Below are 56,360 nucleotides of genomic sequence, written 5' to 3' on the forward strand. Positions count from 1 at the left end.
GTCTTCCACTGCTACTCCGGAGACGCGGAGATGGCGAAAGTCTGCGCCGCCAAGGGCTACTACATGTCCTTCGCCGGCAACGTGACGTTCAAGAGCGCCCAGCCGCTCCGCGACGCCCTGGCCGTCGCCCCGCCGGAGCTGCTGCTGGTGGAGACGGACGCACCGTTCCTCACTCCCGTCCCCTACCGGGGCCGCCCGAACGCGCCCTATCTGATCCCCGTGACGCTGCGCGCCATGGCCGAGGTGCGGCGGACGGACGTGAACGTGCTCGCCGGGCACGTCGCGGAGAACACCGCGCGGGCCTTCGGCTATCCGCACGCCCCGTAAACTGCCCCGGTGAGCACACCCCCCGACCCCGCCGCCGCGGCCGGTCCGCCGGACGCGCTGCTCGGGCCCGCCGACGTGCGCGAGCTGGCCGCCGCGCTCGGGGTGCGGCCCACGAAGCAGCGCGGGCAGAACTTCGTCATCGACGCCAACACCGTCCGCCGGATCGTGCGCACCGCCCAGGTGCGGCCCGAGGACGTCGTAGTGGAGATCGGCCCGGGGCTGGGCTCCCTGACCCTGGCGTTGCTGGAGACGGCCCGCTGGGTGACCGCCGTCGAGATCGACGACGTCCTGGCCGCGGCCCTGCCGGGCACGGTGGCCGAGCGCCTGCCGGGCGCCGCCGAGCGCTTCGCGCTCGTCCACTCCGACGCGCTGCACGTCACCGAACTGCCGGGCCCCGAGCCCACCGCGCTCGTGGCCAACCTGCCCTACAACGTCGCCGTCCCGGTGCTGCTGCACATGCTCGCCACGTTCCCCAGCGTCGAGCGGACGCTCGTGATGGTGCAGTCCGAGGTCGCGGACCGGCTGGCGGCCGCCCCCGGCTCCAAGGTCTACGGCGTGCCGTCCGTCAAGGCCGCCTGGTACGCCGAGGTCCGGCGGGCCGGGGCCATCGGGCGGAACGTGTTCTGGCCCGCGCCCAAGGTGGACTCGGGCCTGGTGTCGCTGGTGCGCCGGGAGCCGCCCAGCACCACCGCGAGCCGGGCGGAGGTGTTCGCCGTCGTGGACGCCGCCTTCGCCCAGCGCCGCAAGACGCTGCGGGCCGCGCTGAGCGGCTGGGCCGGTTCGGCCGCCAACGCGGAGCAGGCCCTGCGGGCGGCGGGCGTCTCGCCGCAGGCGCGCGGGGAGTCGCTGACGGTGACGGACTTCGCCGCGATCGCCGAACAGGCGGCGAACATCGGCAAGGACACCGGCGAGAACGTCGAAGAGAACGCTGGGAAGACGGAACGAGCGGAACGAACGGTCGAGGGGGACTGACCAGATGAGCGTCACGGTTCGGGTGCCGGCGAAGGTCAACGTGCAGCTGGCGGTGGGCCCGGCCCGCCCCGACGGCTTCCACGACCTGGCCAACGTGTTCCTCGCCGTCGGCCTGTACGACGAGGTCACCGCGGCGCCCGCGGCCGAGCCGCGCATCACCTGCACCGGCCCGGACGCCGACCAGGTGCCCCTGGACGACTCCAACCTGGCGGTCCGTGCCGCCCGGCTGCTGGCCGCCCGGCACGGCATCGCCCCCGACGTCCACCTGCACATCGCCAAGGACATCCCGGTCGCCGGCGGCATGGCGGGCGGCAGTGCCGACGCCGCGGGCGCCCTGCTCGCCTGCGACACCCTGTGGGGCACCCGCACGCCCCGCGCCGAACTGCTGGAGATCTGCGCCGAGCTGGGCTCGGACGTCCCCTTCTCGCTGGTCGGCGGCGCCGCCCTCGGCCGGGGCCGCGGCGAGCTGCTGACCCCGCTTCAGGTCGGCGGCACCTTCCACTGGGTCTTCGCGGTGGCCGACGGCGGCCTGTCCACCCCGGCCGTCTACCGCGAGTTCGACCGGCTGGCCGCCGGCCGCGACGTCCCCCAGCCCGAGCCGTCCCCGGCCCTGCTCGACGCCCTGCGCACCGGCGACGTCCACGGGCTCGCCGCCACCCTCGCCAACGATCTCCAGCCCGCCGCGCTGTCCCTGCGCCCCGCCCTGGCCGACACCCTCGCCGCCGGCACGGAGGCGGGCGCCCTCGCCGCCCTCGTCTCCGGCTCCGGCCCGACCTGCGCCTTCCTCACCGCCGACGCGGCCGCCGCCCGCAAGGTGGCCGAGGCCCTCACCGCCTCCGGCACCTGCCGCACCGCCCGCCCCGCCCCCTCCCCCGCCCCCGGCGCCACCGGCGCCTGACGGCCCGACCGGACTTATGCTCCCCGGTATGGAGCAGCTCGACGGCGTGGAGATCATCACGTGCGCGGACGGCGCCGCCTTCGAGGAGTGGCTGGCGGCCGGGCACCACACGCGCCGGGAGGGCGTGTGGATCCAGATGGCCAAGAAGGGCTCGGGCATCCCCTCGGTCACCTCTGACGAACTGGTCGACATCGGCCTGTGCTTCGGCTGGATCTCGGGGCAGCGCCGGGCCCTCGACGAGCGGTACTACCTCCAGAAGTACGTGCCCCGCAGGCCGCGGAGCCTGTGGTCGCAGGTGAACGTCGAGAAGGTGGAGCGGCTGACGGCCGCCGGGCGGATGCGCGAGCCCGGCCTGGAGGAGGTCCGCAAGGCGCGGCAGGACGGACGCTGGGACGCGGCCTACGCCTCACAGCGGACGGCGACCGTACCCGCCGACCTCGCCGAGGCCCTCGACAACGCTCCCGGCGCCCGGGCCGTGTTCGAGGCCCTGGACCGGACCGCGCGCTACCAACTCCTGCTTCCCCTGCTCCAGGCCCGGACGCCGGAGACCCGCCGGGCCCGCCTCGCCCGTGCCCTGCACACCCTCACCGACGGCCTCCAGCACGACGGCTAGGAAGGCCCTGCCCGTCGGCAACCGGCCGACAGCCCGTCGCCGGGGGCTGCGAGCGGCGCGGCACCAGCCGGCCGGCGGCTGCCGCCTCACAGACAGCCGCGGAGTGCGCGGATGAGGGACTGGGGACGGGGGTCGGACGTCACGGACTGCTGGAGGCCGCAGGTGACGTAGCCGAAGCCGAGGCCCGTCTCCGGGTCGGCGAAGGCGAGCGAGCCGCCACGGCCGGGGTGGCCGAAGGAGGAGGGGGAGAGCAGGGGCGACGAGGGCCCGTGCAGCATGTACCCGGAGCCGAAGCGGGTGCGGACGAGGAGGACGCGGTCGGGGCCGGCGGATTCCTCGGTGCGGGCGAGGGCGAGCGTGGCGGGGGCGTAGAGCCGGGTCCCGGGGCCGCGGCCGACGTCGTCGACGGGGCCGAGGAGCGCGGCGTAGAAGCGGGCCAGGGCATGGGCGGTGGCCACGCCCGCCGAGGCGGGGTGCTCGGCGGCGCGGTAGGCGGGGTCGTTCTCGTCCGGCAGCGGGTCGATGACGGTGAACGCGCGCCGGGTGACGGACGTGGGGTCCTGGTGGGCGCGGGCCACGGCGGGCTTGGGGCGGACCTTCAGCCCGGCGGAGGCCGGGGGCTCGGGCGCGGTCACGGGGGCGACGCGCCCCACGCGGTGGGCCTCGGCGTCCGGGAGCCCGATCCACAGGTCCAGGCCGAGCGGCGCGGCGATCTCCTCGGCGAACCAGCGGCCGAGGCTGCGTCCCGTGGCCCGGGCGACGACCTCGCCGAGCAGCCAGCCGTAGGTGTGCGCGTGGTAGCCGTGGGCGGTGCCGGGCTCCCACAGCGGGGCCTGGGCGGCGAGCGCGGCCGGGCCGCTGGCGCCGTCCCGGGCCTGCTCGGGGGTGAGGGGGGTGTCGAGGACGGGCAGCCCGGCGCGGTGGGCGAGGAGGTGCCGGACGAGGACGCGCTCCTTGCCGCGGGTCTTGAACTCGGGCCAGTAGGTGCCGACGGGCGCGTCCAGGTCGATGCGGCCGCGCTGGTGCAGCAGGTGGAGGACGGCGGCGGACGGGCCCTTGGTCGCGGAACGGACGACCTGCGCGGTCTCGCGCTGCCAGGGCCGCGCGTCGCTCCCGGAGGCGTCGGCTTCCGCACGGCCGGCCCACAGGTCGACGACGGGGCGGCCGCCGCGGTAGACGGTGACCGCGGCGCCGACGTCGCCGCGCTCGGTGAAGCCCGCCCGGAAGGCGTGCAGTACCGGTTCGAAACCGGCGGCCACCGTGCCCTGGACCTCGGTCACTGCGCTGCTGCTCCTGCCTGGTGCCGTCCGGCCGCACGTGGGGGGTGGGCGTGGCCGGTGTCGTACTGGTCGTCCCCTATGGTGCGCTACGCGTCCGGGAGGGCGACCGAGCGGGGGTCGAAGCCGAAGGGCAGCTCCAGCCGGTGGGCGCGCAGAAGGGCGTCGTCGCACAGCAGGGTGCGGGTGGGGCCGTCGGCGGCGATGACGCCGTCGCTGAGGATCACTGAGCGCGGGCACAGCTCCAGGGCGTAGGGCAGGTCGTGGGTGACCATGAGCACGGTGACGTCGAGCCCGCGCAGGATCTCGGCGAGTTCGCGGCGGGCGGCCGGGTCGAGGTTGGAGGAGGGCTCGTCGAGGACGAGGATCTCGGGGCGCATGGCGAGCACGGTGGCGACGGCGACGCGGCGGCGCTGGCCGAAGGAGAGGTGGTGCGGGGCCCGGTCGGCGGCGTCGGCCATGCCGACGCGCTCCAGCACCTCCCGGACCCGGGCGTCGAGTTCGGGGCCGCGCAGCCCGGCGTTGGCGGGGCCGAAGGCGACGTCCTCCCGGACGGTGGGCATGAAGAGCTGGTCGTCCGGGTCCTGGAAGACGATGCCGACGCGGCGGCGGATCTCGGCGAGGTGGGCCGTGGCGACGGGCAGTCCGCCGACGCTGACGTGTCCGGCCCCGGCGGTCAGGATGCCGTTGAGGTGCAGGACGAGGGTGGTCTTCCCGGCGCCGTTGGGGCCGAGGAGGGCCACGCGCTCCCCGCGGCCGATGGTGAGGTCGACGCCGAACAGCGCCTGGTGTCCGTCGGGGTAGGCGTAGGCGAGGCCGGAGACGTCCAGCGAGACGGCATCGGAGGCGGGAACGGGCGCGGGTGCGGGGCTCACAGGGTCCATCCCATCAGACAGACGAGGAGAGCGGCGCCGGGGAGGGCGGCTGCGGCCGCCCACTGGGCCGGGCGCGTCGCGGTGCCGTTGTCGAGGTCCGGCATGGCGCCGGTGTAGCCGCGGCTGAGCATGGCCAGGTGGACCCGCTCGCCGCGTTCGTAGGAGCGGATGAACAGGGCGCCCGCGGTCCGGGCGAGTGTGCCCCACTGCCGCAGGCCGCGGGCGTCGAGGCCGCGGGACGCCTGGGCGATCCGCATGCGGCGCAGTTCGCCGGCGATGACGTCGAGGTAGCGGACCATGAACGCGGCGATCTGCACGAGGAGCGCGGGCAGCCTGAGGCGGCGCAGCCCGAGCAGCAGGTCCCGCAGCTCGGTGGTGGCGGCGAGCAGGACCGAGCCCGCCACGCCCAGGGTGCCCTTGGCGAGGATGTTCCACGCGCTCCACAGCCCGGACTCGCTCAGCGACAGCCCCAGCCACTCCACCCGCGGCCCTTCGGCGAGGAAGGGCAGCAGGACGGCGAAGACGACGAAGGGCACCTCGACGAGCATGCGCCGCAACAGGAAGCCCGGCGGCACCCGGGCGGCGACGGCCACGGCGGCGAGCAGCAGCGCGTAGCCGCCGAAGGCCCACACCGCCGTGCGGGGCGTGGACACGACGGCGAGGACGAAGGCGAGCGTGGCGACGGTCTTGCAGTGCGCGGGCAGCCGGTGCACCGGCGAGTGACCGTGCCGGTAGAGGGCGTGGGCGTGCCCGGCACCCATGTCAGACGCTTTCGCGCTCGGGCGTGGCGGTACCGGGGGCGTTCCGGCCGGCCTCCCGGCGCCGGGCGAGCAGGTAGAAGCCGGTGCCGACGCCGAGCGCGGCGGTGACGCCGATCAGTCCGGCCAGGCCGCCGGAGAGCCGCTCGTCGTCGACCCCCTCGACGCCGTAGTCGGCGAGCGGGGAGTCTGCCGTGGCGCTGTCCTCGGCCTGCTGGATGATCTCGTGGTCGGTGGCGACACGCTCCAGCCCGTCGAGCTCGGAGGAGGCGTAGAAGCTCAGGAAGCCGGCGCAGACGACGGTGGCGGCCAGGCCGCCCGCCCACAGCGGGCGGATGGAGCGGGCGGCGGCGGGCCGCGGCGCGGCGGCGGGGACCTCGGTCTCGGAGCCGCTGGCGTCGCGCAGGACGAGCGGGGCGCGCAGGCCGCGGGCGCCGTGGACGAGGTCGGGCCGGGCGGCGAGGACGGCGCCGACGGCGAACGCGGTGATGACGCCTTCCCCGACGCCGATGGCGGTGTGGACGCCGGTCATGGCGGCGAAGACGGCACCGGTCGAGATGTCGGCCGTGCCGCCGACGGCGAAGAGCAGGGTGAACACCATGGCCGCGACGGGCACCGACACGAGGGCGGAGACGAAGGAGGCGGCCGTCAGCGAGCTGCGGCGCCGGGGCAGGACCTTGGCGAGCAGCCGGAAGAGCGGGTAGGCGACGAGGACGGCGACGACGCCGAGCAGCGTGATGTTGACGCCGAGCGCGGTGATGCCGCCGTCGGCGAAGAGCAGCGCCTGGAGCATGAGGACGACGGACAGGCACAGCACGGCCGTGTAGGGGCCGACGAGGATGGCCGCCAGCGCACCGCCCATGAGGTGGCCGCTGGTTCCGGCACCCACCGGGAAGTTGATCATCTGGACGGCGAAGACGAAGGCCGCGACGAGCCCGGCGAGCGGGGCGGCCCGCTCGTCCAGCTCGCGTCGGGCGCCCTTGAGGGACACCGCCACCGCGGTGACGGCGACCGCCCCTGCGGCCACCGAGACGGGGCCGTCGAAGAATCCGTCGGGGACATGCATGGCTGGTTCGCCTAACGGTCGGCTGGATCACGTCGGTCGCGGCTGCGACCGGACGATGATAGTCCCCAGTTGCGAATGGCTTGCAAGAGCGCATGTCTCACACTGCGGGCGGCACCCACGGCCGCTCGGCGGCGGAAGGCCAGGTCAGAGCGGCCTGTGGGGCAGCTCACAGCCGTCGGGCCGCACCAGGACGGCGATTTCCGGGTCTTACCGGGTGGACGGGCACCCGCCCGCGAAGGAGCCGACGCATGCGACGACCGCTGACCATCGACCACACCGTCCGGGTGCGGCTGCCCGGCCGCCCCGGCTCCGGACCGGTGCCGGCCACGCTGCACTACGACGGCGCCGACCCGCTCGCCCTGCGCGTCACCTTTCCCGCCGAGGCCTCGCTGAGCGGCACTGAGGTGACCTGGGTCTTCGCCCGCCGGCTTCTCGACGACGGGCTGTGCGGACCGGCCGGGGAGGGCGACGTCCGCATCCGCCCGGGCAGGGTGGGCCGCACGGTGCTGGAGCTGTGCGCACCGCAGGGCACCGCGCTGGTCGAACTCCGCCGCGAGGACCTCCACCGCTTCCTGGCGGCGACGTACACCTTCGTGCCGGAGGCCGCCGAGTCCTCCCGCATCGACGTCGACGCCGCCTTGGCCGCCCTCCTCGGGCCCGTCTGAGCCCGGCCCCTCCGACACACCGGTGGCCCGGTACCGCGTGCGGTACCGGGCCACCGGGCGTCGTCGGGGACGCCGGCGTCAGACCCTGGCGTGCTCGGGGGCCGGGTCGGGCGCGGTCTTGGTGGCGGTGAGGTGCTGCTGCAGCCGCTCACCCTCCACGTCGACGTTGGGCAGGATGCGGTCGAGCCACTTCGGCAGCCACCAGGCCTTGTCGCCGAGCAGCGCGAGCACCGCCGGGACGATGGCCATGCGCACGACGAACGCGTCGAACAGGATGGCGATGGCGAGGCCGAAGCCCATCATCTTGATCATCGAGTCGCCGGCACCGATGAAGCCGGCGAAGACGCTGATCATGATGACGGCGGCGGCCGTGACGACGCGGGCGCCCAGCTTGAAGCCGGTGACGACGGCCTGGCCCGGCCGCTCGCCGTGGACGTAGGCCTCCCGCATCCGGGTGACGAGGAAGACCTCGTAGTCCATCGCCAGGCCGAAGATCACACCGATCATGAAGATCGGCATCATGCTCATGATCGGGCCGGTCTGGTCCACGCCCAGCAGCTCGGCCGCCCAGCCCCACTGGAAGACGGCGACGACGGCGCCGAGCGCGGCGAGCACCGACAGCAGGAAGCCGAGGGCCGCCTTGAGCGGCACCAGCACCGAGCGGAAGACCATCAGCAGCAGGACGAAGGCCAGGCCGACGACCAGGGTCAGGTAGGGCACCAGCGCGTCGTCCATGACCTGCGAGAAGTCGATGAGACTGGCGGTGAACCCGGAGACGAGCACGACCGCGCCGTACTGGTCCTCGATCTGCCCGGACATGCCGCGGATCTCGCGGACCAGGTCCTCGGTCTCGACGCTGCTGGGCCGGGTCTCGGGGATGACGGGCACGACGGCCGCGTTCTTCTCCTCGTTGATCATCTCCGGCTCGCCGACGACGGCGACGCCGTCGAGTTCCCGCAGGGAGTCGCCGATGTCGCGGGCCGTCCGGTCCGCGTCCCCGCCCTTCTCGACGACCTCGTCCAGGTCCACGACGACCATCAGCGGGCCGTTGAACCCGGGGCCGAAGCCCTCCGCGACCAGGTCGTAGGCGCGGCGCTGCGTGCTGGAGGTGGGCGAGTTGCCCTCGTCCGGCAGGCCGAGCGTCATGCTGCCGACCGGGACGGCGACGGCGCCGAGCCCGATGACCGCCGTCAGCAGGACGACGAGGGGGCGGCGCAGCGTGAAGCCGGCCCAGCGGGCGCCCAGGCTCGGCTTGGCGTCGTCCGCGGGCATCGGCGGAGCGCCGGTCTCCGGGTTGGCCTTGCGCACCTTGCGGCCGAAGATCCGCTTGCCGACCATGCCCAGCGCGGCGGGCACGAGCGTGATGGCGACGAGCACCGCGATGACGACCGTGGCCGCGGCCGCGAGACCCATCTTGGTCAGGATCGGCACGTTGACGACGGCGAGGCCGGCCAGCGCGATGACGACCGTCAGGCCGGCGAAGACGACGGCGGAGCCGGCCGTGCCGACGGCCCGGCCGATGGCCTCCTCGCGGTCCCGGCCCTCCATCAGCTCGGCCCGGTACCGGGAGGCGATGAACAGCGCGTAGTCGATGCCGACGGCGAGGCCGATCATCATGGCGAGCGTGTTCGTGGTGGCCGACAGGCCGAGCGTGGAGCCGAGCGCCGCGATGCCGGTGACGCCGATCATGACGCCGATCAGGGCGGTGATCAGCGGCAGCCCGGCGGCCACGAGCGAGCCGAAGGTGAGGATGAGGACGAGCGCGGCGACACCGATGCCGATGATCTCGCCGTTGCCCATCTCGGGTTCGACGAACAGCACGTCACCGCCGACCTCGACGGTCAGGCCCTCATCCCGCCCCAGCTCGATCGCGTCCTCGACCTGCTCACGGGTCTCGTCCGTCAGCTCGGGGCCCGGCACCTCGTAGACGCCGTTCGCGATGGCGGTGGTGGAGTCCTCACTGATCGACTTGGTGTCGAACGGGTTCGGGACGCCGACGACCTGGCTGTGCTTCTCCGGGGAGAGCTCGCCGAGGACCTTCTCCACGGCGGCCCGGTTCTCCGGGTCGGTGATCTTCTCCCCGTCCGGGGCCTTGAAGACGAAGCGGCCCTGGGCACCGTCGGCGGCGGCGTCCCCGGGGCTGCGCTCCTCCAGCAGGTCGAAGGCCTGCTGGGACTCCGTCCCGGGCAGGGCGAACTCGTCGTCGGGCGGATCGCCGGCGGTGGAGGCGGCGCCGATCACGACGACGAGCAGCGCCGCCCACAGCAGGGCTACGATGCGCCGCCGCCGGAAGGCGAGCCGGCCGAGTTTGTACAGGAATGTGGCCACGGGAGGGTTACTCCGGTCTGGTCGTGCGGGCGGTCGGTGCGAGATGATCGGACAGTTCGGCGGTGCGGGGCCGGTCGGCTCGGAAAATGACAGCCCCTGACAGAAGAGACGCCCAAGCGCACTGTACGGGTGCCCGCCGCGCCACACTGAGGCGTAGCTCACATCCCCGCTGTGGAACGCTTCACCCCCGGGCGCGCGTCTCACGGGCACTCGCGCGGGCCGGGCCGACTTGCCGGGCCCCCGGCACGGCCGAACCATAAGAGGGGTGAGTGACGACGCCGCGTACCTCCGGTATCCGCACCTGCACGGTGACCTGCTCTGCTTCGTCACCGAGGACGACGTGTGGGCGGCACCGCTCGCCCCGGCGGGCGAGCCGCCGGGGCGAGCGTGGCGGCTCACCGTCGACCGCACGCGGGTCGGCCCGCCCCGCTTCTCCCCCGACGGGCGGCACATCGCCTTCACCTCCTGGCGCAGCCTGGACCCGGAGATCCACCTCGTCGACGTCGCCGGCGGCCCGGCCCGGCGGCTGACGTACTGGGGCGCGCCGGACACCCGCGTCTGCGGCTGGACGCCGGAGGGCGACATCCTGGCCGTGGCCTCCCACGGGCAGCCGTTCTCCTACTTCACCTGGGCCTACCGGCTGCCGCTCGACGGCGGGCCCGGCGGCCAGCTCCCCTGGGGGCCGTGCAGCGACATCGCCGTCGCCGACCTGCGCGACTTCCCCGGCGGTGAGCGCCGCACCCTTCTGCTGACCGGCCGTCCGCCGCACGAGCCCGCCGCCTGGAAGCGCTACCGGGGCGGCGCGACGGGACGGCTGTGGCTGCACGGCGAGCGGCTGCTGCCCGAGCTGGCCGGCCACCTCGACTCCCCCATGTTCGTGCGCGACGGGACCCGGACCGAGGACGACGGGCAGCCCGCCTGGCGGATCGCCTTCCTCTCCGACCACGAGGGCGTCGGCAACGTGTACTCCTGCCGCCCCGACGGCTCCGACCTGCGCCGCCACACCGACCACGCCGACTTCTACGCCCGGCACGCCGCCACCGACGGCAGCCGTCTCGTCTACCAGTGCGCGGGGGACCTGTGGCTGGTGGACGACCTGAGCCCCGGCGGGCAGCCACGGCGGCTGGACGTGCGGCCGTGCGGGCCGCGCCCCGGGCGCCGGAGCTACCAGGTCCCGGCCGCCACCCGGCTCGACGGCCTCGCGGTGGACACCACCGGGCGGGCCAGCGCCGTGTGCGTCGGCGGCAGCCTGTACTGGCTCACCCACCGCGAGGGACCGGCCCGGGCCATCTCCACCACCCCCGGCGTGCGGGTACGGCTGCCGGAGATGCTGGGCGCCACCGGGCTCATCGCCTACGTCACCGACGCCGAGGGCGCCGACGCCGTCGAGCTCGCCTATCTGCCCCGGGCCAGCGGCGGCGAGGGGCCGCGCCGGATGGCGTCCGGACGGCTCGGGCTCGTCCACGAGCTGGTCGCCTCCCCGGACGGCGGCACCCTCGCCGTCGCCACACACGACGGACGGCTGCTGCTCGTCGACGTCGCCGGGCTGCTGGAGCGCGAGAACGACCTGACCGCGCGGCGCACGCCGGAGGACGGCGCCGGGGAGGAGGGCGGAACCACGCCGCCCGGCGCCGGTCAAGGCGGAACGGAGGACGAGGGCGAGGGACCCGAGCCGGCGATCACCGAGCTGGTGCGCTCCGCCAACGGCCCGGTGCGCGACCTCGCCTTCTCCCCCGACTCACAGTGGCTGGCCTGGGCGCACCCGGGCGTCGGGCGGACCCTGCGGCAGATCCGGATCGGACGGCTCGCGGACGGCACGGTCATCGACGTCACCAACGGCCGCTTCGAGGACGAGCAGCCGGTGTTCACGCGGGACGGGCGGCATCTCGCGTTCCTGTCCTGGCGCGGCTTCGACCCGGTCTACGACGTGCACACCGGCGACCTGTCGTTCCCGCTGGGCTGCCGCCCGTACCTCGTCCCGCTGTCCTCCGCGACGCCCTCGCCGTTCGCGCTCAACCCGGAGGGCCGCCCCGCCGCCGGCGGCCTCGACCCGCGCGAGACGCCCAGCGGCTTCGACGAGGACCGCGCGGTGCTGGTGGAGGCCGAGGGGCTGGCCAGCCGGGTCACGCCGTTCCCGGTGGCCGCCTCGAAGTACTCGGCACTGCAACCGGTGGCCGGGGGCGGGGTGGTGTGGCTGCGCTACCCCATCTCCGGCGCGCTGGGCGAGACGTTCGTCAACCCGGCGGACACCTCGGGCCGCCCGACGCTGGAGTACTTCGACATCGCCCGCGCCAAGCGGGTGGAACTCAGCGTCGACGTCGACTCCTTCGCCGTCAGCGGCGACGGCACCCGCATGGTCCTCAACGACGAGGGCGACCTGCGGGCCGTGCCGGCCAACGACAGCCCCGACAGCGACTCCACGGTGTGGATCGACCTGCGCCGCATCATGCACGAGGTCCACCCCGTCGAGCAGTGGCGGCAGGCCTTCGCGGAGGCCGGCCGCATCGCCCGGGCCTACTTCTGGGACCCGGGCATGTGCGGCATCGACTGGGACGCCGTCCTCGACCAGTACCGGCCGCTGGTGGACGCGGTGGCCTCCCCCGACGAGTTCGCGGATCTGCTGCGCGAGGTCCTGGGCGAGCTGGGCACCTCGCACGCCTACGTGGCCGGGTCCCGGCGCAACGAGGGGCCGCCGCACTACCAGCGGCCCATCGGGCTGCTCGGCGCCAACCTCGCGCGGACGAAGGACGGTGAGTGGCTGGTCTCGCGCATCCTGCCGGGCGAGTCCTCGGACCCGAAGGCCCGTTCCCCGCTGGCCGGTTCCGGCATCCGCGAGGGCGCCGTCCTCACCCACGTCGACGGCCGCCCCGTCGACCCGGTGGCCGGGCCCTACCCGCTGCTGTCCGGCGCCGGGGGCACCACGGTGGAGCTGGCCTTCCGCAGCCCCGACGGTTCCGGGCCGCCCCGGCGGGTCGCCGTCGTTCCGCTGGTCGACGAGCGGCCGCTGCGGTACCAGGACTGGGTGGCCAAACGACGCGCCGTGGTCCGCGAGTTGAGCGAGGGGAAGTGCGGCTACCTGCACATCCCCGACATGGGCGGCTCGGGCTGGGCGCAGTTCAACCGGGATCTGCGCATGGAGGTCACCCGGCCCGCGCTCATCGTGGACGTGCGCGGCAACGCGGGCGGAAACATCAGCGAGCTGGTCGTCGAGGGACTGACCCGCCGCATCCTCGGCTGGGACCTCACCCGGGGCGCCGAGCCGGTGTCCTACACCTCCAACGCGCCGCGCGGGCCGATCGTCGCCCTGGCCGACGAGGCGACCTCCTCGGACGGCGACATGATCACCGCGGCGTTCAAACTCCTCGGGCTCGGGCCCGTCGTCGGCTCGCGCACCTGGGGCGGCGTCGTCGGCATGACGGGACGTCACCGGCTGGGCGACGGCACGATCATCACCGTCCCGATGAACGCCGCCTGGTTCGACGCCTACGGGTGGGACGTGGAGAACCTCGGCGTCACCCCGGACATCGAGGCTCTGCGCACACCCCTGGACTGGGCGGAGGGCCGGTACACGGTCCTGAGCACCGCCGTCGGGACGGCGCTGGAGCTCCTCGAGAGCAACCCGGCGAGCACGCCGCCCGACTACTCCGACGTCCCCGACCGCCGACGCCCCCCGCTGCCACCCCGCACGGTTTAGGCCGGAATGCGAGGTATGCCGGTGCGTGTCAGGCTGATCACGGCCGATCACGGCCGACCACTCACACCGACGTGGAGCAGCAGAACATGGGTATGCAGGACGAGTTCAAGGACAGGACGCAGAACATGAAGGATGCCGCGCAGCGGGCGAAGGAGGAGGCCCGACGACGGGCCGGCCGCGGCGGCGACCGCGAGGAGGAGCGCGGCCAGGACATGCAGGACCGCGTCCAGGAGGAGCGGGACCGGCTCGGCGAGCGGGCCGACGACGCCCGCGAGCGCTTCGACCGCTGATCCGGGCGGCGCACGCCGACCGCCGCCGTGCACGCCGACTGCCGACGTGCACGGCGCCCCGGCCCGCGCGGACGGTGCCGCCCACGCGGGCCGGGCGTCGGGACGCACCCCCTCCCCCGGGTGCGCCCCGACCTTTCTCCCCTCCGGCCCGCCGTGGGCGGGCCGTCGCGCGAGGCGTCTCAGACGCGTTCGCGCTCGTCGGCGGCACCCCCGGCGCCGACGAGTCCAGTGTGCCTGCTGCCGCGCGAGGCGAGCAGCTTCGGTTCGGCCCTGCGCATCTCCCGCCTGCCGCCGATCCCGACGATGGTCGGCAGGGCGCCGCGGACCATCTGCATCCCGCGCAGCCACCACTGCCCGTAGACGTGTGCGGACCGGCGCTCGACGCCCACGACGATCCGGTCCACGGCCGGCCCGAGCGGATAGGTCTTGTTCAGGGGCGGCGGCATGGAGTTGCGCCGCAGGTCGCGCATGAAGTCGTCCTCGTCCGCGCCCCGCACCATGTCGGTGTCGGTCCAGCTCAGATAGCCGACGCCGACCCGCACGCCCCGGTGGCCGACCTCCGCGCGCAGGCTGTGCGCGAACCCCTCCACACCCGACTTGGACGCGCAGTAGGCCGTCATCATCGGCGCCGGGGTGATCGCGGCGAGCGAGGCGATCTGGAGGAAGTAGCCGCGCGACTCCGTCAGGACGGGCAGGAACGCCCGCGCGGTGACGGCCCCGCCGACGAGGTTGACCTCGATGACCCGGCGCCAGACGACGGGGTCGCTCTCCCCGAACGGACCGCCCATGGCGACCCCGGCGTTGGCGACGACGACGTCCACCTTGCCGAAGTGCTCCGCGACCTCGGCCGCCACCGCGGCCATCGCCTCGTGGTCGGTGACGTCGGCGTGCCAGTGCGCCGACTCCGTCGGCAGGGCAGCGCTCACCTTCTTCAGCGCGTCCGGCTCCAGGCCGACGAGCGCGATCTTCGCTCCGCGCGCCGCGAGCTTGCGGGCGAGCAGCTCGCCGACGCCGCGGGCGCCACCCGTCACCACCGCGACCTGGCCCTCCAGGTTCCAGCGCTTCATGCGTCCTCCTTCGCTCGGGGGGCCGCCGCGTCTCCGGCGGGCTTGAGGTGGTCGGCGACCAGGCCGCGCAGGACGTCCGTCACCGAGGCCGGGTCCTCCAGCGGCGTCATGTGGCCGAGGCCCCGCTTCTCGTGGGCCCCCACGCACCGCGGCAGGTTGGCGACCAGCTCGCGGGCGTTGGGCAGCGGGGTGAGCCGGTCGTGGGTGCCGGCCAGCACGGCCACCGGCATGGTGAGCCGGGCGATCTGCTGGAAGAGGTCCAGGCCGTGGAGCACCCGGCCCCACCCCGCGCGCACCCGGCGGGGGCACGCGTGCACGATGCGGGCGGTGGCCTCGATCTGCTCCGCCGCCGCCGACGGGCCCATCGTGGCGTAGTGCAGCAGCCGGCGGGTGACCGCCGAGACCGGACCCAGCGGCGCCGACGCGTGGAGCAGCAGCCGGTGCGCGAACCGGCGCGCCCGCGGCCCGCCGGGCGCCGGGATGACCCGGGCCCGGTCCGGCAGCCGACGGGTTCCCGTGCTGCACAGGAAGGCGGCCGCCGCGTGCCGGGTCAGCGTGGGACGTCCGGCCGCGGCCACGATCGTCATGGCGCCCATGGAGTGCCCGCCGACGACGGCCTGTTCGCCCTCGGCCAGCACCGCCTCCAGGACGGCGCACAGGTCGTCGGCGAGGGCCTGTGTGCTGTACCGGCCGGGGGTGGCCGGAGACCTGCCGTGCCCGCGCTGGTCGTAGGCGACGACGCGCAGGCCGTCGGCCGTCAGGCTCCGGATCACCGGCGCCCAGAAGGCGGTGGAGCACGTCCAGCCGTGGGAGAGCACGACGGTGCGGCCGTCGGCCGGGCCGTGCTCCTCCACGTGCAGCCGTGCGCCGGTGCTGGAGGTCACCGTCCGGGTGGCCCTGGGCGTGGGCGGGGCGTAGGGGCCGGAGGCCGGGTGCGTGGTGTCGCTCATGCTGCGGCCCCCTTCGCGGACGCGGACCGCCCCGCGGGCTTGGCGGCGGGCTCCGTACCCGACTTCGTACCCGACTTCGCGCCGGGCTTCCGGGTGGGCGTCGCCTCGTCGGGCACCGCCTCGGCGGACGCCCCGGCCGCGGCCGGATTCGCGCGGAGGACCGAGTACTCCTCCAGCCGCACCTCGCGCGTCGCCCGGCGGAACTCGGTGGTGGTGCCGGGCCAGACGGTCGTGTTGCGCCCGTTGGCGTCCAGGTACCAGCTGTCGCAGCCGCCGGTGGTCCACACGGTGCGCTGCATCCGCTCCTGGATGCGGTGGCTCCAGGCGTGCACGGCGCTGCGCCTGGCGTCGAGCGCCACCCGGCCGCCGAGGGTGTCGAGTTGGCGCAGGTAGTCGACCATGTAGTTCAGCTGAGCCTCGATCATGAGGATCATCGAGCTGTTCCCGAGCCCGGTGTTGGGCCCGATGATCGTCAGGAAGTTGGGGAACCCGGCCGCGCTGGCCCCGCGCAGGGACTCCATGGAGCCGTTCCACTCCTCGGCGAGGGTCCGCCCGTCGGCGCCCTTGATCCGGTGGGCGATGGGCATGTCGGTGACGTGGAAGCCGGTGCCGAAGACGACGGCGTCGGCCTCGGTCTCGGTGCCGTCGCTCGCGACGAGCGTGTGGGCGCCCCGGAACTCCCGGAGCCCGGAGGCGACCAGGTCCACGTTGTCCTGGGCGAGCGCCGGGTAGTAGCTGTTGGACAGCAGGATGCGCTTGCAGCCGATGCGGTAGTCCGGCGTGAGCCGCTCGCGCAGCACCGGATCCTTGATCGCCCGCTTCATGTGGGCCAGGGCGAGCTTCTGCACGAGCCCGAGCTCGCCGGGGTGCTTGGTGAAGGCGCTCACCTGGAGTTCCCTGATGCCCCACAGCAGTTGGCGGCGCAGGTAGCGGGTGGCGGGCACCTTGGCGTGCAGCCAGCGCTCGGCACCGGTGATCTTGCGGTCCATGCGCGGCATGACCCAGGCCGGAGTGCGCTGGAAGAGGGTGAGCCGCCCGACCGTCGGCTGGACGGCCGGGACGATCTGGATGGCGGAGGCGCCGGTGCCGATCATCGCGACGCGCTTGCCCCGCAGGTCGTAGTCGTGGTCCCACTGCGCGGAGTGGAAGACCTTGCCCTGGAAGCCGTCGAGCCCGGGGATGTCGGGGATCTTCGGGTCGGACAGGGGCCCGGTGGCGGAGACGACGACGTCGGCGGTGAGCGTGCCCTGGCTGGTGCGCACGACCCAGCGCAGCTCATCGGCGTCCCACTCGGCCTGCTCGACCTCGTGGTGGAAGCGGATGTGCGGACGCAGCCCGAAGGTGTCGGCGACGTGCTCCAGGTACGCCTGGATGTGCGCCTGCCCGGAGAAGTTGCGCGGCCAGTCGGGGTTGGGCGCGAAGGAGAAGGAGTACAGGTGCGAGGGGACGTCGCAGGCACATCCGGGGTAGGAGTTGTCGTGCCAGGTGCCGCCGACCGCGCCGCGGCGTTCGAGGACGACGAAGTCCGTGATGCCCGCTCGGCGCAGTCGAACGGCGGCGCCCAGGCCGCCGAACCCGGAACCGATCACCGCCACCCGTACGTGCTCATGCTCGCGCTCGGCCATGCCGCGCCCTCCCGGTCCGTACCGTTCGTTCAACCGCGCCAGCAATCACTGGCGCAGTCGCAGCGTAAAGGAGCGGCCCCCGCCTGAACAGGGGTCGGGCGCAGAAAAGTTACCGGTGGTTGCACCGGTGTTCGCCCGGCTCGGATCGAGGCTGGTCAGGGACGCCGGGGCCCGCCCGACCCCACCCCCTTCCCGGGCCGAGGTCATAGGCTGGCCGGGTGGGGAACTCACACGAGCGGCAGGACACGACCGACGACCGCGGCCGGACACCGGCCGCCACGGCGGACATCACGGCGGCCGGGACGACGCCGGACGCAGCGGCGCCTCGGGACGCGGCGGGAGCAGAGGACACCCGTGCGGCGCGCGGCGTCACGGCGGACGACGACGGCCCGGCGACGCACGACGGCCCGGGGGCGCACGACGGCCCAGAGACGGACGCGGGCCCGGCGGACGGGACGGCGACGGGCGTCGTGGGCGCGGAGCGCGAGTACCGGATGGCCGAGCTGGCCGAGGCCGCCGGGATCACCGTGCGCACCGTGCGCTTCTACCGCGAGCGCGGGCTGCTGCCTCCGCCGCGCCGCGAGGGCCGGATCGCCTGGTACAACGAGCACCACCTCGCCCGGCTCCGCACGATCGGCGCGCTGCTGGCCCGGGGGCACACCCTCGGCGGCATCACCGAGCTGCTCACCGCCTTCGAGAAGGGCCGCGACTCCCACCAGGCCGCCGAACTCCTCGGCTTCGAACCGGCGTTGACGGCCCCCTTCTCGGAGGAGGTCCCCGTCCGCCTCACCCCCGAGGAACTGGCCGAGCACTTCCCCGGCGAGGCCACCCCGGACAACCTCTCCGACTCCATCGAGCTGGGCTACCTGTCCGTCGACGGCGACGAGATCGTCCACATCAGCCGCCGTCTGCTCGACGCCTCGGCCGCCCTCGTCCGCGAGGGCATCCCGCTGGCCGAGGTGCTGGCCGGGGCCCGCGAGGTCCGCGCGCACGTCGAGGCCATCTCCGCCGTCTTCGCGGACGTCCTCACCGAGCACCTGCTCAGCGGCGACCGGCACGCCGAGGACGTCGCCACCGCCGTGGACCGGCTGCGCCCCTACGCGAAGCACATCGTCGACGCGGAGCTCTCCATGGCCCTCGACCGCGGGGTGCGCAGCCGGTTCGACGCCTGGCTCGCGGCCCGGGAGGACCCCGACGCCTGAGGAGGCGCGGCAGACCCCGCGCCTCCGCGCAGACCTCCCCAGGGCGGCGGGCCCGTCGGGCAGCCCTCAGCGCTCGAAGACCGCCGTGACCGGTGCGTGGTCCGACCAGCGCTCGGCGTGGCTCGCCGCCCGCTCGACGTACGCCTTCACACAGCGGGAGGCGAGCCTCTCCGTCGCGGCGACGAGGTCGATGCGCCAGCCGCTGTCGTTGTCGAAGGCCCGCCCCCGGTAGGACCACCACGAGTACGGGCCCGCCTGCTCCGGGTGCTGCTGGCGGACGACGTCGACGAAGCCGCCGTCCGCCGGGTCGAGCACGCGGCCCAACCACTCCCGCTCCTCCGGCAGGAACCCGGCGTTCTTGCGGTTGGCCTTCCAGTTCTTGAGGTCGGCCTCCTGGTGGGCGATGTTCCAGTCGCCGCAGACCAGCACCTCCCGGCCGGCCGCGGCGGCCCGCTCCCGCAGCTCCTTGAGGTACGGCAGGAAGGCGGCCATGAACCGTTCCTTCTCCTCCTGCCGCTCGGTGCCGACCTCACCGGAGGGCAGGTACAGGCTCCCCACCGTCACACCCGGCAGGTCGACCTCGACGTACCGGCCGGCGGTGTCGAACTCGGGCACGCCGAAGCCGACCCGCACCGCGTCGGGCTCCCGCCGTGTGAGAACCGCCACACCGGCCCGGCCCTTGGCGGCCGCCGGGGCCCACTGCGCGTGCCAGCCCTGCGGGGCCCGCACCTCCTCCGTGAGCTGCGCGGGCTCGGCGCGGACCTCCTGGAGGCACACCACGTCCGCCTCGCAGGCCGCCAGCCAGGGCAGGTACCCCTTCTTGGCCGCCGCCCGGAGACCGTTGACGTTCGCAGTCGAAATCCTGAGCATCACGGCAGGGTACCGAGATTTCCTTCCTTAGGATTTCCGGTATGCACACGGCCCGGATACGTTACGACGACCCCGACGCGCGCCGTCTGGAGGCGGAAGTCCAGCAGGAGTACGTCCTCCGCTACGGCGACGAGGAGGGCGACGCCACACCGCTCGACCCGGGGATGTTCGAGCCCCCGCGCGGGCTGTACCTGATGGTCTACGACGACGCGGGCGTGCCCGTCGCCACCGGCGCCTGGCGGGCCATGGACCGCGACGGCGAGGGCTACCGGGACGGGGACGCCGAGATCAAGCGGATGTACGTCGTCCCCGCCGCGCGCGGGCAGGGCCTGGCCCGCAAGATCCTGGCCCAGCTCGAAGCCGACGCCCGGGCGGCCGGGCGGGTCCGGATGGTGCTGGAGACCGGTGACAAGCAGCCGGAGGCCATCGCGCTCTACGAGTCCGAGGGCTACGAGCCGTGCGCCAAGTTCGGCTACTACCGCAACGAGCCGGAGAGCCGGTGCTACGCCAAGACCCTGACCGCCTGAGCCCTCCGCCGTCCGAACACGTCGACGTCCTCGTCGTCGGCGCCGGGCTGTCCGGGATCGGCACGGCCTGCCGGCTGAGCCGGGACAGCCCGGGGCGCAGCTTCGCCGTCCTGGAGTCCCGCGAGGCTGTCGGCGGCACCTGGGACCTCTTCCGCTACCCGGGCGTCCGCTCCGACTCGGACATGTTCACGCTCGGCTACGCCTTCCGGCCCTGGCGGGGCGACCGGGCCATCGCCGAGGGCGCCGCCATCCGCGACTACATCCGCGACACGGCCCGCGCCTTCGGCGTCGACCGGCACATCCGCTTCGGCCACCGGGTGCTGCGCGCCGACTGGTCGAGCCGGGAGGCCCGCTGGACGGTGACCGCACGCCGCCTGGACACCGGCGAGGAGACGCGGATCACCTGCTCCTTCCTCGCGGCCTGCGCCGGCTACTACCGCTACGACGCGGGCCACACCCCCCACTTCCCCGGCGCGGACCGGTTCCGGGGGCCCGTCGTCCATCCCCAGCACTGGCCGGAGGACCTCGACTGGCGGGGCCGCCGCGTCGTCGTCATCGGCAGCGGCGCCACCGCCGTGACCCTCGTCCCCGCCCTGGCCGAGTCCGCCGCCCACGTCACCATGCTCCAGCGCTCGCCGAGCTACGTGGCCGCGATGTCCGCCGCCGACCCGCTGGCGCGGCTGCTGCGCCCGCTGCCCGAGCGCGTGCGCCACGTCGCCGTCCGCTGGAAGAACGTCCTCGTCTCGCAGGCCGGGTACCAGCTCAGCCGGCGCCGGCCGAGGCTGATGAAGGCCCTGCTGCGCCGGGGCGTCAGGAACTGGCTGCCGGACGGTTTCGACGTCGAGACCCATTTCACGCCCCGCTACGAGCCCTGGGACCAGCGGCTGTGCGCCACCCCCGACGGCGACCTCTTCCGCGCCCTGCGCCGGGGAGACGCCTCCGTCGTCACCGACCGCGTGACCGCCTTCACCGAGACGGGCATCGCCCTCGCCTCCGGTGCCCACCTCGACGCGGACGTCATCGTCACGGCGACCGGGCTCACCCTCCAGCCCATCGGCGGCATCCGGCTCGGCGTGGACGGCGAGGAGGTCGAACTCGGCCGTACCCTCGCCTACAAGGGCGCCATGCTCTCCGGCGTGCCCAACTTCACGCTCACCCTCGGGTACACCAACGCCTCCTGGACGCTGAAGGCCGACCTCGTCGCCCGCTACGTGTGCCGTCTCCTCGACCACCTGGAGAAGACGGGCCATGCCGCGGCCGTCCCCGTCGCCCCCGCCCTGCCGCCCGGAGAGAAACCCGGTCCGCTCATCGACCTGCGCTCCGGCTACGTCCTGCGCGGCGTCGACGCGCTGCCCCGGCAGGGCGCCCGGGCACCCTGGCGCCTCCACCAGAACTACCTGCGGGACCTTCGCCTCCTGGGCCGCTCCCGGGTCGACGACGGTCACCTGCGCTTCACCACCGCAGCCTCCGAGGCCGCGACGTCCCCGGCCGAGGCGCACGGCTGAGGCGCACGGCTGACGGGCACGGCTGAGGCGCACGGCTGAGGCGCACGGCTGACGGGCACGGACGACGCGCGTGCGTGCGCGCACCGCTGACCTGCGGGGCGGCCCCGTCAGCCTGCCCCCGTTCAGACACTGGGCGGGTCCGGGAATCCGCTCAGCGGTGCATCGGACTTCTTTTCGGCCGCCCGGCGCGGCACGATGGCCGCCATGGAGAGGGACCGGTATGGGCGGTGAAGGTGAACCCCGCTGGGCGGCGTTCGGTCGGCGGCTGCGGTACTGGCGCTCGCGCTCCGGGCTGACGCAGGCCCAGCTCGGCGCGCTGCTGGGCTACCACCACAGTCACATCAGCAAGATGGAGCGGGGTTTCCGCGGACCGCCCCCGCGGTTCCCCGAGGCCACCGACGCACTGCTGCGGAGCGGAGGGGAGTTGACGGCCCTGTGGGAGCGCTCCAGCGGGGCCTCCTCCCCGCTCCTGCCCTACCCCGTCCCCGCTGTGGACGGCCTGCCCGCGCGGGTCACACCGGAGCTGCTGGCCAACTGGCCGTCGTCCCTTCCCGCCAACGGGCTGCCCTGCCCCCTGCACGACACCGCCGGGTGCGCCGTCCCGCCACCCGGCCACGTCCTCGCGCCCGGTCGCGCGCTGCCGGTGGACACCGACGGGGTGCACGGGCTGGCCGCGCTGCTGGCCGCCTTCGAGGGCATGGCGGTCGGCCGCAGCCGGGTGGACTGCGCCCCCGTCGAGCGGACCCTGCGGGCCCTGGTCGAGCGGTCCGAGCAGGTGGCCGCCCGCTCCGCGCCGCCGCTGCTGCGGCTCGCCGCCCGCTACGCCCAACTCGCCGGCTGGCTGCGGGTGCTGCACGACCAGCACGGGCTCGCCATGTCCTGGTACGGCCACGGGCTGCGCTGGGCCGACGCCTCGGGCGACGCGACGGCCAAGGTCGCCCTGCTCTTCGACATGGCCATGGTGGCCCGGATCGAGCGGGACCGCGACGCCGTCCACTCCTACGCCGCCGCGCTCGAACAGGCGGCCCCGGGCCGCCGCTGGGTCGCGACGATGGCCTCCCTCTACCGGGCCCGCGGCAACGCGCTCCGGGGCTCGCTCGGCGACGTCGAACAACACATCGCCCGGGCCCGGGAGCTCCTGGGCGGCCTCGGCGAGCGCGACCGCGCCGAGGCCCCGTGGCTCGTGGGCCCGCAGGGCGTGATGCGGCTGGAGTCCAGCGCGGCCGGGGCGCTGCGGGACGTCGCAGCCCGGGCCCGGGACCCCCGCGCCGCCCACCGCGCCGTGGCCGCCAGCCGCGCCGCCCTGTGCACCCTCCCCGCCCACATGCGACCCACCCGGACGCTGCTCACCCTGCGGCTGGCCGACGCCCACGCCTGCGCCGGGGACCCGGAGGCGGCGGTGGCCGCCGCGTACGAGGTCCTCGACGACGCGCTCGCCGCCCCGCGCACCACCATCGTGCGGGAACTGCGCGGCCTGCAGGCCAGGTTGACGGCCGACCCCGACTGGGCCGGCACGGCGGCGGCCCGGCACTTCCAGGAGCGGCTCCGCGCCACCCTGCCCTCCCCCTGAGCGGACCGGCGCACCGGGTGCGGGATCGGGGCCCTCCTGCGGGCCCCGCACCGCTCCCGCCGTCACCGGGGCCTGACCCGGTCCCGGCCGGACCCGGGGAGGAGTGGGTCCGACCGGAACGCCCGAGGGTCAGTACACGCTCACCTTGTAGCGGTTCACCGCCTCGGGGACGGGCTGGTAGTACGTCGTGCCGCCGGAACGGCAGTCACCGCTGCCGCCCGAGGTCAGCCCGAGGGCCTTGCTGCCGTCGTACAGCGGGCCGCCGGAGTCGCCGGGTTCGGCGCACACGTTGGTCTCGATCATGCCCTTCACGGTGCCGGAGCCGACGTAGCGGACGGTGACGTTGAGCGCCGTCACCTCACCGCTGTGGGTGCCGGTGGTGGAGCCGGTGCGCTTGACGGACTGGCCCACGTAGGCGTCGTCGGCCACGAAGCCGCCGGGGTGGCTGAGGGAGGTGTTGGTGTACTCGACGAGCGCGTAGTCGTTGTTCGGGAAGCTGGAGTGGACGGTCGGGCCGATGTGCGTCTTCTGGCCCGAGTCGGCGTACCAGTCGGCGGCGACGTCACCGCAGTGGCCCGCGGTGAGGAAGTAGTACGTGCCGCCGCTCTGGACGTTGAAGCCCAGCGAACAGCGGTAGCCGCTGCCGTAGATGGCGTCACCGGCGGACATCAGGGGCTTGAGGACGCCGGGCGTCCGCTCGACCCGCAGGGCACCGGCGTTGGGCTCGGCGGCCTTCCGCAGCCGGGCCAGCTCGGCCCGGGAGACGGTGGAGTCGGCCTTCACGACGACGCGGCCGGAGGCCTCGTCCACGTGCCAGGCGATGCCCTCCACGTCCGTGCCGAGCACGGCCGCGTCGACCTGGGCCAGTTCGGTCGCGCTGTACGCGTGCGGTTCGGCGGCACCGGCGTTGGGCAGTCCGATCGTGGTGGCTGCGACGAGGCCGGCGACGGCCCCGATCAGGTGAGCACGCTTGCGGATTCTCGGCCGGGGGGTGGTTCGCTTGATCCTCACTGCAAGCTCCTCCTGGAGTCGGAGAGCCCGTTGGGGTGCGGGCCCGTGACGGGAGCGGCCCGGCCCGGGAGTTCACCCCAGGTCTGACGTGCTCCTGCCAAAGACGCATTATGTAGGGGCCCTGAAGAACGTCAAGACCGCCGGGCTACACATCAGCGACCCCCACCGTCAGCGGAGCGCTGTTGAATGCCTCCATGAACGTCCGCGAACTGGTGACCCTCCTGCCCGACCCCGCCACACTGGCCACCCGCTGCCGCGCGTTCGCGCTCCTCGACTCCGTCCTCGACGACTTCGCCCCCACGCACACCTTCCTGCCCGCGTGGCGTGAGGGGGTCGACCTCGCGCAGATGGACAACGGCTCCGGGGGCCTGTACGCGATCGCGTTCGACCCGGCGGGAGTGTTCCTCTACGGCTTCGACCACGAGTGCGCCGCGACGCCCTGGCGCGAGGAGCCTCGGGCCCACTGGCCCGGCCTGCTCGACGGCCTTCCCGCCGCCCTCGCGCACTACCCGGGAGAACCGGAGTTCCAGCTCGACGGGTTCTTCGACGCCACGGTGTGCGCGTGGCGGGAGGCGGGCGGCGCCGCATGGCAGTGCGGCCCGGTGGAGTTCGCCGACGACGAGTCGGACGGCGCCGGCTTCCTCTTCGAGCTCCTCGCCGACGGAAGCCCGGAGGCCTACGTCCGCTTCGCCGAGGACTACTTCGAGCAGCGGGTGGACCGCGAGGCCGTCGAGTCGGTCCTCGCGGCCACCCCGCTCTCCCCGGGGACGCTGGCCGCGCTCTCCCCCACCGCCGACTTCGCGGCCACCGCCCAGCACGCCCGCACCCTCGGCTACCCGGCAGTCCCGCACCCGGCGCCCTGACGGTTGACCGTGGGGCCGGTCTGCGGGCGGGCCAGACCCCGGCGAACGCCGACCGATCGCTCGGCGGGCGGCTGGTCAGGACCCCGCCGACGCCAGGGACGTGGCCTCCCACACGAACCCGTCCGGATCGGTGAACGGGTCGGCCGAGCCGCCGAGGACGATCCGGTGCGAGCCGCCGCCCTCCGCGGGGACGCCGACGTCCTTGGCCAGGCCGCGGCGCTTGTACAGCGCCAGCTTGACGGGGCTCGGGCCCTCCCCGGCGAACTCGACGTACTTGCCGCCGAAGCTCCTGCCCACGGCCAGCCCCCGGCCGACGTAGAACCGCTTGCTCGCCCTGACGTCCTCGACGCCGAGCAGCAGCACCAAGTCGTCGACGTCCCGGGAGGCCGGACCGGTGTCCTTCTTGGACGAGGTGGCGACCTTGCAGATCGTCCCGTCCGGAGCCTGGACCACACCGCCGTAGCCCCACAGGGTCTTCTCGGGCCGCTTCAGCGGCTTGGCACCGGCGCCGAGGGCGGCGTCGACGAGCAGGTCGACGTCGGCGGGCTGAGACACCGTGAGCGCCAGCGCGAAGCTGCGGAAGCCGGTCGTCGGCGCCTCGGAGGCCCGCAGCCGAAGCCGCGGGCCCAGCCCGAGGGCGGTGGCGTAGAAGTGCTCGGCGGCCGTCGGGTCGGCCACCTCAAGGGTGAGGGATGCAAGGGAATTCATGCCCATCACGCTAGGCGCGCTTCCCTCGCCGCGGCTTCTTCATTCCTGCTCGATGCCGTCACCTTGTGCGCGGCGGCTCGTTCTCCAAGGGCTGGTCGGCGGGTATCCCTCATGACGGGGATCACCCCTGGGAGACGGTCGGGCGAAGCTTGGGAGGGGACGATGGCGGTCGAAGCCGGCACGGAGCGGGACGAGCGCGTGGCGGGACGGGTGTGGACGGTGCGTCTGGACCCCTGCGGCCGCCCGTCCGCCGGTGCGGTGAAGCTCTCCTGCTCCCGTCCGGCCTGCCCCGACCAGCGCTTCCCCGAGGGCACCGCCGCGGGCCGCAAGGCCGCGGTCGGCCACGTCAACGCGCACCTGGCCGCCATCGCTCAGAGCGGCGGGCCACGGGGGCGGGCGGCCTGTGCCTGCCGTGCCGCCGACTGCGCCTGGCACACCCCCGACCCCGGCACCGGCCGGCACGGCGAGGCCCGGGCGGGAGCGGGTGCGGTGCGGTGCGGCGGCCCGGTCGTGCTGACGGTGTACGCGGACCGCGCCGGACGGCTGTGGCGGATCGCCGAGACCTGTGCGCGCTGCGCCGCCGCCACCGCCGACTGCCGCGTCCTGGACACCGCCGCCACACCGGCCGGAGCGGCCCGGGCCACGAGGGCGGCGAGCACCGGCCAACCCCCCGCGGGCGGCACGGCGGTGGCCTTCTCCGACCAGGGCTCCGGCACACCGTCCGCCCCGTCCGCCGGAGGGGCGACGGTGCCGCGTACCCGCACCGCCTCCCGCTCCCGGGAGCCGCGCCGGGCCAAGCCCCCGGGGAAGATCGCGCAGCGGACCGTCCCGCACGACCTGCGGCCCGACACCCTGCGCGAAGAGCTCGTCGAACTGGGCGACGCGTTCCGCGCCTACCAGCGGCGTCCCGAGCCCGACCTCCCCCTCCTCGCCGAACTCCACGACCGCAAAGCGCGCGCCTTCGCCCTGTGGGCGGAGGCGAGCGGGGACGGCTCGCTGCACGAAGAGGCCCGGCGCGCCGAGAAGGCCGCCCAGGCCACCCGCGAGATGAACGCGCACCGCACCGGCGTGCCCATCGGCAGCCCGGACGGGGAACCGCCGGTGCCCCGGATGCTGACCGGTCAACAGCCCGGCCACGCCCGTGCCGTGCTGGACCACGTCCGGACCCACGCCCCCGTCGCCGAGCCCGAGATCCACTTGGCGGTGCTCATGCTCACCCTGCGCGCCGCCCGCTCCGGCACCGCCAACGTCACCGGCCAGGACCTCACCGGCTGGCTGCGGGACGACGCCGAGCGGGTCCTGGAACGGCTGGCCGCGGCCGGCTGGCTGCGCCTGCCCGGAACCGTGGCCGACGTCCTGGCCTCCCGCCCGGAGGACCCCACCGCGCTCACCGTCCCCTCGCTGCTCCACGACGGCGCCCACCCGCTCGCGCTGGGCAAGACCACCCGGTCCAGGATCTCCGGCTGGGCCCAGAAGACCGTAGGCGACCGGAAGATCCGCAAGAAGAAGCTCCCCGCCGCCGCCCGCCTCCTGGCCCTCTACACCGCGGCCCACACCGCCCCCGACGGACGCCTCGTCCACACCGGGGACGAGGGCCTGCCCCTGGACCACGTCGCCGGGTTCTGCGCCCTGACGCCGGAGCAGGTGACCGAGCACGCGGGGCTGCTCGTCACCGTGGACTGGCTCGCGCACGCCGAGACGGCCGACGGACGGCTCCACGGCAGGCTCGCCGAGCGCGCCCTGCCCATGGGCGGGCTGCTGTAGCGCGGCGCCGCCGGCACCGGGTCAGCCGGGGATGTCGCGCGGGTCGTCGCCGTACGTGTACTCGGTACGGACGCGCCCGTGGGCGGGCTCGTGCTCCCTGGCCCGCCTGCGGGCCGTCGGAGCGTCGGCACCGTAGGCGTACACCGGCCTCGGGGAACATAGGTACAGCGGCTATCGGTGAGAACGATCATGGCCGTCTAGCACAGTGATCCACTTCGCCGCTGGGGTTCGGTGAAACGCCTCCGGGCCCGGTCCGGGGCTGGCCACGGTCCGGCTCGTGCCCGTGCAGCTCGGCATCGAGGACCCGTCGGTGGTCAAGCGGTACACGGAGCGACGTCAGACGCTGTACGACCACGCGTGGGAGATCCGGGACGCCTACGCCTACCACCCCTACGAGGACGCCGAGTGGGGCCGGCGGTTCCGTACGTTCCTGCACGGGCGGGCGTGGACGCACGCCGAGGGCCCGAAGGCGCTGTTTGACCACGCGGTGGGCTGGCTGCGCCGTCACCGGGTCCTGCTGCCCGGGATGTCCGTGCTGGCCCGGCAGGCGGCGGAGGCGCGGACGACGGGTACGGCGTTCGCCCGCGCGCTGGAGCGGGTGGACGAGATCGGCGCGTACCGGCACGGGCGGCTGCGGCTGTCGCAGATCCCGCCGAACCGGATGGCCGCGCTGGCCCGGTACGCGCTGGGGTCGAAGGCGCCGCTGCGGGAGCGGGCGGCGGCGCCGAAGCGCACGGCGATGCTCACCGCGGTGATGCGGCGCCTGGAGGCGAAGGCCATCGACGAGGCCCTGGACCTGTTCCAGGTCCTGATGGCCACCCGTCTGTTGAACACGGCGAAAGCGCAAGACGGAGAAGGAGCGGCTTTCGACGTCGCCGCAGTTGGAGAAGGCGTCACGGCTGCCGGCTCCCTGCGCCCTCTGCGCGACCCGGATGCCCCAGAGCCGGACGACGACGACGGGCAGGAGTGAGTATCAGGAGCCGATCGGATCAATCCGTGACGGGCAGGCACTCGGCGAGCAGAGCGACGACGTCACGCCAGGCTCGCTGTGCGTGCTGTGGGTGGTAGCCGACGCCGGGACGTACGATGTGGTCGACCGATGGATGGTGGAAGGCGTGCAAGGCGCCGCCGTAGACCACGAGGCGCCAGTCGACGCCCGCGGCCTGCATCTCGGCGGTGAACGCATCCCGTTGTGCTGGCGCCATGATCGGGTCTTCCGACCCGACCCCGGCCCATACCGGGCAGCGAATGCCCTCCGCCTCGCTCGGTCGGCCCGTGATCAGCCCGTTGACTGTCGCGATCGCGCGCAGGTTGACGCCGTCGCGCCCGAGTTCCAGCGCGATGGCGCCCCCGGTGCCGTAGCCGACGGCGGCTATCCGGTCGGGGTCGGTTCGCGGTTCAGTGCGCAACACATCGAGCGCCGCGTGGCCGATTCCTCGCATCCGGTCGGGGTCGGCGAGCAGCGGCATGCAGCGGGCCAGCATCTCCTCGGGGTCCCCCAAATAGCGCCCACCGTGAAGGTCGAAGGCCAGCGCTACATATCCCAGCTCGGCGAGAGCGTCGGCCCTGCGGCGCTCGACGTCGCTGAGCCCCGTGCCCTCTGGTCCGAGCAGCACCGCGGGCCGGCGGTCAACACCTGCCGGGAGCGCGAGGTGCCCGATCATCGTCAAACCGTCGGCCGGATACTCGACTGTACGCGTCGTAATCGTCGTCACGGGTCTGGACGGTAATGGTCCGTTGGGCCCGCTCGGGGTGGTTTTCACCGATGGCAGACAGCGGCCTGTCCCGACTACACCACCTGGATGCGTTGCCCGCCCTGTCGGCAGACGATCGAATGACGACAGGCGGCTGACGCGTCCAATGGACGCGGGAAATCCGGGGGTTCGCGGCGGCGCGAATCCGATCAGATCCGATGGTGACGGTTGACAGGGGTTTGATGACAGATAGGGTCCGATCCTCCGTACGGAAGGGGCCCCTCGGTGGCGAACCTGCTCTACAAGCGGGTCTCGACCGACCAGCGGTCCACCGCCCGCCAGGACCTCGTCCTCGCCAGGCCGGGATCGAGGACCCGATCGTCTTCGTGGAGGACCCGGGCACCTCCAGCCGCCTCCGCCCGCTCCAGCGCCCGAAGTTCCGCGAACTGCTCACCCACGCGCGACCGGGCGACACCGTGCACATCTCCGAGATGTTCCGCCTCGTGCGCGGCAACCAGCACATCCTCGACGTCCTCGAAGTCCTGCACCGCGACCAGCTCGCCCTGCGCATCCACGACGGCGCGTTCTCCGCCATGGACCTCACCGCCCGCCACCCCCGCACCGGCGAACTGCTGTCCACCGTGAAGTTCACGGTGCAGACCCTCGCCGCCGCCGGCGAACTCCAACGCGACCTCCAGCGCGAGCTGACCTACGACGGGCTGCGCGCCGCCGAGGCCAAGGGCAACAAGGGCGGGCGCCGCCCCGCCGTGGCGGCCGCCCAGACCGCCGATGTACGCACCGCGTACCTGGAAGGCCGCTCCATCGCGGCCCTCGCCCGTGACCACGGTGTCAGTCGCGGCGCCATCCGTACCGCCGTCGCCGACCTCCTGCTTGATCACACCGACAGTGAGGAGGGCCCTCCCGTCCTGGAGCTGCCGGTCACCCTCGACATGCCCGGCAAGGTCGCCGACTACCTCCGCACCACCGAACTGGAGCCCGCCGAGCGCGCCGCGCTCGACCAGGGGGTGACCGTACGGCGCGGCCAGGGCTACACCCTGCGCGTCAGCGCCGTCCCCGCCGTCACCGCCAGCTTCTCGCCCGCTGCCAGCCACTCGACGGCGGCCAGGGTCTTCCCGCAGTGCCAGCCCAGCTCAAGGCCCGCCGCGAGTACGAGAACAGGGTCAGCGCGGCTCCCCACGGCTCGGGGTCGATGGCGTAGGAGCCCGGCGGGACGGTCGAGGGTGCGAGCCGGGTCGCGCGGTCGCGGTCCTTGTCATGCGCCGACACATCTGGGATGCCGGGAAGCTCCGCAAGGTCCGACGTCAGTTCAGCACCGCACTTCGCGCAGAAGAAGACCGTCATGCTGGCTGTTGCATCCCCCATGCTCTGCCGCGACCGCGCATCCGGCATGACACCTGGAGCCGTTCCGCCGGGCCGCAGCCCCACCTCAACCACACACCGGGAAAACAACGAGGTCCCCGTCCGGTCAATCAGACCGGACGGGGACCTCGTGAACTCTTCCTGAGCTGACTCAGGAAGACTCACACTGTGGACCTGAGGGGATTTGAACCCCTGACCCCCTCGTTGCGAACGAGATGCGCTACCGGACTGCGCTACAGGCCCTTGCGACGGGTGAAACTGTAGCACCCGGGGAGGGCGGCGGGAAAATCCAGGCCGGGGGGTTACTCGTTGGCCGCGCGGGGGTGGTCCTGGTCCGCGTACTGGTCGAAGAGCGGGGTGCGGCCGCGCCTGCGGTCGTCCGTGGAAGCCGCGGGGGCGGCGGGGGCCACGGGGGGCTCCGAGCGGGCGGAGCTCCAGGTGTCGGGGGCGCCCAGGTCCACCCCTGAGGCGTGACGGGGGGCCACCGGGGCGTTGACGTAGGTGGGCAGCGGGACGGGGACGGGCTCCCAGCCGTCCGGGTCGTGCAGGGCGCGGGGCGTGCGCTGCTGGTCGACCCACTCGGCGTGGTCCGTTTCCTCCACCAGGGCTCGCCGGTCGTCCGTGGGCGTGGAGCCGGCCCGGGGCTCGGTGGCGGCGGGGGGCGGCGGGGTGGCGGCCACGGCGGCGTGGCGGCGTTCCCGGAGGCGGCGCGCCGCGGCCTCGGCCTGCTGCTGGTCGGGCCGGGCGCCGGCGAGCCGGGCGGCGTGGCGGCGGCGCTCCTGGCCGCGGACGTACAGGACGCAGGCGGTGAGCAGGGCGGCGGGCAGCGCGGGGGCCCACAGGAACTGGGTGCCGCCCACGGCGGCGGCGACGGAGCCGAGGGTGAGGGCGAGGAAGAGCACCATCGTGGTGCGGCGGCGGCGGCCGAGGAGTTTGGCGCGGGCGGCGCGCTCCTCGGGGGTGAGGGCGGACCGGGGGGCGGCGGGTTCCTGTGCGCCGGCGTCCGGGGCGCCCGGGGCCGGGGCCGAGGTGGCTGCATGAGCGGGCGGGCCGGGGTCCGGGGCGGCGTGGGGTGACGGGCCGGCGTGGGGCTCGGGGCCGCGGGCGCCGGCGGGGTCGGTGAAGCGCCGGATGGCGTCGGGGGTGCCGTCCGGCCGCTCGTGCGCCGGTTGCTCCGGCTGCTCGTCGTCGCCGTCCTTGGCCTGGCGCCGGCCGGTGGACATCCGTCCAGTCAGCGCGCGGATTGCCGTGCTGAACCGTTCCGTCGGACGGGCGTCGTTGAGTTCGTCCTGACGGCGGAGCCACATCGGCACCAGGTAGGCGGCCCAGGCCCCGACGATGACTGCGTAAATGAGGCCGCTACTGCTCACGTCTCACACCGTAGAGGGGTTTGACGAGGTGCATCAGCCAATCGGTGCGGTGTGTCGCACGATCTGCCTGACATCTCGACACTTTTTCACGGCTGGTTCAGACCGGTAATTCACCGAAACCACGTGGAATTCGAACATTGATGCGAATTCTTTTGTCGGCGCGCCGCTTTGCCCACTCCGGCTACATCTGCGCCGTGCCGGGCAGGGAGCGGGAGTGCCAGCGGGTGAGCAGGCCCTCGGGGACCTCCTCGGCCGTCAGCGCGTACACGAGGTGATCGCGCCAGGCGCCGTCGATGTGGAGGTAGCTCGGCCGGACGCCCTCATCCCGGAACCCCAGCTTCTCGACCACCCGGCGGCTCGGCCCGTTCTCGGGGCGGATGCAGATCTCGATGCGGTGCAGGCCGACGGGGCCGAAGCAGTGGTCCACGGCCAGGGCGACCGCCGTCGGGGTGATGCCGCGCCCGGCTACGGCCTGGTCGATCCAGTAGCCGATGTGCGCGGAGCACATCGACCCCCAGGTGATCCCCGCGACGGTGAGCTGGCCGACGAGGCGCCCGCGCCACAGGACGACGAACGGCAGCATCCGGCCCGCCTGCGCCTCGCTGCGCAGATGGCGGACCATCTGCCGGTAGGTGGGGCGCTGCGGCGGGAACCGGCCGGGCGGGGCGGGCGGCACGGTGGCCTCCCAGGGGCGCAGCCAGGCGCGGTTGCGCTGGTTGATATCCCGCCACGCCCGCTGGTCGCGCACCTTTATGGGGCGGAGGGCGATGTCGCCGTCCGCCAGCACGACCGGCCATACGGCGTTCAGTGCGCTTCACCTCTGGGGTGGTCGCCGCCGCGCAGCTGGTCGACGGCGTGCGGAAGGATCTCGGCGAGGACGGCCAGGCCGTCCTTGACCCCGCCCCGGGAGCCGGGGAGGTTCACGATCAGGGTACGTTCCGCGACGCCGGCGAGGCCACGCGAGAGGGCCGCCGTGGGGACCTTCGCCCGCCCGGCGGCCCGGATGGCCTCGGGGATGCCGGGGATCTCGTGGTCGAGGACGCGGCCGGTCATCTCGGGGGTGAGGTCCATCGGGGTGAGCCCGGTGCCGCCGGTGGTGACGACGACGTCGTAGCCGACGGAGACGGCGTTGCGCAGGACCTGCTCGACCGGGTCCCCGTCGGGCACCACGCTGGGCCCGTCCACCTGGAAGCCCATGGCGCGCAGCCCCTCGGCGAGCAGCGGCCCGCCGGTGTCTGCGTAGACGCCGGCGGCGGCGCGGTTGGAGACGGTCACGGCCAGCGCGCGTACGGGAGCCGGGTTCATGAGCGCTTCCACTCCCCGGACTTGCCGCCCGTCTTCTCCTCCACCCGGACGTCGGTGATGACCGCGCCCTTGTCCACCGCCTTCACCATGTCCACGACCGTCAGCGCGGCGACCGAGACGGCGGTCAGGGCCTCCATCTCGACGCCCGTGCGGTCGGTGGTCTTCACCGTGGCGGTGAGCTCCACGGCGTCGTCGGTGACGTTCAGTTCGACCTTCACCCCGGAGACGGCGAGGGGGTGGCACAGCGGGATCAGTTCCGGCGTCTTCTTCGCGCCCATGATCCCGGCGATACGGGCGGTGGCGAGCGCGTCGCCCTTGGGCAGTCCGCCGTCGGCGCCGCGCAGCAGTTCGACGACGCGCGGTGCGACGAGGACCCGCCCGCTGGCGGTCGCCGTGCGCGCGGTGACGTCCTTCGCGGAGACGTCTACCATCCGGGCGGCCCCGGACTCGTCGAGGTGGGTGAGGTGCTGCTGGCTGTTCATGGGCAGCAACCGTACCCGCACCCGACGGCCGCCGACGCCGCCGACCGCGCCGCGAACCAGCGCCCTCGGGCCCCGGCCCCGGGGCCCGGCCGGCCCGCGCACCGTGCTCAGCCGAGCGGCACGACCTCCAGCTCCTCGCCCTCGTCCACCCGGGTCAGGAACTCGGGGACGACGATGAGCGAGTCGGCGTGCGCGAGGGCGGCGATGAGGTGCGAACCGGCCCCGCCGACCGGGGTGACCTCGCCGGGCCCGGTGCCGCCCGCCCCCGGCGGGGTGTAACGCCCGCGCAGGAACTGGCGCTTGCCCTCCGGCGAGCTGAGCGGGGCGCCGTCCGGGAGCCGGAGCACGGCCCGCACCCGGGGCCGGTGCACCTCGGCACAGCCCATGAGGGTGCGGATGACGGGCCTGACGAACAGTTCGAAGGAGACGTACGCGCTCACCGGGTTGCCCGGCAGCGCCAGCAGCGGCACCCGGTCGGCGCCGATGAGCCCGAAGCCCTGCGGCTTGCCGGGCTGCATGGCCAGCCGACGGAACTCGACGCCGCCGCCCCAGGCCACGAGGTCGTCGCCCGGTGCCGAGCCGACGCCGCTGAGCACCTCCTTCACGACGTCGTACGCGCCGACGCTCACGCCGCCGCTGGTGACGATCACGTCGGCACGGGAGAGCTGGTCCTCCAGGGCGGCGCGCAGGGAGTCGGCGTCGTCGGCGACGGCGCCCACCCGGTAGGGCAGGCCGCCGGCGTCCCGGGCGGCGGCGGTGAGGACGTAGCTGTTGGAGTCGTGGATGCGGCCGGTGCCCAGCTCCTCGCCGGGGGCGACGAGCTCGCTGCCGGTGGACATGACGACGACGCGCGGCCGCGGCCGCACGGGGACGGACGCCCGCCCGATGGCGGCCAGCAGGCCGAGCTGCGGGGGGCCGAGGACGGTGCCGGCGCGCAGTGCGAGGCTGCCGGCACGCACGTCGCTGCCCCGGACTCGGACGTACTGCCCCGCCCGCACGGGACGGTGGACGCGGACCTCACCGCCGGCGCCCGAGGGGTCGGCGGCGTGCGCGGTCATCGCGTCGGCCGGGCCGCCACCGGTGCCTCCGTCGGTCCACTCCACGGGGACGACGGCCTCGGCTCCGGGCGGCAGCGGAGCGCCCGTCATGATCCGGGCGGCCTGCCCGGGGGCGACGACGGGCAGTTCGGTGCTGCCCGCCGCCACGTCGCCGACGACCGTGAGTACGGCCGGGAACTCGTCGCCGGCGCCGTGGACGTCCGCGGTGCGCACGGCGTACCCGTCCATGGAGCTGTTGTCGAAGGGCGGGAGCTCGGCGGGCACGAGGACGTCCTCGACCAGCACGCAGCCCTGCGCCTCCAGCAGGGGCAGCTCGATGGGCTCCAGCGGACGGACCGAAGCGAGGACGTCCGCGAGGTGGTCGTCGACGGACCAGACGTCGGTCACAGCCGCACGGCCTCCTGGATCAGGGGTTCCGGGGCGCCGTCCACCGAGGGCGCCATCTCCTTGGCGACGAACTCCCGCAGCCAGGAGCGGAACTCCGGCCCGAGGTCCTCGCGCTCGCAGGCGAGCCGGACGATGGAGCGCAGGTAGTCGCCGCGGTCACCGGTGTCGTAGCGACGGCCGCGGAAGACGACGCCGTGCACGGGCCCGCCGAGCGACGGGTCGGCGGCGAGGGTCTGGAGGGCGTCGGTGAGCTGGATCTCGCCGCCGCGCCCCGGCTCGGTGCGCCGGAGGACCTCGAAGATGGCGGGATCGAGGACGTAGCGGCCGATGATGGCGAGGTTGCTCGGCGCGGCGGCCGCGGCCGGCTTCTCCACCAGGTCCCGTACGGCGAAGACGCCGTCGTCCCCGGTCCTGTCCACGGCGGCGCAGCCGTAGAGGTGGATGGTGGCCGGGTCGACCTCCATGAGGGCGACGACGCTGCCGCCGTGCTGCTCCCGGACCTCGGTCATGCGGGCCAGCAGCGGGTCGCGCGGGTCGATGAGGTCGTCGCCGAGGAGGACGGCGAAGGGCTCGTCGCCGACGTGCGGGGCGGCGCACAGGACGGCGTGGCCGAGGCCCCTCGGGTTGCCCTGGCGGACGTAGTGCATGGTGGCCAGCTCGCTGGACTCCTGCACCCGGCCGAGCTTGGCCTCGTCGCCCTTGGTGCGCAGGACCTCTTCCAGCTCGTAGTTGCGGTCGAAGTGGTCCTCCAGGGGACGCTTGTTGCGCCCGGTGACCATGAGCACGTCCGTCAGCCCCGCGGACACCGCTTCCTCGACGACGTACTGGATCGCGGGCTTGTCCACGACCGGCAGCATCTCTTTCGGTGTGGCCTTGGTCGCGGGCAGGAAGCGGGTGCCGAGACCGGCTGCCGGGATGACGGCCTTACGGATCGGAGGACGTGTCTCAGTCATGACGAAACCCTATCTGGTGAATTCGCGGCTGCGGGGAACGCCCGGCGGCCCTGCTCGGGGCGCCACCCTGGCGGTGGCACCATGCGGTCGGACGAGCGGCTGCCCGGGACGGCGCGGGCCCGGGAGTGAGGAACCGGACATGGACCACGAGCACCACACGGACGACGGCCGCCCCGGCCCGCAACGGCCCGGCCCGCCGAAGCAGGCCCTGCGCCGCACACTGCTGGCGCGACGCAGGGCCCTGTCCGAAGAGGACGCGGCGCGGGCCGCCGCGGTTCTGGCCGGGCGGGCCCTGAGCCTGCCGGAGCTGGCCGGGGCGGGCACGGTGGCCGCGTACGTGTCGATCGGGGCCGAGCCCGGGACGCGGGAGCTGCTGGACGGCTTGCGGGCGCGCGGTGTCCGGGTGCTCCTGCCCGTCCTGCTGCCGGACAACGACCTGGACTGGGCCGAGTACGCCGGGCCGGGGTCGCTCCGCCGCGCCGGGCGCGGGCTGTGGGAGCCCACCGGGCGGCCGCTGGGCCCGGAGGCCGTCACCGGAGCGGACGCCGTCCTGCTGCCGGGGCTCGCGGTGGACCGGGGCGGGCTGCGACTGGGCCGGGGCGGAGGCTCGTACGACCGGGTGCTGGCCCGGCTGGCGGCGGCCGGGGCGCGGCCCGCACTCGTCGTCCTGCTCTACGACCACGAGCTGCTTCCCGAGGTGCCGGCCGAGCCGCACGACCGGCCGGTGCACGCGGCCGTGACGCCGTCGGGCGTGCACCGGTTCCGGCGCACGCCCGACACGGGCCGGCCCGCGGGGGGCCAGGGGGACGGCTAGGGGGTGAGCGCCATCGTGTCCTCGGTGGCCTCCGCCACGGCCTCCTCGCTGTAGGCCCAGGGCAGCAGCTCGCCCTCCGCCCACAGGTCGGTCTGGTCCGTGTAGTTCGGGTGGTAGGCGTGGCCGGAGGCGCCGGTGAGGTTGATCCAGCGGGACTTGTCGAAGTCCTCCAGGTTCACGACCATCCGCATCGACGGCACCCAGACGACGTCGTAGCCGCCGGCCGCGTTCCAGCCGGTGGCGTTGACGGCGTCCTTGCCGCCGGGCAGCTCCCACGGGCCGCGGTTGAGGAGGCGCTGAACCAGGCCGGGGCCCTCGGTGCCGAGGGTCTGGTTCTCCAGCATCAGCCGGTGCAGCCGGCCCCAGCTCCAGGTGTCGATGTTCTTGCCCAGCTTGGTCGTGAGCTCCCAGCGGGCGTCCTTCAGGGCCCGGGCCAGCACCTCGTCGCGGCCCTCGGCGGCCGGGCTCTCCAGCCCGTCGGCGCGCGCGGTCCACCAGTCGTTCTCCGGATCCTCCAGCAGCCGTCGGACGACCTCGAACCAGCGGTCGCCGCCGTCGGGCTGCGCCGTGTCGGGGTCGCGCTCGCCGCACTCGGGAACGGTGCGGGGGGTGCCGTCCAGGTCCTCCAGCGGGCCGGAGTCGTCGGCGGGGCGCACGCGCAGGCACTCGCCTTCGACCCGCAGCTCCTTCGGCAGCTTCTCGCCGAAGGCCAGCCTCAACAGGTTGCGCCAGACGCCGTTGAAGTAGGCGGCCGGGGCGGAGTCGGCGCTCTGCGTGTAGTCCCAGCCCTCCAGGAGCTGCTGGGCCTCGCGGACGTACGGGTCGCTGACGTCGATCTTCAGCAGGTACGGGACGAGGAGCTTGGCGATCTCGCTGCTGTTGTCGGACTGCATGGTCTGCATGTCGTCCATGGAGATCTTCCCGCCCTCCTTGATCTTCGACTGGATGAGGTCGTTGATCCGCTGGCTGCGGGCGCCGTAGCTCCAGTCGTCGGTGAGGAGGTAGGGGTAGCGCTCCTTGTCGATGACGGCCTGGTTCGCGGTCACGACGTAGCCGCGCTCCGGGTTGTACTCGTAGGGCAGCGCCTCTTGCGGAACGGAGCCCGTCCACTCGTAGTCCGGGTCCCAGCCGGGCGCCGGGTACCGGCCGTCGCCCTTGCCCCGCGTCGGGATGCGGCCGGGGGCCTGGTAGCCGATGTTGCCCTCGGTGTCGGCGTAGACCAGGTTCTGGGACGGGACGGCGAAGTCGCGGGCGGCGGCCCGGAAGTCCTCGAAGTCGGCGGCCCGGTTGAGCGCGAAGAGAGCGTCCATCGTCGCGGAGGGCTCCAGCGCGGTCCAGCGCAGCGAGACGGCGTAGCCGTCGCCGCGGTCGGGGGCGGCCCCGGTGATGGGCGCGCTCTCGCCGACGCGCGACAGCTCGGTGTCGCGGTCGGAGATGATCGGGCCGTGCCGGGTGGAGCGCACGGTGACCTCCCGGTCCTCGCCGCCCGCGACCTTGATGACCTCGGTGCGCGTCTCGTACGGCACCTGCTCGCCGTCGTAGAGGTAGGTGCCGTCCTCGATCTTCTCCAGGTACAGGTCGGTGACGTCGGCGCCGAGGTTGGTCATCCCCCAGGAGATGTCCTGGTTGTGGCCGATGACGACGCCGGGCATGCCGGAGAAGGTGAAGCCGGAGACGTCGTACGGGCACTCCTCGCTGACCTTCGTGCAGTGCAGGCCCATCTGGTACCAGACCGAGGGCAGTTGCGGCGCGAGGTGCGGGTCGTTGGCGAGCAGCGGGCGGCCGGTGGTCGTGTACTCGCCGGAGACGACCCAGGAGTTGGAGCCGATGCCGCTGCCGTTGGGGCCGAGGAGGGAGGGCAGGGCGTCGAGCGAGTCGGCGATGCCGCCCAACTGCGTCCGCACGCCGTCGGCGTCGGCCCCGCCCTGCGTGCCGTCGCCAGGCGGGCCCTGGGTGCCCTCGGAACCGGCCGGGTCCTGGGCGCCGTCCGAGCCGGCCGGGTCCTGCGTGCCGTCGCCCGGCAGGTCCGGTGTGGCCTCGCCGTCGGGGGCCTGGGCGCCGTCCTCACCGGCGGCCGGGGCTCCGTCCGGGGAGAAGGTGTCGTCCTCGTCCACGCCGCCGCCCTCGACGATCGGGCGGTGCCGGTCGTAGGGATAGGCGGGGTAGAGGTCCTCGATCTGCTCCTCGTCGAGGCGGGTCGACATCAGGGAGCGGTCGACCTCCTGCTTGAGGTTGCCCCGCAGGTCCCAGGCCATGGCCTTCAGCCAGGCCACGGAGTCGACGGGCGTCCACGGCTCGGGCTCGTAGTCCTTGTTGACGAAGCCGAGGAACGCGTACTCCAGGGACAGCCCGGAGCCGCCGTGATCCGCCAGGTAGGCGTTGACGCCCGCGGAGTAGGCCTTGAGGTGGTTCCTGGTCTCCTCGGAGAGCTTGGTCTCGTACTCCTCCTTCGCCACGTCGTGCCAGCCGAGTGTGCGCAGGAAGGCGTCGGTGCGGACCTGACCCTCGCCGAACATCTCGGAGAGCCGTCCGGAAGTGGTGTGGCGCCGGACGTCCATCTCCCAGAAGCGGTCCTGGGCGTGGACGTAGCCCTGCGCCATGAACAGGTCCTCGGTGCTTCCGGCGTAGACCTGCGGTATGCCGTTGGCGTCGCGCTTGACCTCGACCGTGCCGGACAGGCCCTCCAGCTTGACGGAGCCCGTCGTCTGCGGGAAGGAGTCGCGGACGGTGCCGACCGTCCAGACGCCGCCGGCTACCAGCCCCCCGACAAGCAGCAGCACCAGAGTGATCACAACCAGGCGGGCGCGCCGGGACCGTTTCAGAGCGGGCATCGCTGTCCTTCGGGGCAGGGTGGGACGTTACGGCCGGTGGATTCCGGCGGATCCCGGGGCTGGGACTCCGGAGGATCCGTGCTGGAGCAACTCTAGGCGCCCGGGGAGCGCGCTCCTGCGGGGCATCGGGGCCGGGTCCGAAGCGTCCACCTGCGTCCGCCGATCAACCGATGGTAGATTGTTAGACTAGGCAACGAATATTTACCCGATCTTTGCACGCCAGCGGGCTTGTGCACGGCCGGTTCTGCTGAACCACCGCATCCGGACGCGGCGCTCGTCGGACCCGGGCGCCCGCACCTCCCGCGAGTGCCGCGCCCCGGAGCGCCGCGTCGTCGCACAGGCCGCGCGCCCCGGACGTCGTCCGCGACCGCCCCGGCCCACCGGCCGGACGCCCACCCGTCAGGCACCCGCCGGATCCCCCTGGGTTCCGCCGGAGCCCGAGAAGAGAGGAACGGCCCCTGACTGTCGACCGCCTCAACGAACTCCTGCTCGCCTGCGCCCTCGTCCTCCTGGTCGCCGTGGCCGCCGTCCGGCTCTCCACCCGCAGCGGGCTCCCGACGCTGCTCATCTACCTGGGCATCGGCGTCGCCATGGGCCAGGACGGTCTGGGCGTGCAGTTCAGTGACCCCGAACTCATGCAGGTGCTCGGCTACGCCGCCCTCGTGATGATCCTCGCCGAGGGCGGGCTCGCCACGAAATGGCGGGAAATCCGCCCGGCCGTGGGCGGAGCGGCGGTACTGGCGACCGTCGGCGTCGGAGTCAGCGTGCTCGTCACCGCGGCGGCGGCGCACTATCTGGTGGGGCTGTCCTGGCAGTTGTCCCTGGTCCTCGGCGCCGTCGTGTCGTCCACCGACGCCGCCGCCGTCTTCTCCGTCCTGCGGGTGATCCCCCTGCCGCGCAGGCTCAGCGGCATGCTGGAGGCCGAGTCCGGCTTCAACGACGCGCCCGTCGTCATCCTCGTCGTCGCCTTCTCCGCCCTCGCGACCGACCCGCAGCCCTGGTACGCGCTCGTCGGCACGATCGTGCTCCAGCTCGCCATCGGCATCGTCGCGGGCGGCGTCGTCGGCAAGCTGGGCGAGCTCGGCCTGCGGCACGTCGCCCTGCCCGCCTCCGGCCTGTACCCGATCGCCGTCCTGGCCCTCTGCGTGCTCTCCTACGCCGTCGGCGCCCTCGCCCACGGCAGCGGCTTCCTCGCGACCTACATCACCGGCCTCATCCTCGGGAACGCCAAGCTCCCCCACCGCCCCGCCGTCCGCGGCTTCGCCGACGGGGTGGCCTGGATCGCCCAGATCGGCCTGTTCGTCCTGCTGGGGCTCCTCGTCACCCCCAGCGACCTGCTCGACGACTTCTGGCCGGCCGTCCTGATCGGGCTGGCCCTCACCCTCGTCGCCCGGCCGCTGTCCGTCGTGCTGAGCCTCACCCCGTTCCGCATGCCCTGGCGCCAGCAGATGCTCATGTCCTGGGCGGGGCTGCGCGGCGCCGTCCCGATTGTGCTCGCGACGATCCCCATGGTCGCCGGACTCGAACAGAGCGGCCGGATCTTCAACATCGTCTTCGTGCTCGTCGTCGTCTACACGCTGGTCCAGGGGCCGACGCTGCCCTGGCTCGCCCGCCGGCTGCGGATCGGCAACGGGGACACGGCCATGGACGTGGACATCGAGTCCGCACCGCTGGAACGGTTGCGCGGACATCTGCTGTCCTTGTCCATCCCGGCGGCCTCCCGCATGCACGGTGTGGAGGTGGCCGAGCTGCGGCTGCCCCCGGGATCGGCCGTCACCCTCGTCGTGCGCAACGGCCGGAGCTTCGTCCCCACGCCGACGACGGTGCTGATGCGGGGCGACGACCTCCTCGTGGTCGCCACCGACGCGGTACGGGACCAGGCCGAACGGCGGCTGATCGCCGTCGGGCGCGGCGGCAAGCTCGCCGGCTGGCTGGGACGGCGCCCCCACCCCGGGCCGCCCGGCGCATCGGGGCCGCCGGGCCGCTCGGCGCCGAGCCGCTGACCTGACCCGAGCCGACCGACGGCTGTCAGCGAGACCGCGGCCCATGGCCTTGGAATGCCAGGCTGTACTCACTGGTTACACTCGAAGTACAAAGACATGGTTTCCCGACCCTGCCTGATGCAGAGCCGGCACCGGCCGACGTGAGATCCGTCCGGAGGTGCGAGAGGACGGCTCTCGGTGCGCAAGACGGCCCGCAGACCCGGGCGCGCACTACCAGGCGGCAGAAAGGCCCGGCCGTGGCCTCCAAGCCCGGCTACCGTCAGTTGCTGCGCACCCCCGGTGCCTGGTCGTTTCTGATCCCCGGCTTCCTGGCCCGACAGCCGTTCGCGATGCTCACCATAGGCATCGTGCTGCTCGTCCAGCACACCACCGGCTCCTTCGGCACCGCCGGTGCCGTCTCCGCGGCCACCGGCGTCTCGATGGCCCTGTGCGCGCCGCAGGCCGGCAAGCTCGCCGACCGGTTCGGACAGCGCGCCGTGCTCGTCCCCGGCGCCGTCCTGCACGCCGCCGCCGTCACCCTGCTCATCTTCCTCGCGCTCGCCGAGGCCCCGCTGTGGGCGCTGCTGCTGACCGCCGTGCCCACCGGCGCCTCGGTTGCGCAGGTCGGCCCCATGGTGCGGGCCCGCTGGGCGCACCGGCTGAACGGCGGCCCGCTGCTGCCGACGGCCGCCGCGTTCGAGTCCGTCACCGACGAGCTGACCTTCGTCGTCGGCCCCGTCCTGGCCACCGCCCTGTGCACCGGCGTCCACCCGGCCGCCGGGCTCACCGCCGAGGCCGCGCTGACCGTCGTCGGCGGGCTGCTCTTCGCGACCCAGTCCCGCACCGCACCGCCCGCGCACCACGCACCGGGCGCCGGGCGCTCGGGACACTCGGCCCTCGCCGTACCGGGCGTACGCGTCCTCATCCCCGTCTTCCTCGGCATCGGCGCCGTGTTCGGGGGCATGCAGGTCTCCCTGACCGCCTTCACCGAGTCCATCGGCCAGCCCGGTGTGAACGGCCTGCTCTACGGCGTCTTCGCGGGCGGCAACATGCTCGCGGGCGTGGCCTGCGGCGTCATCGTCTGGCGCTCCGCACCCCACCGGCGGCTCCCCCGTGCCTCGGCCGTGCTGGCCCTGGTGACGGTGCCGCTCTGGTTCGCCGCCTCGGCGGGTACCACCGCCGTGCTCGGCGCCGTCGGCCTGCTCGTCGGCCTCGCCGTGGCTCCGGCCATGATCACCGGGTTCACCCTCGTCGAGCAGCTCGTCCCGGCGAGGTCCCGCACGGAGGCCTTCACCTGGCTCACCGGCGCCGTCGCGCTGGGGCAGGCCGCCGCGGCCACCGCGGCCGGGCAGCTCGCCGACGGTTTCGGCGCGGCGGCCGGTTTCACGGTCCCGCTCATCGGCACGGCACTGGCCGCGCTGGCCGTCAACGCCCTGCGCGCGCACCTCGCGCCACGCCCCGCCCAGGGCTCCGAGTCGACGGTCGCGGCACGTGGCGCCGGTCACCGTGTGACCGTTGCAGTGGACTAAGACGCCGGAATACTGCACCATGGAGCGTCGTTAGCACTCCATAGAGACGAGTGCCAGGAGGAGCAAGTGCCGACGTACCAGTACCAGTGCACCGAGTGCGGCGAGGGCCACGAGGCGGTGCAGAAGTTCACCGACGACGCCCTCACCGAGTGCCCGAGCTGCTCGGGGCGCCTGAAGAAGGTGTTCTCCGCCGTCGGCATCGTCTTCAAGGGCTCCGGGTTCTACCGGAACGACAGCCGCGGCTCGTCGTCCAGCAGCGCGCCGTCGTCGAACTCCTCGGGTTCGACGAGCCCGTCCGGATCCTCGGACTCCTCGTCGTCCTCCGCGTCCGGCTCCTCGTCCGGCTCCTCGTCGGACAAGGGCGCGGCCAAGAGCGAGTCGAAGCCCAAGGCCTCCTCACCCGCGGCCTGAAACCCGCTCACACGCGTTCCACCCGCCGCCCGGGGGTCCAGCCCCTCTCGGGGTGCGGCCGCCGGGCACGTCCGGGCACGCCGTCGGGTTCCCCGGGCGCCGTCGGACTTCCCGCGGCGCCGGTACGGGCTCGTGCGGGCGCCGGCACGGGCTCGTGGACGTCCCGCCAGAGGGGGCCGTCACACCGGGTCCTAAGGTGTCCCGCATGACGAATCCCGCGCAGGCCGAGATCGGTGTCATCGGAGGCTCCGGCTTCTACTCCTTCCTGGACGACGTCACCGAGGTGCGGGGGACCACGCCGTACGGGGACCCCAGCGACGCGCTGTTCGTCGGTGATCTGCGTGGCCGCCGGGTCGCGTTCCTGCCCCGGCACGGGCGCGATCACCGCCTGCCGCCCCACCGCATCAACTACCGCGCGAACCTGTGGGCCCTGCGGGCCGCCGGGGTGCGACAGGTCTTCGGACCCTGCGCCGTGGGCGGGCTCCGCGAGAAGTACGGACCGGGCACACTCGTCGTCCCGGACCAGCTCGTGGACCGCACGAAGGCGCGGGCGCAGTCCTACTTCGACGGCGAGGAGCGCGCCGACGGCAGCCGCCCCAACGTCCTGCACGTCTCTTTCGCGGACCCGTACTGCGAGACGGGGCGCGAGGTCGCGCTGGCCGCCGCGCGCGGGCAGAGCTGGGAGCCGGTGGACGGCGGCACGATGGTCGTCGTCGAGGGCCCCCGCTTCTCCACCCGTGCGGAGTCGCGCTGGCACGCCGCCCAGGGCTGGGCCGTGGTGGGCATGACCGGGCATCCCGAAGCCGTTCTCGCCCGCGAGCTGGGTCTGTGTTATAGCTCGCTCGCGCTCGTGACGGACCTGGACGCCGGTGCGGAGGCGGGCGAGGGCGTCTCCCACACCGAGGTGCTCCAGGTCTTCCAGGAGAACCTCGGAAGGCTGCGCACCGTGCTCTTCGACGCCGTCGCGGCCCTGCCCGAGTCCCCCTCGTGCGGATGCTCGGAGGCTCTGGCCGGGTTCGACCCCGGCATCGACCTGCCGTGAGCCGGGGCGGGGGCGTGCGCGTGCGCGGAAAGTTGTCCACAACCGGCGAGTAATCCACAGGGTCGAGCGGGGAACCGGCGACTGCGGCACCGTGGTGGGCGTTCCCGCCCGCGTCGTTGAACCGAGGTGCCCGCCGATGTCCTCAGCCGCCACGCCCCTCTGCTTCCCGACCGCCGCCCGCCCGCCTGCTGACCCGGCCGCCGTCACCACACCGGCTGCCCCCGGAGGGGTGCCGCCCGGCTCACCACCGCCCGAGCTTCTCCCGTCGGAGTCCGCGCCCCCGGAGTCCGCGCCCCCGGAGTCCGCACGGCCGGAGTCCGCACGGCCGGGAGCGATTTGCGCGGCCACGGCCTCCGTGCCACCCACCACGCCGCTGCCGGCCTTCCCTCCCGTGCGGGCCGGGCTTCTGCTCCGGCATCGGCTGCGCACAGCCCTTCGCCGGGTGCGCCGCACGGCCGGTCTGGGCCTGGCGCTGGGCGCCGTGCTCCTCGTCGCCCTCAGCCCGGGGCGCGGGGGCGCCGACCCACCCAGGTCCGAGCCCCCGGCCGACGCGGCGGCGCAGGGCATCGCCGCCGAGCAGGAGCCATCGCCTCCCCGCCCCGCGCCAAAGGAGCTGGTGCAGACCCCGGTACGGATCGCCGACGAGGACGTCGTCCGGCTGCTGACACCGGGCGACCGGGTGGACGTCCTAGCCGGTCCGCCCGCCTCCGCCTTCGCCGCCGCCCCCGATCCGGATGGCGGATCGCGCGCCGGGCCGGGTGCGGGAGCCGACGCCGCTGCCGGGGCGCACACCGAGCCCGACGGCGGGGCGACGGCGACCGTCCTGGCTCAGCGGGCCCGGGTGGTCCAGGTCCCCGAACCGGATCCGCGCACGCACGCTGGTGGGGCTGTGACGGGGACGCTTGCCGCGAACGGCGCACTGGTGGTTCTCTCGGTACCGCGGTCCACCGCCGCCCGGCTGGTCGGCCGTGCGGCTCTGGGGGCGCCCCTGGCGGTGACGCTGCGATGAACTCCTCCTGCCGCCCGACGTACGTCTCCCGCACAGGTGCGCTGCACACCAGCCGTACGAGGGCACCGGATTGGACAGGCGGGACGGCGCTCGTGCAGCGTGCCGGGTGCGGTGTTGCGGAAGCCTGCACTCCGGCGCACGCCGCGCCCCACCCCCGAGCGTGTGCGTCAGCATGCACAGAAAGGCAGTCCCTTGAGCGAGAAGCAGAGCGCCCTGGCGGGATTCAAGGAATTCCTGATGCGGGGCAACGTCGTCGAGCTGGCCGTTGCCGTCGTCATCGGCGCCGCCTTCACCAAGATCGTGAGCGCCGTGGTGGAGGGCGTCATCAACCCCGTCGTGGGTGCGATCGGGCCGAAGGACCTGGACGCCTACGAGTCCTGCCTGAAGTCCCCCTGCGTGGTGGACCCGGAGACAGGCGAGGCGATCGCCGGCATCACCATCAAGTGGGGCTCGGTCATCAGCGCGTCGATCACCTTCCTGATCACCGCGGCCGTCGTCTACTTCCTCATGATCATGCCGATGAACCGCTACAAGCAGCGGGTCGCCGCCCGTCAGCCCGTGGACGACACCCCGCCCGCGAAGACGGAGCTGGACGTCCTCTCCGAGATCCGGGACGCTCTCGTCACGCAGCGCGACGGCTCCGAGCCGCGCCAGGAGGCCGTCGTCGCCGCGCCCCGGGACGGCGGGCAGAACCGGGGTTCCTGAGCGGATACCTCAGATGTGGTGCGGCGGCTTCTCGTCCAGGAACCGGGCCAGATCGGCCGCCGCATCTGCGGTCGTCGCCGACGGCGATCCGCCCCAGCCGTGATCCGTGTCGTCCGTGCCGGGACGGCTCAGCGGATCGCCGAAGTCCAGCGCGGCCGCCGGATCACTCGGGGCGCCGGGCTCGGTCCCGTCCGGCCGGCGGGCGGGGTCCTGCGATGCGGTCATGGTCCCAGCCTATCCAGGGCCTGGTGCCACCACAGGTCGCGCCCCGGCACCCAGGGCACCGGCCGCGCGACGTGGTGCACGACGATCACCGAGCGCACCGTGGGGCAGTCGGCCAAAACCCGGTCGGCCTGCTGCTTGGCCGGGTACAGCGCCCCGTCGTGTTCACAGGCGTCGGCGACGACCAGGATCCGGGCTCCGGCCTCCCGGAGCGCCTGGCGCAGGGTGGGCTCCGGGGCTCCCATGGGCAGGGTCACACGCAGCGCGTCCAGTCGCCCGCAGGCCATCGTCACCACGACCGACTCCGGGGACATCGGCATGAGCACGGCCACGCGCTCTCCCGAGACGGCCCCGAGCCGGCGCAGGGCGCCGGCCGCCAGCCGTGCCTGGCCCAGGAGCCGCGGATGCAGGTACTCGGCCGTCGGCGGCGGGGTGGAGGGCCGCGACCGCTCGCCTTCGTGGCCTCGCCCGCCGTTGCGGCCGGTCTCGGCGGCCGGGTGCCCGGCCTCCCACCCCGGGCCTCCCGCGGAACCGAACTCCGGAAAGGCCGGAAGCCCCGGAAAGCCGGGAGGGGACGACGCGAGAGGGCTGCTGTTCTGCTGCTGATCCGCCGACATGCCGTCCAGCGTCCGGGGCACGCATGAACGTCTGATCAACGTTCGCTGTACGCCCCCGGCACCGTCCCCCGCGCCGCGGGAGCTGGTACCCATGTTCCGTGGCTGACGAAACCGAGATCAGGCGACCATCCCGTCCCGCCCCGCGCGGCACAGGCGACACACCGCACGCTCGGCCCAGCCGGGCGACGGCCGGAGACCGGCGGGAGCCGGGCCCACGCGACGCGCTGACCGACGTGCCGGGGATGCGCGTGGGTCACGCCCAGCGCGCCGGCGACGGGTGGCTCACGGGCACCACCGTAGTGCTCGCGCCCCGGGGCGGTGCGGTGGCCGCCGTGGACGTGCGCGGCGGCGGGCCGGGGACGCGCGAGACGGACGCCCTGGACCCGCGCAACGTCGTGCAGCGCGTCGACGCCGTCGTACTCACGGGCGGCAGCGCCTTCGGGCTCGACACCGCGACGGGGGTCGCGGGCTGGCTGGAGGAGCAGGGGCGCGGGGTCCCGGTCGGGCCGGACCCGGCGCAGGTGGTGCCGGTCGTTCCGGCGGCGTGCCTCTTCGATCTGGGCCGCGGCGGGGACTGGCGGGCCCGTCCCGACGCCGCCCTCGGACGGGCCGCCGCCGAGGACGCGAGAGCGAGCGGGGGCGAGGTCGCACAGGGGAACGTCGGTGCCGGCACGGGGGCGGTGACGGCCGGGCTCAAGGGCGGCGTGGGCACGGCTTCGACACGGCTGCCCTCGGGGCCGACCGTGGCCGCGCTGGCCGTGGTCAACGCGGTCGGTTCGGTGCTGGACCCGGAGTCCGGCGTGCTCTACGGCGAGCTGTTCGCGGGCCGGTACACGACTCCGGACGCCGAGCGGCACGCGGCGGCCGGCGAGCGGCTGGACCGCGCCCGGGCCGTGCTCGGCATGCCGCCGCTGAACACCACACTGGCCGTGATCGCGACGGACGCCGCGCTCACCAAGGCGCAGGCACAGAAGTTGGCCGGGTGCGCCCACGACGGGCTCGCACGGGCCGTCCGTCCCGCGCACCTCATGCACGACGGGGACACGGTGTTCGCCCTCTCCGCTGGCCGCCGGAAGCCCGCCGGCCCGGCGGAGCTGAACGCGGTCCTGGCCGCCGGGGCCGACACGCTGACCCGGGCGATCGTCAAGGCGGTGCTCGCCGCCGAGACCGTGAGCGCGGCGCAGGGCGAGATCCCCGCCTACCGGGACCTCTACGACCTGCCCTGAGCCGGGCCGTCACGTCGCGACCGGAGGGGGCCCGGGGGACCGGTCCACTCAGGACCGGTCGCCTCAGGTGCGGCAGGCGACGGTGGGGGCGGCGGCTGGCGCGGGTGCGGCCCGGCTGCCCGGGCGCACACCACCACCGGCCATGCGCCGCTCCTGACACCGCCCGACGGGGCCCGGGGGAGGAGCCCTCCCGCCCGGGGCGCGCCGCGTCCAGCCGCCGGTTACGCAGCCGCGTCGAAACCGGTGTCGCGAGCCATGCGCTTGAGCTCCAGCAGCGCGTGCTTCTCGATCTGGCGGATCCGCTCGCGGGTCAGCCCGTGCTGCTTGCCGACCTCGGTCAGCGTCCGCTCGCGACCGTCCTCGATCCCGTAGCGGGCGCGGATGATGGAGGCCGTCCGGTTGTCGAGCCGGCCGATGAGGCTCTCCAGCTCCTCGCTGCGCAGCAGCGTCAGCACGGACTGCTCGGGCGAGATCGCCGAGGTGTCCTCCAGCAGGTCGCCGAACTGCGTCTCCCCCTCGTCGTCCACGGACATGTTCAGGCTCACCGGGTCCCGGGCCCAGTCGAGCACGTCGGTGACGCGCTCGGGCGAGGAGCCCAGCTCGGCGGCTATCTCCGTCGCCTCGGGCTCGCGCCCGTACTCACGGCCGAACTCCCGCTGCACGCGCCGGATACGGCCGAGCTCCTCGACGAGGTGCACGGGCAGCCGGATCGTGCGCGACTGGTCCGCGATGGAGCGGGTGATCGCCTGACGGATCCACCACGTCGCGTAGGTGGAGAACTTGAAGCCCTTGGTGTAGTCGAACTTCTCCACGGCCCGCACGAGGCCCGCGTTGCCCTCCTGGATCAGGTCGAGCAGGGGCAGGCCACTGCGTGGGTACCGGCGGGCGACGGCGACCACGAGGCGCAGGTTGGACCGGATGAAGACGTCTTTCGCCCGCTCGCCCTCGGCTACGACGGCCTCGAGCTCCTCGCGCGTGGCCTGCTCTCCGGCGCCGCCGGCGAGCGGTTCCTCCGCACCCTCCAGGATGCGGCGGGCGTAGACCCCGGCCTCGATCGCGAGCGAGAGTTCCACCTCTCTGGCGGCGTCCAGCAGAGGCGTGCGGGCGATCTCGTCGAGGTACATGCCGACCAGGTCACGGTCGGCGACATCGCCGCCTACGCGCGCACTGTTCGCCGCTTCAGCACCTTCGACGGCGGGCTGCTGACGACGGGCGACGGCACGGGTTGCCATGCGCTCTCCCTTGCGTGTGTCACTTGCTGGGCGGTGGCGGACCGGACACCCGTGTCTGAGGACGCCCGGAACTTCCGTCCTGCCTGACCGGGTAACCGTTTCCGAACATCTCAACGAGTCGAATCAGGACAGAATTCCCAACTTGCCCGCCGTTTTTTTGATCATGCAGTATCCTGGCCCGCCACAGCTCGGAGGGGGACGCGTGGCAGGCCCGGCAGAGGTGCAGGTCAGGCCGGGCGACGAGGAGGACCTCGACGCCCTGACGACGCTCTACAACCACTACGTCACTGAGACGCCGATCACCTTCGACCTGACGCCGTTCACCCCCGACGAGCGACGTCCGTGGCTGCTGTCCTACTCCAAGGACGGCCCCCACCGGCTCCTGGTTGCGGAGGAGAGCGCCTCCGCGTCAGACGGCCGCCGCGCCGCCGCGTCCGTTTCGGCCCCCGTTCCCGTCCCCGCCCCCGGCCGGCTGCTCGGCTACGCCACGAGCAGCCCGTTCCGGGCCAGGCCCGCCTACGCGGGCTCCGTCGAGGTCACCGTCTACCTCGACCCGCGTGCCGTCGGGCGCGGCGTCGGCTCCCTCCTCTACCGCCGCCTCCTCGCCGAGCTCGCCGACGGGGACGTCCACCGCGCCTTCGCCGCCATCGCGCTCCCGAACGAGGCCTCCGTCCGTCTCCACACCCGGTTCGGCTTCCGGTACGTCGGGACGTTCGGCGAGGCCGGGCGGAAGTTCGGCCGCTACTGGGACGTCGCCTGGTACGAGAAGTCACTGCCGGGTTAACGGCGCCGAACCGAACCGCCCGCACCCCCCTACCGCGCGCCGGAAACACCCCTATGTCGCGGGAGCCCGGCACGTCCTCCCGACCGACGCGGACAGCCTGCACGGCAGGGCCCGCGGTCTCCGCGCGCCCTGGTCCTTCGTCCCCGGGACGCCACGGAAGTGAGAGTCACCATGCCCGCGACATCCACGCGTGCCACCTCGCATGACACCCGCCATGACGGGACGCATGCCGTCGCCGCCCCCCACCGCGCCGCCCTCCAGGACGCGGCCCCGCACGACGCGAACGACCTCGGGAACACCCACCCTGCGAACACCCAACCGGCGAACGCGCAGTTCGCGAGCGCCACCGAGCCGGACTCGGACGGCTACGAGGCGTCCGTCGCGCACACGACAGAGCAGGTCCGCGCCGCACAGCGCCTGCGCCATCAGGTCTTCGCCGAGGAGATGGGCGCCCGGCTCCACACCCCGCTCGCAGGCCACGACATCGACGATGTCGACGAGATCGCCGACCACCTCGTCGTCACGGAGCGCGGCTCCCACACGATCGTGGGCACCTACCGGCTGGTGCCGCCCGGCCGCAGCGAGCGGCTGTACTCCGACAGCGAGTTCGACCTGGCCTCGCTCACCGCCCTGCGTCCGACGCTGATCGAGGCCGGCCGTTCCTGCGTCCACCCCGACCACCGCAACGGCACCGTGATCAACCTCCTCTGGTCGGCGCTGGCCCGCTACGTCCTGCTCTCCGGCCACCGCTACCTCGCCGGCTGCGCCTCCGTGCCCCTCTCCGACGGCGGCCGGGCCGCGCACACCGCCTGGCGGCTCGCCGAGGGCAGGCACGCCGCCCCCGACTCGCTGCGCGTCACCCCGCGACAGCCCTGGCGGCCCGTCGCGCCGGCCCCCGAACGCACCTCGCCGACCGATCTGCCGCCGCTGCTGCGCGGCTACCTGCGCGTCGGCGCCTGGCTGTGCGGACCCCCGGCCCACGACCCCGAGTTCCACACCGCCGACTTCTTCACGCTGCTCGACATGGCGCGCATGAACGAGCGCTACCGCCGCTACTTCCTCGGCGAGACGGCGAGCGGGGCAGAGCGGTGACGCTCTGGCGCGTCACCTCGTCGTGCACGGCGAGGTGCGTGGGGCGCGCCACCCGGACGGTGTCCGCCGCGACCGCCGCCCGGCGGCTGTCCGCCCTCGGCGCGACGGTCGGGCGGGCGGCCCGCGACGGCGAGGGGCTCGCCGACCCGGTGCTGCTGCGCGACCGGGCCCGGGGCGTGCTCGGCTCACTGGGCATCGCCCTGGAGGTCTCCGGTGCGCCCCTGCCCGGCTTCGGTCCCCGCCGTCCGGCCGACGGCCCCGGAACGCTGATCGTCGCCAACCACATCTCCTGGCTCGACGCCGTCGCCCTGCTCGCCGCCGCGCCCACCCCGCTGCTCGCCAAGCGGGAGGTGGCGGAGTGGCCGGTGCTCGGACGGCTCGCCCGGCGGGCCGGCACGCTGTTCATCGACCGGGACGCCGTCCGCACGCTGCCCGACGTCGTCGCGGACGTCGCCGCCGTCCTGCGCAACGGGCGGCCCCTCGCCCTCTTCCCCGCGGCCACCACCTGGTGCACGGCGCCGGGCGGCGCCTTCCGCCGGGCCACCTTCCAGGCCGCCATCGACGCGGGCGCCCCCGTACAGGCGGTGACCCTCGGCTACCGCCAGTACGGCGAGCCGAGCACCGTCCCCGCCTACGTCGGCGAGTCGTCGTTCCCGACGTCGCTGCGCCACGTCGCGCGGTGCGCCGGGCTCGCCATCACGGTCCGGGCGCACCCGCCGCTCCCGTCGGCCGGCCTCGACCGCCGGGAGCTGGCCCGGCTCGCCCAGGCCTCCATGGCCGACCCCGCCCCGCCGTCTCGCCCGGCTGCCGAAGTACCCGTTCACGTCTGACCCTCCGCCCGGACACCGCCGGAAGCGCGGCGGAAACGCGCGCCGGGGCGGCACCAGCCGTGCGCCGGTGCCGCCCCGCTCCCCGCCGTCGTCAGTGCGCCAGCACCGGCACCGGCTCCGGGTCGTCCGCGCCCTTCGTGCTCCCGGCGACCGGGCCACCGCCCTGCTGGCCCCGGGCGTTGACCAGTGTGAAGGCCAGGGCCGAGGCGCCCAGCAGAATGCCGAACGCCACCCAGATCGCCGTCGTGTAGCCATGCACGACCGCGAGCATCCGGACGTCGCCCACGACCTTCGTCGAGGGAACGTAGGACGCCGCGGCACTCGCCGCGATGGTGTTCAGCAGGGCCGTACCGATCGCACCGCCCACCTGCTGCGAGGTGTTGACCATCGCGGAGGCCACCCCCGCGTCCTGGGGCCGCACGTTGTGCGTCGCGAGCGCCATCGCCGGCATGAACGCCGTTCCCATGCCCAGGCCCAGCAGCAGCTGGGCGGGAAGGATCAGGGTCGCGTAGGAGCTGTCGAGGTCGAGCCGCGTCAGCAGCAGCATGCCGAGCGAGGCCACCAGGAACCCGGGCCCCATCAGGAACCGCGGCCGCACCCGCGTCATCAGGCGCGCGCCGATCTGCGTGGAGCCGGTCACCATGCCGGCGATCATCGGCAGGAACGCGAAGCCGGTCGTCATCGCGTTGTAGCCCTTCACCAACTGCAGGTAGTAGGTGAGGAAGAGGAACAGACCGAACATCGCGATGATCGCGAGACCGAGGGAGAGGTACACGCCGCCGCGGTTGCGGTCGGCGACCACGCGCAGCGGCAGCAGCGGCGCCTTCGTGCGGGCCTCCGTGACGACGAAGGCAACGAGCAGCACACCGGACACCGCGAACGTCCCCAGCGTCCCCGCGTCCGTCCAGCCGTACTCCTCGGCCCGGGTGAAGCCGTACACGAGGGCGACCAGACCGGTGGTCGAGAGCAGCACCCCGGGGATGTCCAGGGAGGACCGGTTCCGGGCACCCGCGGGCTCCCGGATGAACAGCACCGCCCCGACGGCCGCGACGGCCGCGAACGGGATGTTGACGTAGAAGGTCCAGCGCCAGTCCAGGTACTCGGTGAGGACGCCGCCGAGGATCAGGCCGATCGCACCGCCGCCGCCCGCGATGGCGCCGTAGATGCCGAAGGCCTTGGCCCGCTCCCTGGCGTCGGTGAACATCACCGACAGCAGCGACAGCGCCGCCGGGGCCAGCAGGGCACCGAACACGCCCTGCAGGGCCCGGGCGCCGAACAGCATGCCCTGGTTGACGGCCATGCCGCCCAGCGCGGAGGCCAGGGCGAAGCCGATCAGCCCCGTCACGAACGTCCGCTGACGTCCCCACAGGTCGGCGATGCGACCGCCGAAGAGGAGCAGCCCACCGAAGGCGAGCGCGTAGGCCGTGATGACCCACTGCTTGTTGGCCTCGGATATGTCCAGGTCCTGCTGGGCCGAGGGCAGTGCGATGTTCACGATGGTGGCGTCCAGCACGACCATCAGTTGGGCGGTGGCGATGAAGGCCAGGGCCTTCCATCGCTGCGGATCAGGTTGGATGGGCGGCGCGTCGGACACCACGGAATCCCCCTAGAGAGAACGAACGGGAAGAGAACGGGAAGAGAACGGAGAGAGAGCCGGAGTCACTCGGGCTGCCGCAGGGCCTCCAAGGTCACCGGGGAGCCCGGCAGTTCGGAGCCGGCCGGGGCCCGCAGACCGTCGAGGAATAGCTGGATGTGCCGGGCCATGAACGGCTCGAACCGCCCGCAACCGGTGCCCGGCAGCGGCCGGCTGAGCTGGCTGAGCGCCATCAGCAGGTCCCCCACCGCCACGTCCGTCCGCACGGCCCCGGCCTCCTGGGCCCGCACCAGCACCGCGTCGACGAACACCTGCAACCGGTCCCGCGACGCGACCCACTCGGGGTGCTCGTGGTCGACCGTCTGCGTGATCAGCGGGCACAGCGCCCCGATCCGCTCCTCCACGGCACCGGACACGAAACCGCACAGGGCCTCGAACGGGTCACCCGCGTCACCCAGCGCTCGCTCGGCCCGCTCGGCGATCCGGTCCGTGACCCGCTGCACGACCCCCAGCACGAGGGCGCCCCGGTCCGGGAAGTTCCGGTACAGCGTCGCGTTGCCCACCCCGGCCCGCCGGGCCACCTCATCGAGCGGCACCTCGGCGCCCAGCTCGGCGAACAGCTCCCGGGCGGCGTCCACGATCCGCTCCCGGTTGCGCAGCGCGTCGGCCCGCATACCGGCACCCCCTTTCGGTCAGCTCCAACACAACCACAAACGGGGACCTGTTCCCCACTTATTTCCCGCACCCCCGGTGACCTGCGTCACCCGCCCCCACGCCCCGCGTTCCCCTCCCCCGCCACCCGGCCGCTACACTGGCCCCGGCACACCCCGGCCTCCGTAGCTCAGGGGATAGAGCACCGCTCTCCTAAAGCGGGTGTCGCAGGTTCGAATCCTGCCGGGGGCACAACGCGTTACCGCTCTGACCTGGGGTTTATCCCCCAGGGAGGGCTCTTACTCGGCCTCGGACTTCTCGTCCGGGGCCGTTTGCGTGAGCGGTGCGTGAGCGGACGGAGAGTTGATCTCCGAAATTTCTCCCAACGGATCAGCATCATCCGGCACGGACTCCGGGCCGGGATGCTCCGCGTCTTCGGGCTTGGGCTCCGCCGCGGGAGCGGTGTTCGCGGAGGTGACGCGGGCGCGCGGTACGAGCCGGGCAGCGGCCTCGGCGATGGCGAGGTCCGCCTCGGGGAGCAGGCTCGTGTACGTGTCGGCCGTGATGGTGATCGAGGAGTGGCCGAGCATCTCCTGGATGTCCTTCAGGTCGGCCCCGGCCGCGTGGGCGAGGGTCGCGGCACCGTGGCGGAGGTCGTGGAGCCGGACTGGTGGGAGGTCGATCTCCTCGTACAGCTCGATGAACCGCCGTGTGACGTTGGCGGGGTGGAGCATCTCGCCGTTTTCCTTGGTGAAGACGCGTCCGGTCTCCACCCAGGCGCTCCCCCACTCCTTGCGGTCCTTGTCCTGCTGGGCGCGGTGCCGCTTGAGGGCCTGGACCGTGTCGGAGTCCAGCGCGATGGTCCGAGCGCCAGCGTCAGTCTTGGGGTCGTCTTCGTACACCTCCCAGCCGTCCACGACGAGTTGCTTGGCGACGGTGATGAGACCGGCGTCCAGGTTGGTGTCGGTCCACTTCTGGCCGCATGCCTCGCCCCGTCGCAGTCCGCGGAACGCGATCAGGTGGAAGAGGGCGTACAGACGGTCCTCCGCGACGTGGTCGAGGAAGAGGCCGGTGTGCTCCGGCGTCCAGACCATCACCGACGACGGCTTCTCGCCGGTGCGCTTCCAGTGGAGGATGCGCTCCTCGGTCCACACGAGAGCCTTGGGCCGCTTGCCCGCCTCCAATTCGACGTGGGCGGCCGGGTTGAAGGTGATCAACTGCTGGGCGATCGCAGCGTTCAGTGCAGCCCGCAGCGTGGAGCGAACGCGCTGGCGTGTGGCCGGTCCCACGATGCGGCGATAGGGCTCCATTTCGGCGATGGCTTCCCTCATCGCCTTGCGGCGGGCTCGGGGCTCGCGGCCCTTCCAGGGGATCTCGGCGAGGTCCTCGAACGCCTTGCGGCGGGCTGCGTTGCCTTCGGCGATCTCGACGTTGGCCTCGGCGATGGCCTCGAACATCTCCGACAGGTGGGCGACCCGGAGGCGGTCGAGCCGGTAGTGCCCTATCCGTGGTTTGAGGTGGACACGGATGTTGCTCTCGTCGCGGCTGATGGCGCTCTGCCGCCCCTTCTTGCCCGCCAGCCACATGTCCAGCCACTCGCCGACCGTGAGCCTGCTCGTCAGGTCAAGGCCGTGGCTGAGGCGCCTGCGGGTGGCCTCGATGTTCGGCAGCGGGGCCTTATCGTCGGCCACCTTCTCCAACAACTCGGCTATCTGGGCCAGGCCCTCGGAGTCGT

51 protein-coding genes, 2 tRNA genes and 1 pseudogene (2 of these 54 cut by a window edge) are annotated in these 56,360 nt (G+C 73.7%); 27 read left to right on the forward strand and 27 right to left on the reverse strand.

Annotation, left to right across the window (positions count from 1 at the left end; translation table 11 throughout):
- The 4 genes in view from O7609_RS08275 to O7609_RS08290 are tightly spaced (at most 28 nt apart) and all read left to right on the forward strand, a layout consistent with a single transcriptional unit that may run on beyond the window.
- Positions 1-327: the end of a TatD family hydrolase gene (locus O7609_RS08275; protein WP_269743337.1), read on the forward strand. The gene continues 528 nt to the left of window position 1, outside the view; 327 of the gene's 855 nt are visible here — the last part of the coding sequence; the start codon falls outside the window, past its left edge; its stop codon occupies positions 325-327.
- A gap of 9 nt (positions 328-336) precedes the next feature.
- Positions 337-1,299 carry a 16S rRNA (adenine(1518)-N(6)/adenine(1519)-N(6))-dimethyltransferase RsmA gene (rsmA, locus tag O7609_RS08280; protein ID WP_269743338.1) on the forward strand — a complete coding sequence of 321 codons (963 nt, stop codon included), beginning with the start codon at positions 337-339 and terminating at the stop codon, positions 1,297-1,299.
- 4 nt (positions 1,300-1,303) lie between these two features.
- Entirely contained in the window at positions 1,304-2,197 is an 894-nt protein-coding gene (locus O7609_RS08285) for a 4-(cytidine 5'-diphospho)-2-C-methyl-D-erythritol kinase (protein ID WP_269734316.1), read from the forward strand.
- A gap of 28 nt (positions 2,198-2,225) precedes the next feature.
- Positions 2,226-2,810, forward strand: a complete 585-nt coding sequence (locus O7609_RS08290) for a YdeI/OmpD-associated family protein (RefSeq protein ID WP_269734317.1) — start codon at positions 2,226-2,228, stop codon at positions 2,808-2,810.
- 86 nt (positions 2,811-2,896) lie between these two features.
- Here the strand turns inward: O7609_RS08290 and O7609_RS08295 are convergent, their stop codons facing one another.
- The 4 genes from O7609_RS08295 to O7609_RS08310 all read right to left on the reverse strand — a co-directional run bounded on the left by O7609_RS08295 (position 2,897) and on the right by O7609_RS08310 (position 6,786).
- Positions 2,897-4,090 (reverse strand): serine hydrolase domain-containing protein, encoded by a 1,194-nt coding sequence (locus O7609_RS08295; RefSeq protein WP_269734318.1) that lies wholly within the window; start codon positions 4,088-4,090, stop codon positions 2,897-2,899.
- Positions 4,091-4,176: 86 nt separating this feature from the next.
- Entirely contained in the window at positions 4,177-4,971 is a 795-nt protein-coding gene (locus O7609_RS08300) for an energy-coupling factor ABC transporter ATP-binding protein (RefSeq protein ID WP_269743339.1), read from the reverse strand.
- Complete coding sequence (gene cbiQ / locus O7609_RS08305; RefSeq protein ID WP_269734320.1) at positions 4,959-5,723, reverse strand: cobalt ECF transporter T component CbiQ; 765 nt, start codon at positions 5,721-5,723, stop codon at positions 4,959-4,961. The genes O7609_RS08300 and cbiQ overlap by 13 nt, the downstream gene beginning before the upstream one ends.
- Before the next feature lies 1 nt (position 5,724).
- Positions 5,725-6,786, reverse strand: coding sequence for an energy-coupling factor ABC transporter permease (locus O7609_RS08310; RefSeq protein WP_269734321.1), 1,062 nt, complete (start codon positions 6,784-6,786; stop codon positions 5,725-5,727).
- 248 nt (positions 6,787-7,034) lie between these two features.
- On the opposite strand from O7609_RS08310, the gene O7609_RS08315 reads away from it, so the two are divergent.
- Positions 7,035-7,451 (forward strand): SsgA family sporulation/cell division regulator, encoded by a 417-nt coding sequence (locus O7609_RS08315; protein ID WP_269734322.1) that lies wholly within the window; start codon positions 7,035-7,037, stop codon positions 7,449-7,451.
- Between the two features lie 78 nt (positions 7,452-7,529).
- Here the strand turns inward: O7609_RS08315 and O7609_RS08320 are convergent, their stop codons facing one another.
- Complete coding sequence (locus O7609_RS08320) at positions 7,530-9,779, reverse strand: MMPL family transporter (protein ID WP_269734323.1); 2,250 nt, start codon at positions 9,777-9,779, stop codon at positions 7,530-7,532.
- A 265-nt stretch (positions 9,780-10,044) separates the two neighbouring features.
- On the opposite strand from O7609_RS08320, the gene O7609_RS08325 reads away from it, so the two are divergent.
- Together O7609_RS08325 and O7609_RS08330 are read left to right on the forward strand one after the other, a co-directional pair.
- Entirely contained in the window at positions 10,045-13,473 is a 3,429-nt protein-coding gene (locus tag O7609_RS08325) for a S41 family peptidase (protein WP_269734324.1), read from the forward strand.
- A gap of 71 nt (positions 13,474-13,544) precedes the next feature.
- On the forward strand, positions 13,545-13,763 hold the full coding sequence (locus O7609_RS08330) for a hypothetical protein (RefSeq protein ID WP_269743340.1): 219 nt from the start codon (positions 13,545-13,547) through the stop codon (positions 13,761-13,763).
- 179 nt (positions 13,764-13,942) lie between these two features.
- On the opposite strand, the gene O7609_RS08335 is transcribed toward O7609_RS08330, so the two are convergent.
- The 3 genes from O7609_RS08335 to O7609_RS08345 are packed head-to-tail and all read right to left on the reverse strand — an operon-like array spanning position 13,943 to position 17,405.
- Positions 13,943-14,830 carry an SDR family oxidoreductase gene (locus tag O7609_RS08335; protein WP_269734326.1) on the reverse strand — a complete coding sequence of 296 codons (888 nt, stop codon included), beginning with the start codon at positions 14,828-14,830 and terminating at the stop codon, positions 13,943-13,945.
- Entirely contained in the window at positions 14,827-15,780 is a 954-nt protein-coding gene (locus O7609_RS08340; protein WP_269734327.1) for an alpha/beta fold hydrolase, read from the reverse strand. The genes O7609_RS08335 and O7609_RS08340 overlap by 4 nt, the downstream gene beginning before the upstream one ends.
- Entirely contained in the window at positions 15,777-17,405 is a 1,629-nt protein-coding gene (locus O7609_RS08345) for a flavin-containing monooxygenase (protein ID WP_269743341.1), read from the reverse strand. Before O7609_RS08345 ends, O7609_RS08340 begins: the two co-directional genes overlap by 4 nt.
- A gap of 494 nt (positions 17,406-17,899) precedes the next feature.
- Here O7609_RS08345 and O7609_RS08350 point away from each other — a divergent pair, with 494 nt between their 5' ends.
- Positions 17,900-18,607: a MerR family transcriptional regulator gene (locus O7609_RS08350; RefSeq protein ID WP_443072237.1), complete on the forward strand. Its 708-nt coding sequence runs from the start codon at positions 17,900-17,902 to the stop codon at positions 18,605-18,607.
- 66 nt (positions 18,608-18,673) lie between these two features.
- Here O7609_RS08350 and O7609_RS08355 read toward each other — a convergent pair whose 3' ends face one another.
- Positions 18,674-19,477, reverse strand: a complete 804-nt coding sequence (locus O7609_RS08355; RefSeq protein WP_269734329.1) for an exodeoxyribonuclease III — start codon at positions 19,475-19,477, stop codon at positions 18,674-18,676.
- A gap of 41 nt (positions 19,478-19,518) precedes the next feature.
- On the opposite strand from O7609_RS08355, the gene O7609_RS08360 reads away from it, so the two are divergent.
- From O7609_RS08360 to O7609_RS08370, 3 genes are all read left to right on the forward strand, one after another.
- Positions 19,519-20,004 carry a GNAT family N-acetyltransferase gene (locus O7609_RS08360; RefSeq protein WP_269734330.1) on the forward strand — a complete coding sequence of 162 codons (486 nt, stop codon included), beginning with the start codon at positions 19,519-19,521 and terminating at the stop codon, positions 20,002-20,004.
- A complete protein-coding gene (locus O7609_RS08365; protein ID WP_269734331.1) occupies positions 19,977-21,509 on the forward strand; it encodes a flavin-containing monooxygenase in 1,533 nt (510 codons plus the stop codon). The genes O7609_RS08360 and O7609_RS08365 overlap by 28 nt, the downstream gene beginning before the upstream one ends.
- A gap of 220 nt (positions 21,510-21,729) precedes the next feature.
- The gene (locus O7609_RS08370; protein ID WP_269734332.1) at positions 21,730-23,079 is read left to right on the forward strand and encodes a helix-turn-helix domain-containing protein; all 1,350 of its coding nucleotides are present in this window, start codon (positions 21,730-21,732) and stop codon (positions 23,077-23,079) included.
- A gap of 129 nt (positions 23,080-23,208) precedes the next feature.
- Here the strand turns inward: O7609_RS08370 and O7609_RS08375 are convergent, their stop codons facing one another.
- Positions 23,209-24,090 carry a S1 family peptidase gene (locus O7609_RS08375; RefSeq protein ID WP_269734333.1) on the reverse strand — a complete coding sequence of 294 codons (882 nt, stop codon included), beginning with the start codon at positions 24,088-24,090 and terminating at the stop codon, positions 23,209-23,211.
- A 194-nt stretch (positions 24,091-24,284) separates the two neighbouring features.
- On the opposite strand from O7609_RS08375, the gene O7609_RS08380 reads away from it, so the two are divergent.
- Positions 24,285-24,953: a hypothetical protein gene (locus O7609_RS08380; protein WP_269743342.1), complete on the forward strand. Its 669-nt coding sequence runs from the start codon at positions 24,285-24,287 to the stop codon at positions 24,951-24,953.
- A gap of 75 nt (positions 24,954-25,028) precedes the next feature.
- Here O7609_RS08380 and O7609_RS08385 read toward each other — a convergent pair whose 3' ends face one another.
- Positions 25,029-25,661, reverse strand: a complete 633-nt coding sequence (locus tag O7609_RS08385) for a glyoxalase (protein WP_269734335.1) — start codon at positions 25,659-25,661, stop codon at positions 25,029-25,031.
- 162 nt (positions 25,662-25,823) lie between these two features.
- On the opposite strand from O7609_RS08385, the gene O7609_RS08390 reads away from it, so the two are divergent.
- The gene (locus O7609_RS08390; protein ID WP_269734336.1) at positions 25,824-27,425 is read left to right on the forward strand and encodes a hypothetical protein; all 1,602 of its coding nucleotides are present in this window, start codon (positions 25,824-25,826) and stop codon (positions 27,423-27,425) included.
- Between the two features lie 21 nt (positions 27,426-27,446).
- On the opposite strand, the gene O7609_RS08395 is transcribed toward O7609_RS08390, so the two are convergent.
- A complete protein-coding gene (locus O7609_RS08395; protein WP_269734337.1) occupies positions 27,447-27,569 on the reverse strand; it encodes a hypothetical protein in 123 nt (40 codons plus the stop codon).
- A 139-nt stretch (positions 27,570-27,708) separates the two neighbouring features.
- Between O7609_RS08395 and O7609_RS08400 the strand changes: the two are divergent.
- A pseudogene (locus O7609_RS08400) lies at positions 27,709-28,342 on the forward strand (DUF4158 domain-containing protein); the annotation flags it as partial.
- A 72-nt stretch (positions 28,343-28,414) separates the two neighbouring features.
- On the opposite strand, the gene O7609_RS08405 reads toward O7609_RS08400, so the two are convergent.
- Complete coding sequence (locus O7609_RS08405; RefSeq protein ID WP_269743344.1) at positions 28,415-29,140, reverse strand: dienelactone hydrolase family protein; 726 nt, start codon at positions 29,138-29,140, stop codon at positions 28,415-28,417.
- Positions 29,141-29,505: 365 nt separating this feature from the next.
- Between O7609_RS08405 and O7609_RS08410 the strand changes: the two genes are divergently transcribed.
- The gene (locus tag O7609_RS08410; RefSeq protein ID WP_269743345.1) at positions 29,506-30,531 is read left to right on the forward strand and encodes a recombinase family protein; all 1,026 of its coding nucleotides are present in this window, start codon (positions 29,506-29,508) and stop codon (positions 30,529-30,531) included.
- Positions 30,532-30,668: 137 nt separating this feature from the next.
- On the opposite strand, the gene O7609_RS08415 is transcribed toward O7609_RS08410, so the two are convergent.
- The 7 genes from O7609_RS08415 to galU all read right to left on the reverse strand — a co-directional run bounded on the left by O7609_RS08415 (position 30,669) and on the right by galU (position 36,054).
- Positions 30,669-30,742, reverse strand: a tRNA-Ala gene (locus O7609_RS08415).
- Positions 30,743-30,801: 59 nt separating this feature from the next.
- Positions 30,802-31,869 (reverse strand): divisome protein SepX/GlpR, encoded by a 1,068-nt coding sequence (gene sepX / locus O7609_RS08420; protein ID WP_269743346.1) that lies wholly within the window; start codon positions 31,867-31,869, stop codon positions 30,802-30,804.
- A 181-nt stretch (positions 31,870-32,050) separates the two neighbouring features.
- On the reverse strand, positions 32,051-32,677 hold the full coding sequence (locus O7609_RS08425; protein ID WP_269737070.1) for a GNAT family N-acetyltransferase: 627 nt from the start codon (positions 32,675-32,677) through the stop codon (positions 32,051-32,053).
- Complete coding sequence (locus tag O7609_RS08430) at positions 32,674-33,174, reverse strand: MogA/MoaB family molybdenum cofactor biosynthesis protein (RefSeq protein WP_269734339.1); 501 nt, start codon at positions 33,172-33,174, stop codon at positions 32,674-32,676. The genes O7609_RS08425 and O7609_RS08430 overlap by 4 nt, the downstream gene beginning before the upstream one ends.
- Positions 33,171-33,656, reverse strand: coding sequence for a cyclic pyranopterin monophosphate synthase MoaC (gene moaC / locus O7609_RS08435; RefSeq protein WP_219090962.1), 486 nt, complete (start codon positions 33,654-33,656; stop codon positions 33,171-33,173). Before moaC ends, O7609_RS08430 begins: the two co-directional genes overlap by 4 nt.
- 107 nt (positions 33,657-33,763) lie before the next feature.
- Positions 33,764-35,101, reverse strand: a complete 1,338-nt coding sequence (glp, locus tag O7609_RS08440; protein ID WP_269743347.1) for a molybdotransferase-like divisome protein Glp — start codon at positions 35,099-35,101, stop codon at positions 33,764-33,766.
- Positions 35,098-36,054: a UTP--glucose-1-phosphate uridylyltransferase GalU gene (gene galU / locus O7609_RS08445; RefSeq protein WP_269734341.1), complete on the reverse strand. Its 957-nt coding sequence runs from the start codon at positions 36,052-36,054 to the stop codon at positions 35,098-35,100. The genes glp and galU overlap by 4 nt, the downstream gene beginning before the upstream one ends.
- A 139-nt stretch (positions 36,055-36,193) precedes the next feature.
- Here galU and O7609_RS08450 point away from each other — a divergent pair, with 139 nt between their 5' ends.
- The gene (locus O7609_RS08450) at positions 36,194-36,868 is read left to right on the forward strand and encodes a 5-formyltetrahydrofolate cyclo-ligase (protein WP_269743348.1); all 675 of its coding nucleotides are present in this window, start codon (positions 36,194-36,196) and stop codon (positions 36,866-36,868) included.
- Here O7609_RS08450 and O7609_RS08455 read toward each other — a convergent pair.
- On the reverse strand, positions 36,865-39,699 hold the full coding sequence (locus O7609_RS08455) for a penicillin acylase family protein (RefSeq protein WP_269743349.1): 2,835 nt from the start codon (positions 39,697-39,699) through the stop codon (positions 36,865-36,867). The genes O7609_RS08450 and O7609_RS08455 overlap by 4 nt on opposite strands.
- A gap of 458 nt (positions 39,700-40,157) precedes the next feature.
- On the opposite strand from O7609_RS08455, the gene O7609_RS08460 reads away from it, so the two are divergent.
- The 6 genes from O7609_RS08460 to mscL all read left to right on the forward strand — a co-directional run bounded on the left by O7609_RS08460 (position 40,158) and on the right by mscL (position 46,377).
- Positions 40,158-41,702 carry a potassium/proton antiporter gene (locus tag O7609_RS08460; RefSeq protein ID WP_269737071.1) on the forward strand — a complete coding sequence of 515 codons (1,545 nt, stop codon included), beginning with the start codon at positions 40,158-40,160 and terminating at the stop codon, positions 41,700-41,702.
- 236 nt (positions 41,703-41,938) lie between these two features.
- A complete protein-coding gene (locus O7609_RS08465; RefSeq protein ID WP_269734344.1) occupies positions 41,939-43,210 on the forward strand; it encodes an MFS transporter in 1,272 nt (423 codons plus the stop codon).
- Between the two features lie 66 nt (positions 43,211-43,276).
- The gene (locus tag O7609_RS08470; RefSeq protein ID WP_269734345.1) at positions 43,277-43,621 is read left to right on the forward strand and encodes an FmdB family zinc ribbon protein; all 345 of its coding nucleotides are present in this window, start codon (positions 43,277-43,279) and stop codon (positions 43,619-43,621) included.
- A gap of 205 nt (positions 43,622-43,826) precedes the next feature.
- Entirely contained in the window at positions 43,827-44,663 is an 837-nt protein-coding gene (locus O7609_RS08475; protein ID WP_269734346.1) for an S-methyl-5'-thioadenosine phosphorylase, read from the forward strand.
- Positions 44,664-45,105: 442 nt separating this feature from the next.
- A complete protein-coding gene (locus tag O7609_RS08480; protein ID WP_269734347.1) occupies positions 45,106-45,672 on the forward strand; it encodes a hypothetical protein in 567 nt (188 codons plus the stop codon).
- 192 nt (positions 45,673-45,864) lie between these two features.
- Entirely contained in the window at positions 45,865-46,377 is a 513-nt protein-coding gene (gene mscL / locus O7609_RS08485; RefSeq protein WP_269734348.1) for a large conductance mechanosensitive channel protein MscL, read from the forward strand.
- Positions 46,378-46,386: 9 nt separating this feature from the next.
- Here mscL and O7609_RS08490 read toward each other — a convergent pair whose 3' ends face one another.
- Complete coding sequence (locus O7609_RS08490; protein ID WP_269734349.1) at positions 46,387-46,602, reverse strand: hypothetical protein; 216 nt, start codon at positions 46,600-46,602, stop codon at positions 46,387-46,389.
- The gene (locus tag O7609_RS08495) at positions 46,599-47,216 is read right to left on the reverse strand and encodes an AMP-binding protein (RefSeq protein WP_269734350.1); all 618 of its coding nucleotides are present in this window, start codon (positions 47,214-47,216) and stop codon (positions 46,599-46,601) included. The genes O7609_RS08490 and O7609_RS08495 overlap by 4 nt, the downstream gene beginning before the upstream one ends.
- Before the next feature lie 224 nt (positions 47,217-47,440).
- Between O7609_RS08495 and O7609_RS08500 the strand changes: the two genes are divergently transcribed.
- Complete coding sequence (locus tag O7609_RS08500) at positions 47,441-48,442, forward strand: P1 family peptidase (protein ID WP_269737072.1); 1,002 nt, start codon at positions 47,441-47,443, stop codon at positions 48,440-48,442.
- Positions 48,443-48,663: 221 nt separating this feature from the next.
- On the opposite strand, the gene O7609_RS08505 is transcribed toward O7609_RS08500, so the two are convergent.
- A complete protein-coding gene (locus O7609_RS08505; RefSeq protein ID WP_269734351.1) occupies positions 48,664-49,674 on the reverse strand; it encodes a sigma-70 family RNA polymerase sigma factor in 1,011 nt (336 codons plus the stop codon).
- A 202-nt stretch (positions 49,675-49,876) separates the two neighbouring features.
- Here O7609_RS08505 and O7609_RS08510 point away from each other — a divergent pair, with 202 nt between their 5' ends.
- The 3 genes from O7609_RS08510 (at position 49,877) to O7609_RS08520 (ending at position 52,380) form a co-directional block, all read left to right on the forward strand.
- On the forward strand, positions 49,877-50,458 hold the full coding sequence (locus O7609_RS08510; RefSeq protein ID WP_269734352.1) for a GNAT family N-acetyltransferase: 582 nt from the start codon (positions 49,877-49,879) through the stop codon (positions 50,456-50,458).
- A gap of 171 nt (positions 50,459-50,629) precedes the next feature.
- On the forward strand, positions 50,630-51,550 hold the full coding sequence (locus O7609_RS08515) for a GNAT family N-acetyltransferase (RefSeq protein ID WP_269734353.1): 921 nt from the start codon (positions 50,630-50,632) through the stop codon (positions 51,548-51,550).
- Between the two features lie 38 nt (positions 51,551-51,588).
- Positions 51,589-52,380: a lysophospholipid acyltransferase family protein gene (locus O7609_RS08520; RefSeq protein ID WP_269734354.1), complete on the forward strand. Its 792-nt coding sequence runs from the start codon at positions 51,589-51,591 to the stop codon at positions 52,378-52,380.
- Between the two features lie 91 nt (positions 52,381-52,471).
- Here the strand turns inward: O7609_RS08520 and O7609_RS08525 are convergent, their stop codons facing one another.
- Positions 52,472-53,974, reverse strand: a complete 1,503-nt coding sequence (locus O7609_RS08525; protein WP_269743350.1) for an MFS transporter — start codon at positions 53,972-53,974, stop codon at positions 52,472-52,474.
- Between the two features lie 65 nt (positions 53,975-54,039).
- Positions 54,040-54,648: a TetR/AcrR family transcriptional regulator gene (locus tag O7609_RS08530; protein ID WP_269743351.1), complete on the reverse strand. Its 609-nt coding sequence runs from the start codon at positions 54,646-54,648 to the stop codon at positions 54,040-54,042.
- Positions 54,649-54,804: 156 nt separating this feature from the next.
- On the opposite strand from O7609_RS08530, the gene O7609_RS08535 reads away from it, so the two are divergent.
- Positions 54,805-54,877, forward strand: a tRNA-Arg gene (locus O7609_RS08535).
- A 47-nt stretch (positions 54,878-54,924) separates the two neighbouring features.
- Here the strand turns inward: O7609_RS08535 and O7609_RS08540 are convergent.
- Positions 54,925-56,360 carry the 3' portion of a site-specific integrase gene (locus O7609_RS08540; protein WP_269743352.1) on the reverse strand. The gene runs 238 nt beyond the window's last position, so 1,436 of the gene's 1,674 nt are visible here — the last part of the coding sequence; the start codon falls outside the window, past its right edge; the stop codon is at positions 54,925-54,927.

The sequence above is a fragment of the Streptomyces sp. WMMC1477 genome, from assembly GCF_027460245.1.
Taxonomy (GTDB): domain Bacteria; phylum Actinomycetota; class Actinomycetes; order Streptomycetales; family Streptomycetaceae; genus Streptomyces.

Excerpts from the sequence above, each read along its gene's own strand:
- O7609_RS08450 (WP_269743348.1), top strand. The coding sequence starts at position 36,194 with ATGGACCACGAGCACCACACGGACGACGGCCGCCCCGGCCCGCAACGG.
- O7609_RS08385 (WP_269734335.1), bottom strand. The coding sequence starts at position 25,661 with ATGAATTCCCTTGCATCCCTCACCCTTGAGGTGGCCGACCCGACGGCC.
- O7609_RS08430 (WP_269734339.1), bottom strand. The coding sequence starts at position 33,174 with ATGAACCCGGCTCCCGTACGCGCGCTGGCCGTGACCGTCTCCAACCGC.
- O7609_RS08360 (WP_269734330.1), top strand. The coding sequence starts at position 19,519 with ATGCACACGGCCCGGATACGTTACGACGACCCCGACGCGCGCCGTCTG.
- O7609_RS08285 (WP_269734316.1), top strand. The coding sequence starts at position 1,304 with ATGAGCGTCACGGTTCGGGTGCCGGCGAAGGTCAACGTGCAGCTGGCG.
- O7609_RS08515 (WP_269734353.1), top strand. The coding sequence starts at position 50,630 with ATGCCCGCGACATCCACGCGTGCCACCTCGCATGACACCCGCCATGAC.
- galU (WP_269734341.1), bottom strand. The coding sequence starts at position 36,054 with ATGACTGAGACACGTCCTCCGATCCGTAAGGCCGTCATCCCGGCAGCC.
- O7609_RS08505 (WP_269734351.1), bottom strand. The coding sequence starts at position 49,674 with ATGGCAACCCGTGCCGTCGCCCGTCGTCAGCAGCCCGCCGTCGAAGGT.
- O7609_RS08290 (WP_269734317.1), top strand. The coding sequence starts at position 2,226 with ATGGAGCAGCTCGACGGCGTGGAGATCATCACGTGCGCGGACGGCGCC.
- O7609_RS08390 (WP_269734336.1), top strand. The coding sequence starts at position 25,824 with ATGGCGGTCGAAGCCGGCACGGAGCGGGACGAGCGCGTGGCGGGACGG.
- O7609_RS08300 (WP_269743339.1), bottom strand. The coding sequence starts at position 4,971 with ATGGACCCTGTGAGCCCCGCACCCGCGCCCGTTCCCGCCTCCGATGCC.
- O7609_RS08335 (WP_269734326.1), bottom strand. The coding sequence starts at position 14,830 with ATGAAGCGCTGGAACCTGGAGGGCCAGGTCGCGGTGGTGACGGGTGGC.
- O7609_RS08530 (WP_269743351.1), bottom strand. The coding sequence starts at position 54,648 with ATGCGGGCCGACGCGCTGCGCAACCGGGAGCGGATCGTGGACGCCGCC.
- O7609_RS08380 (WP_269743342.1), top strand. The coding sequence starts at position 24,285 with ATGAACGTCCGCGAACTGGTGACCCTCCTGCCCGACCCCGCCACACTG.
- O7609_RS08345 (WP_269743341.1), bottom strand. The coding sequence starts at position 17,405 with ATGGCCGAGCGCGAGCATGAGCACGTACGGGTGGCGGTGATCGGTTCC.
- O7609_RS08455 (WP_269743349.1), bottom strand. The coding sequence starts at position 39,699 with ATGCCCGCTCTGAAACGGTCCCGGCGCGCCCGCCTGGTTGTGATCACT.
- O7609_RS08315 (WP_269734322.1), top strand. The coding sequence starts at position 7,035 with ATGCGACGACCGCTGACCATCGACCACACCGTCCGGGTGCGGCTGCCC.
- cbiQ (WP_269734320.1), bottom strand. The coding sequence starts at position 5,723 with ATGGGTGCCGGGCACGCCCACGCCCTCTACCGGCACGGTCACTCGCCG.
- O7609_RS08340 (WP_269734327.1), bottom strand. The coding sequence starts at position 15,780 with ATGAGCGACACCACGCACCCGGCCTCCGGCCCCTACGCCCCGCCCACG.
- O7609_RS08475 (WP_269734346.1), top strand. The coding sequence starts at position 43,827 with ATGACGAATCCCGCGCAGGCCGAGATCGGTGTCATCGGAGGCTCCGGC.
- O7609_RS08310 (WP_269734321.1), bottom strand. The coding sequence starts at position 6,786 with ATGCATGTCCCCGACGGATTCTTCGACGGCCCCGTCTCGGTGGCCGCA.
- O7609_RS08370 (WP_269734332.1), top strand. The coding sequence starts at position 21,730 with ATGGGCGGTGAAGGTGAACCCCGCTGGGCGGCGTTCGGTCGGCGGCTG.
- O7609_RS08495 (WP_269734350.1), bottom strand. The coding sequence starts at position 47,216 with ATGTCGGCGGATCAGCAGCAGAACAGCAGCCCTCTCGCGTCGTCCCCT.
- O7609_RS08490 (WP_269734349.1), bottom strand. The coding sequence starts at position 46,602 with ATGACCGCATCGCAGGACCCCGCCCGCCGGCCGGACGGGACCGAGCCC.
- moaC (WP_219090962.1), bottom strand. The coding sequence starts at position 33,656 with ATGAACAGCCAGCAGCACCTCACCCACCTCGACGAGTCCGGGGCCGCC.
- O7609_RS08355 (WP_269734329.1), bottom strand. The coding sequence starts at position 19,477 with ATGCTCAGGATTTCGACTGCGAACGTCAACGGTCTCCGGGCGGCGGCC.
- O7609_RS08350 (WP_443072237.1), top strand. The coding sequence starts at position 17,900 with ATGGCCGAGCTGGCCGAGGCCGCCGGGATCACCGTGCGCACCGTGCGC.